Source organism: Janthinobacterium sp. TND4EL3 (genome assembly GCF_900156175.1).
Lineage (GTDB): Bacteria > Pseudomonadota > Gammaproteobacteria > Burkholderiales > Burkholderiaceae_D > Janthinobacterium.
This window is the reverse complement of record NZ_FTMV01000017.1, coordinates 1-56,269: the sequence shown is the minus strand read 5'-3', so window position 1 is coordinate 56,269 and position 56,269 is coordinate 1. Positions and strand designations below refer to the sequence as shown.

General features: G+C 65.5%; 53 protein-coding genes (1 of these 53 cut by a window edge). 34 read left to right on the top strand and 19 right to left on the bottom strand.

What is annotated here, in order from left to right; translation table 11 throughout:
* From gap to BXA07_RS23165, 10 genes are all read left to right on the top strand, one after another.
* Positions 1–874 carry the 3' portion of a type I glyceraldehyde-3-phosphate dehydrogenase gene (gap, locus tag BXA07_RS23210; RefSeq protein WP_076571280.1) on the top strand. 137 nt of this gene lie to the left of the window's left edge, so only the last 874 of its 1,011 coding nucleotides appear in the window; its start codon lies beyond the left edge, outside the window; it ends in the stop codon at positions 872–874.
* A 90-nt stretch (positions 875–964) separates the two neighbouring features.
* Positions 965–2,425, top strand: a complete 1,461-nt coding sequence (gene pyk, locus BXA07_RS23205; RefSeq protein WP_083708484.1) for a pyruvate kinase — start codon at positions 965–967, stop codon at positions 2,423–2,425.
* 157 nt (positions 2,426–2,582) lie between these two features.
* On the top strand, positions 2,583–2,762 hold the full coding sequence (locus BXA07_RS23200; protein WP_076571278.1) for a hypothetical protein: 180 nt from the start codon (positions 2,583–2,585) through the stop codon (positions 2,760–2,762).
* 245 nt (positions 2,763–3,007) lie between these two features.
* The gene (locus BXA07_RS23195) at positions 3,008–3,514 is read left to right on the top strand and encodes a sigma-70 family RNA polymerase sigma factor (protein ID WP_076571427.1); all 507 of its coding nucleotides are present in this window, start codon (positions 3,008–3,010) and stop codon (positions 3,512–3,514) included.
* Positions 3,511–4,479: a FecR domain-containing protein gene (locus BXA07_RS23190; RefSeq protein WP_170909724.1), complete on the top strand. Its 969-nt coding sequence runs from the start codon at positions 3,511–3,513 to the stop codon at positions 4,477–4,479. The genes BXA07_RS23195 and BXA07_RS23190 overlap by 4 nt, the downstream gene beginning before the upstream one ends.
* Before the next feature lie 138 nt (positions 4,480–4,617).
* A complete protein-coding gene (locus tag BXA07_RS23185) occupies positions 4,618–7,077 on the top strand; it encodes a TonB-dependent siderophore receptor (protein WP_244556378.1) in 2,460 nt (819 codons plus the stop codon).
* Positions 7,078–7,151: 74 nt separating this feature from the next.
* Positions 7,152–7,520, top strand: coding sequence for a hypothetical protein (locus BXA07_RS23180; RefSeq protein WP_076571274.1), 369 nt, complete (start codon positions 7,152–7,154; stop codon positions 7,518–7,520).
* Positions 7,521–7,960: 440 nt separating this feature from the next.
* Positions 7,961–11,650: a PAS domain S-box protein gene (locus BXA07_RS23175; RefSeq protein WP_244556377.1), complete on the top strand. Its 3,690-nt coding sequence runs from the start codon at positions 7,961–7,963 to the stop codon at positions 11,648–11,650.
* A 13-nt stretch (positions 11,651–11,663) separates the two neighbouring features.
* A complete protein-coding gene (locus BXA07_RS23170; RefSeq protein ID WP_076571270.1) occupies positions 11,664–12,659 on the top strand; it encodes an HD domain-containing phosphohydrolase in 996 nt (331 codons plus the stop codon).
* A gap of 61 nt (positions 12,660–12,720) precedes the next feature.
* On the top strand, positions 12,721–13,536 hold the full coding sequence (locus BXA07_RS23165; RefSeq protein ID WP_076571267.1) for an aminoglycoside phosphotransferase family protein: 816 nt from the start codon (positions 12,721–12,723) through the stop codon (positions 13,534–13,536).
* Positions 13,537–13,542: 6 nt separating this feature from the next.
* Here BXA07_RS23165 and BXA07_RS23160 read toward each other — a convergent pair whose 3' ends face one another.
* Both BXA07_RS23160 and BXA07_RS23155 read right to left on the bottom strand, forming a co-directional pair.
* Complete coding sequence (locus BXA07_RS23160; RefSeq protein ID WP_083708482.1) at positions 13,543–15,408, bottom strand: esterase/lipase family protein; 1,866 nt, start codon at positions 15,406–15,408, stop codon at positions 13,543–13,545.
* 10 nt (positions 15,409–15,418) lie between these two features.
* Positions 15,419–16,204 (bottom strand): DUF481 domain-containing protein, encoded by a 786-nt coding sequence (locus BXA07_RS23155; protein ID WP_083708481.1) that lies wholly within the window; start codon positions 16,202–16,204, stop codon positions 15,419–15,421.
* 238 nt (positions 16,205–16,442) lie between these two features.
* Between BXA07_RS23155 and BXA07_RS23150 the strand changes: the two genes are divergently transcribed.
* The 7 genes from BXA07_RS23150 to msrA all read left to right on the top strand — a co-directional run bounded on the left by BXA07_RS23150 (position 16,443) and on the right by msrA (position 23,109).
* Positions 16,443–16,826, top strand: a complete 384-nt coding sequence (locus tag BXA07_RS23150) for a hypothetical protein (RefSeq protein WP_244556376.1) — start codon at positions 16,443–16,445, stop codon at positions 16,824–16,826.
* A 104-nt stretch (positions 16,827–16,930) separates the two neighbouring features.
* Entirely contained in the window at positions 16,931–17,617 is a 687-nt protein-coding gene (locus tag BXA07_RS23145) for a winged helix-turn-helix domain-containing protein (RefSeq protein ID WP_076571423.1), read from the top strand.
* A complete protein-coding gene (locus tag BXA07_RS23140; RefSeq protein ID WP_076571259.1) occupies positions 17,610–18,962 on the top strand; it encodes a sensor histidine kinase in 1,353 nt (450 codons plus the stop codon). Before BXA07_RS23145 ends, BXA07_RS23140 begins: the two co-directional genes overlap by 8 nt.
* A 173-nt stretch (positions 18,963–19,135) precedes the next feature.
* On the top strand, positions 19,136–20,035 hold the full coding sequence (locus BXA07_RS23135; protein ID WP_076571257.1) for a VirK/YbjX family protein: 900 nt from the start codon (positions 19,136–19,138) through the stop codon (positions 20,033–20,035).
* Between the two features lie 113 nt (positions 20,036–20,148).
* Positions 20,149–21,123 carry a porphobilinogen synthase gene (gene hemB, locus BXA07_RS23130; protein ID WP_076571255.1) on the top strand — a complete coding sequence of 325 codons (975 nt, stop codon included), beginning with the start codon at positions 20,149–20,151 and terminating at the stop codon, positions 21,121–21,123.
* Between the two features lie 66 nt (positions 21,124–21,189).
* Positions 21,190–22,533 carry an MBL fold metallo-hydrolase gene (locus BXA07_RS23125; RefSeq protein ID WP_076571420.1) on the top strand — a complete coding sequence of 448 codons (1,344 nt, stop codon included), beginning with the start codon at positions 21,190–21,192 and terminating at the stop codon, positions 22,531–22,533.
* A 66-nt stretch (positions 22,534–22,599) separates the two neighbouring features.
* Complete coding sequence (msrA, locus tag BXA07_RS23120) at positions 22,600–23,109, top strand: peptide-methionine (S)-S-oxide reductase MsrA (RefSeq protein WP_076571418.1); 510 nt, start codon at positions 22,600–22,602, stop codon at positions 23,107–23,109.
* A gap of 203 nt (positions 23,110–23,312) precedes the next feature.
* On the opposite strand, the gene BXA07_RS23115 is transcribed toward msrA, so the two are convergent.
* Positions 23,313–23,903, bottom strand: a complete 591-nt coding sequence (locus BXA07_RS23115) for a PEP-CTERM sorting domain-containing protein (protein ID WP_139335712.1) — start codon at positions 23,901–23,903, stop codon at positions 23,313–23,315.
* Positions 23,904–24,461: 558 nt separating this feature from the next.
* Here BXA07_RS23115 and hmgA point away from each other — a divergent pair.
* Positions 24,462–25,766 carry a homogentisate 1,2-dioxygenase gene (gene hmgA / locus BXA07_RS23105; protein WP_076571248.1) on the top strand — a complete coding sequence of 435 codons (1,305 nt, stop codon included), beginning with the start codon at positions 24,462–24,464 and terminating at the stop codon, positions 25,764–25,766.
* 55 nt (positions 25,767–25,821) lie between these two features.
* Here hmgA and BXA07_RS31690 read toward each other — a convergent pair whose 3' ends face one another.
* Entirely contained in the window at positions 25,822–25,944 is a 123-nt protein-coding gene (locus BXA07_RS31690) for a hypothetical protein (protein ID WP_280175073.1), read from the bottom strand.
* Positions 25,945–26,118: 174 nt separating this feature from the next.
* Between BXA07_RS31690 and BXA07_RS23100 the strand changes: the two genes are divergently transcribed.
* Both BXA07_RS23100 and BXA07_RS23095 read left to right on the top strand, forming a co-directional pair.
* Entirely contained in the window at positions 26,119–28,812 is a 2,694-nt protein-coding gene (locus tag BXA07_RS23100) for a polysaccharide deacetylase family protein (protein WP_076571245.1), read from the top strand.
* 19 nt (positions 28,813–28,831) lie between these two features.
* On the top strand, positions 28,832–29,197 hold the full coding sequence (locus BXA07_RS23095) for an immunity 22 family protein (RefSeq protein ID WP_244556382.1): 366 nt from the start codon (positions 28,832–28,834) through the stop codon (positions 29,195–29,197).
* Here the strand turns inward: BXA07_RS23095 and BXA07_RS23090 are convergent.
* Positions 29,179–30,402 carry a response regulator gene (locus tag BXA07_RS23090; RefSeq protein ID WP_076571240.1) on the bottom strand — a complete coding sequence of 408 codons (1,224 nt, stop codon included), beginning with the start codon at positions 30,400–30,402 and terminating at the stop codon, positions 29,179–29,181. The two genes, BXA07_RS23095 and BXA07_RS23090, sit on opposite strands and share 19 nt — an antisense overlap.
* 95 nt (positions 30,403–30,497) lie before the next feature.
* Here BXA07_RS23090 and BXA07_RS23085 point away from each other — a divergent pair, with 95 nt between their 5' ends.
* Positions 30,498–32,567, top strand: coding sequence for a TonB-dependent receptor (locus BXA07_RS23085; protein ID WP_139335711.1), 2,070 nt, complete (start codon positions 30,498–30,500; stop codon positions 32,565–32,567).
* 33 nt (positions 32,568–32,600) lie between these two features.
* On the opposite strand, the gene BXA07_RS23080 is transcribed toward BXA07_RS23085, so the two are convergent.
* The gene (locus BXA07_RS23080; RefSeq protein ID WP_076571238.1) at positions 32,601–33,989 is read right to left on the bottom strand and encodes an RNA-dependent RNA polymerase family protein; all 1,389 of its coding nucleotides are present in this window, start codon (positions 33,987–33,989) and stop codon (positions 32,601–32,603) included.
* Positions 33,990–34,205: 216 nt separating this feature from the next.
* On the opposite strand from BXA07_RS23080, the gene BXA07_RS23075 reads away from it, so the two are divergent.
* Positions 34,206–34,751 (top strand): RNA 2'-phosphotransferase, encoded by a 546-nt coding sequence (locus BXA07_RS23075; protein ID WP_076571236.1) that lies wholly within the window; start codon positions 34,206–34,208, stop codon positions 34,749–34,751.
* Between the two features lie 69 nt (positions 34,752–34,820).
* Here the strand turns inward: BXA07_RS23075 and BXA07_RS23070 are convergent, their stop codons facing one another.
* The 6 genes from BXA07_RS23070 to BXA07_RS23045 form a co-directional block, all read right to left on the bottom strand.
* Positions 34,821–35,939: a HupE/UreJ family protein gene (locus BXA07_RS23070; protein WP_076571234.1), complete on the bottom strand. Its 1,119-nt coding sequence runs from the start codon at positions 35,937–35,939 to the stop codon at positions 34,821–34,823.
* Positions 35,936–37,147, bottom strand: a complete 1,212-nt coding sequence (locus BXA07_RS23065) for a hypothetical protein (protein ID WP_076571415.1) — start codon at positions 37,145–37,147, stop codon at positions 35,936–35,938. Before BXA07_RS23065 ends, BXA07_RS23070 begins: the two co-directional genes overlap by 4 nt.
* Positions 37,148–37,213: 66 nt before the next feature.
* On the bottom strand, positions 37,214–37,453 hold the full coding sequence (locus tag BXA07_RS23060) for a hypothetical protein (protein ID WP_076571232.1): 240 nt from the start codon (positions 37,451–37,453) through the stop codon (positions 37,214–37,216).
* A gap of 13 nt (positions 37,454–37,466) precedes the next feature.
* Positions 37,467–38,963: a DUF4331 domain-containing protein gene (locus tag BXA07_RS23055; protein WP_170909722.1), complete on the bottom strand. Its 1,497-nt coding sequence runs from the start codon at positions 38,961–38,963 to the stop codon at positions 37,467–37,469.
* 131 nt (positions 38,964–39,094) lie between these two features.
* On the bottom strand, positions 39,095–39,742 hold the full coding sequence (locus BXA07_RS23050) for an NrsF family protein (RefSeq protein ID WP_076571230.1): 648 nt from the start codon (positions 39,740–39,742) through the stop codon (positions 39,095–39,097).
* Positions 39,739–40,323, bottom strand: a complete 585-nt coding sequence (locus tag BXA07_RS23045; RefSeq protein ID WP_076571411.1) for a sigma-70 family RNA polymerase sigma factor — start codon at positions 40,321–40,323, stop codon at positions 39,739–39,741. Before BXA07_RS23045 ends, BXA07_RS23050 begins: the two co-directional genes overlap by 4 nt.
* A gap of 131 nt (positions 40,324–40,454) precedes the next feature.
* On the opposite strand from BXA07_RS23045, the gene BXA07_RS23040 reads away from it, so the two are divergent.
* The 4 genes from BXA07_RS23040 to BXA07_RS23025 all read left to right on the top strand — a co-directional run bounded on the left by BXA07_RS23040 (position 40,455) and on the right by BXA07_RS23025 (position 43,135).
* Positions 40,455–41,261, top strand: coding sequence for a DUF1223 domain-containing protein (locus tag BXA07_RS23040; RefSeq protein WP_076571228.1), 807 nt, complete (start codon positions 40,455–40,457; stop codon positions 41,259–41,261).
* Complete coding sequence (locus BXA07_RS23035; RefSeq protein WP_076571226.1) at positions 41,261–41,866, top strand: cytochrome b/b6 domain-containing protein; 606 nt, start codon at positions 41,261–41,263, stop codon at positions 41,864–41,866. The genes BXA07_RS23040 and BXA07_RS23035 overlap by 1 nt, the downstream gene beginning before the upstream one ends.
* A 10-nt stretch (positions 41,867–41,876) precedes the next feature.
* Positions 41,877–42,647 (top strand): molybdopterin-dependent oxidoreductase, encoded by a 771-nt coding sequence (locus BXA07_RS23030; protein WP_244556375.1) that lies wholly within the window; start codon positions 41,877–41,879, stop codon positions 42,645–42,647.
* Between the two features lie 191 nt (positions 42,648–42,838).
* Complete coding sequence (locus BXA07_RS23025) at positions 42,839–43,135, top strand: pentapeptide MXKDX repeat protein (protein ID WP_076571222.1); 297 nt, start codon at positions 42,839–42,841, stop codon at positions 43,133–43,135.
* A gap of 34 nt (positions 43,136–43,169) precedes the next feature.
* Here BXA07_RS23025 and BXA07_RS23020 read toward each other — a convergent pair whose 3' ends face one another.
* Positions 43,170–43,949 (bottom strand): EAL domain-containing protein, encoded by a 780-nt coding sequence (locus BXA07_RS23020; RefSeq protein ID WP_076571220.1) that lies wholly within the window; start codon positions 43,947–43,949, stop codon positions 43,170–43,172.
* Positions 43,950–44,139: 190 nt separating this feature from the next.
* Between BXA07_RS23020 and BXA07_RS23015 the strand changes: the two genes are divergently transcribed.
* Genes BXA07_RS23015 through BXA07_RS23005 form a run of 3 tightly spaced genes read left to right on the top strand, consistent with a single transcriptional unit; the run spans position 44,140 to position 46,442 of the window.
* On the top strand, positions 44,140–45,360 hold the full coding sequence (locus BXA07_RS23015) for an MFS transporter (RefSeq protein WP_076571218.1): 1,221 nt from the start codon (positions 44,140–44,142) through the stop codon (positions 45,358–45,360).
* Positions 45,361–45,373: 13 nt separating this feature from the next.
* The gene (locus BXA07_RS23010) at positions 45,374–45,763 is read left to right on the top strand and encodes a DUF5071 domain-containing protein (RefSeq protein WP_139335710.1); all 390 of its coding nucleotides are present in this window, start codon (positions 45,374–45,376) and stop codon (positions 45,761–45,763) included.
* Positions 45,764–45,800: 37 nt separating this feature from the next.
* The gene (locus BXA07_RS23005; RefSeq protein ID WP_076571407.1) at positions 45,801–46,442 is read left to right on the top strand and encodes a CatA-like O-acetyltransferase; all 642 of its coding nucleotides are present in this window, start codon (positions 45,801–45,803) and stop codon (positions 46,440–46,442) included.
* Here the strand turns inward: BXA07_RS23005 and BXA07_RS23000 are convergent.
* Positions 46,439–47,197: an AraC family transcriptional regulator gene (locus tag BXA07_RS23000; protein WP_076571216.1), complete on the bottom strand. Its 759-nt coding sequence runs from the start codon at positions 47,195–47,197 to the stop codon at positions 46,439–46,441. The two genes, BXA07_RS23005 and BXA07_RS23000, sit on opposite strands and share 4 nt — an antisense overlap.
* 88 nt (positions 47,198–47,285) lie before the next feature.
* Between BXA07_RS23000 and BXA07_RS22995 the strand changes: the two genes are divergently transcribed.
* A complete protein-coding gene (locus BXA07_RS22995; protein WP_076571405.1) occupies positions 47,286–48,050 on the top strand; it encodes an alpha/beta fold hydrolase in 765 nt (254 codons plus the stop codon).
* 2 nt (positions 48,051–48,052) lie between these two features.
* On the opposite strand, the gene BXA07_RS22990 is transcribed toward BXA07_RS22995, so the two are convergent.
* The 4 genes from BXA07_RS22990 to BXA07_RS22975 all read right to left on the bottom strand — a co-directional run bounded on the left by BXA07_RS22990 (position 48,053) and on the right by BXA07_RS22975 (position 52,012).
* Positions 48,053–48,694: a LysE family translocator gene (locus BXA07_RS22990; RefSeq protein WP_076571214.1), complete on the bottom strand. Its 642-nt coding sequence runs from the start codon at positions 48,692–48,694 to the stop codon at positions 48,053–48,055.
* Positions 48,695–48,791: 97 nt separating this feature from the next.
* Positions 48,792–49,841 (bottom strand): FAD-dependent oxidoreductase, encoded by a 1,050-nt coding sequence (locus BXA07_RS22985; RefSeq protein ID WP_076571402.1) that lies wholly within the window; start codon positions 49,839–49,841, stop codon positions 48,792–48,794.
* Positions 49,834–50,832 (bottom strand): MerR family transcriptional regulator, encoded by a 999-nt coding sequence (locus BXA07_RS22980; protein WP_076571212.1) that lies wholly within the window; start codon positions 50,830–50,832, stop codon positions 49,834–49,836. The genes BXA07_RS22985 and BXA07_RS22980 overlap by 8 nt, the downstream gene beginning before the upstream one ends.
* Positions 50,833–50,935: 103 nt before the next feature.
* Positions 50,936–52,012: a YeiH family protein gene (locus BXA07_RS22975; protein ID WP_076571209.1), complete on the bottom strand. Its 1,077-nt coding sequence runs from the start codon at positions 52,010–52,012 to the stop codon at positions 50,936–50,938.
* 107 nt (positions 52,013–52,119) lie between these two features.
* Between BXA07_RS22975 and BXA07_RS22970 the strand changes: the two genes are divergently transcribed.
* The 3 genes from BXA07_RS22970 to BXA07_RS22960 are packed head-to-tail and all read left to right on the top strand — an operon-like array spanning position 52,120 to position 54,156.
* Positions 52,120–53,019 (top strand): LysR family transcriptional regulator, encoded by a 900-nt coding sequence (locus tag BXA07_RS22970; RefSeq protein ID WP_076571207.1) that lies wholly within the window; start codon positions 52,120–52,122, stop codon positions 53,017–53,019.
* A gap of 32 nt (positions 53,020–53,051) precedes the next feature.
* Entirely contained in the window at positions 53,052–53,624 is a 573-nt protein-coding gene (locus tag BXA07_RS22965) for a helix-turn-helix domain-containing protein (protein WP_076571206.1), read from the top strand.
* 7 nt (positions 53,625–53,631) lie between these two features.
* Positions 53,632–54,156: a GNAT family N-acetyltransferase gene (locus BXA07_RS22960; protein ID WP_076571204.1), complete on the top strand. Its 525-nt coding sequence runs from the start codon at positions 53,632–53,634 to the stop codon at positions 54,154–54,156.
* A 19-nt stretch (positions 54,157–54,175) separates the two neighbouring features.
* Here the strand turns inward: BXA07_RS22960 and BXA07_RS22955 are convergent, their stop codons facing one another.
* Entirely contained in the window at positions 54,176–55,552 is a 1,377-nt protein-coding gene (locus BXA07_RS22955; protein ID WP_083708476.1) for a methyl-accepting chemotaxis protein, read from the bottom strand.
* A 362-nt stretch (positions 55,553–55,914) separates the two neighbouring features.
* On the opposite strand from BXA07_RS22955, the gene BXA07_RS22950 reads away from it, so the two are divergent.
* Positions 55,915–56,178, top strand: coding sequence for a DUF378 domain-containing protein (locus BXA07_RS22950; RefSeq protein ID WP_212592353.1), 264 nt, complete (start codon positions 55,915–55,917; stop codon positions 56,176–56,178).
* Positions 56,179–56,269 lie beyond the last annotated feature (91 nt).

The window sequence follows — 56,269 nt, the reverse complement described above, 5'->3', positions numbered from 1 at the left end:
TCTGACGCGCTACGACACGGTGCACGGCAAGTTTCCCGGCGTCGTCACCATCGATGGCGAGAACATGCTCGTCAACGGCGACCGCATCCGCGTCTTCGCGCAGCGCGACCCGGCGCTGATCCCTTGGGGCGAACTGGGCGTCGACGTGGTGCTCGAATGCACGGGGTTCTTCACCACCAAGGAAAAAGCTTCGGCCCACCTGAAGGGTGGGGCAAAGAAAGTCATCATTTCCGCGCCGGGCGGCAAGGATGTGGACGCCACCATCGTGTTCGGCGTCAACCAGCATGTCTTGAAGGCATCGGACACGGTCATTTCCAACGCCTCGTGCACGACGAATTGCCTCGCGCCATTAGTCAAACCGCTCAACGACGCCATCGGCATCGAATCGGGCTTGATGACCACCGTGCACGCCTACACGAACGACCAGGTACTGTCCGACGTGATGCATGAAGACTTGCGCCGCGCCCGCTCGGCCACGCATTCGATGATTCCCACCAAGACGGGTGCGGCGGCCGCTGTCGGCCTGGTGCTGCCGGAACTGAATGGCAAGCTCGACGGTTTCGCCGTGCGCGTGCCGACGATCAACGTGTCGCTGGTCGACCTGTCCTTCATTGCCAGCCGCGACACGACGGTAGTCGAAGTCAACGCCTTGCTGAAGGCGGCGTCGGAAGGCGCCCTGAAAGGCATCCTCACATACCAGACGGAACCGCTTGTTTCCATCGATTTCAACCACAACCCGGCGTCGTCGAATTTCGATTCCACGCTGACCAAGGTCTCGGGCCGCCTCGTGAAAGTGTCGTCGTGGTACGACAACGAGTGGGGTTTCTCGAACCGCATGCTCGACACCACGGTCGCCCTGATGGCGGCCAAGTAAGAAGAACCAGCGCTGATCCAGCGCACCAGGACGGCCGGCCCACAAGGCCGGCCCTTGCAGCAGCACGAACTTTATAGAAAGCAGCACACCATGACCATGCAAGTACAGCAACGCGCCACCAAGATCGTTTCCACCATCGGCCCCGCTTCGAACGATATCGATACCCTGGTCCGCATGTTCAAGGCCGGCGTCGACGTCGTGCGCCTGAACTTCTCGCATGGCAAGGCGCAAGACCATATCGACCGCGCCCGCATGGTGCGCGAAGCGGCAGCCCTGTGCGGCCGCGAAGTGGCCATCATGGCTGACTTGCAAGGCCCAAAGATTCGCGTCGGCAAGTTTGAAGAAGGCAAGATTTTCCTGGAAAACGGCGCTTCCTTCATCCTCGACGCCAAGTGGGGCGAAAACGGCGAACTGGGCAATATCGAGCGCTGCGGCCTCGATTACAAGGAATTGCCGCGCGACTTGCGCGCCGCTGACGTATTATTGCTCAACGATGGACTCATCGTCTTGACGGTGGACAAGGTCGTCGGCAGCGAAATCCACACGACCGTGAAAATCGGCGGCGAATTGTCGAACAACAAGGGCATCAACCGCCAGGGCGGCGGCTTGTCGGCCCCGGCCCTGACGGCCAAGGACATGGAAGACGTGAAGACGGCGATGAGTTTCCAGGCCGATTACGTGGCCGTGTCCTTCCCGAAAAACGCCACCGACATGGTCATGGCGCGCCAACTGGCCAATATCGCCGGCGAGGCGTGGGACCACAAGCCGATGATGATCGCCAAGATCGAACGCGCGGAAGCCATTCCCGCGCTGCAGGAAATTCTCGATGCCTCCGACGGCATCATGGTGGCCCGTGGCGACCTGGCCGTGGAAGTGGGCAACGCGGCCGTGCCGGCCCTGCAGAAGCGCATGATCAAGATGGCGCGCGCGTCGAACAAGCTGGCCATCACGGCCACGCAGATGATGGAATCGATGATCGTCAACGCCGTGCCGACGCGGGCCGAAGTGTCCGACGTGGCCAATGCCGTGTTGGATGGCACGGATGCCGTCATGACGTCGGCGGAAACGGCCTCGGGCCGTTACCCGATCGAGACGGTGGAAGCGATGGCCGCCATCTGCCTCGACGCGGAAAAATGGGATACCTGCAAGCTCGATGCCGATTTCCTCAACGCCACATTTACCCGCATCGACCAGTCTATCGCCTATGGCGCCCTGTTTACGGCCCACCACCTGCGCGTCAAGGCCATTGCCACGCTGACGGAATCGGGCTCCACGGCCTTGTGGATGAGCCGTTGCAACATCGACATCCCCATCGTCGCGCTTACCCCCAGCGTGGGCACGCGCCGCAAGCTGGCCCTGTACCGCAACGTCAGCACGGTGGAACTGACGTCGGGCACGGACCGCGACAAGGTCTTGCAGCAGGCGGAAGACTTGCTGCTGGAACATAAAGTCGTGGCCAAGGGCGACACCGTCGTGCTGACCTGGGGCGAGCCGATGGGCAAGGTGGGCGGCACGAATGCCTTGAAAATCATGAAGATCGGCCAGCACTGACCGTATTGCCGGCCGCCAGCCGCCTGCAGTCTTAAGAAGGGCTGAAAAACAGGCCGTTGGCCGCCCAGCGCAATGGCAGATGCCTAATCGGCCATTGCGAGTGCCGCTTTTTCATGTCAGCATGTCTTTCCCGCCTTGCAAGGCGCATCCGGAGTGCATGATGACTGAATACTTGCCTGCCTTGATCTGGTCGCTGTCGGCCTTCGCCTGCCTCTTCATTGCGAAACGCCGCTCCTTGAAGACCACGGCTGTCCGGGCCGTCCTGGTAACTTTGCTGGGGCCGCTTGCCATTCCCTTCGTGCTGGCCGCAAAACCGGATCAACACAAGCTGGCCTGACTCAGGCGCCGCTAGACGTGCGGCCGCTACGCTTGTCCCTTTGCTATATTTTCACCTTCACGAAGAGCCTGTGGATGAATCGCCGGGCGCCGCGCTGAAACAACGGTTTCCTAAGACAGGCCGGCGCCAGCATTGACGCCGGCGGCAATGATTTGTGATAATGAGAATTATTATCAATTGAGTCGCTTGCCTTGCGGCCGGCCGTCATCGTGGCCGCGCCTTGCCTTGAGCGCATCGGAGTCCCAGTGAACATTGCGCCATCCGGCGAATCGGTCGCAGTCATTTACAGCAATCACCACGGCTGGCTGATGCGCTGGCTGCGCGCCAAGCTGCAGTGCGCCGACCATGCGGCCGACCTGGCGCAGGATACCTTCGTGCGCCTGCTGGCGGCGCCGCCCGAGGGCCGGCAGAGCCTGCGCGAACCGCGCGCCTATCTGACCACCGTGGCGCAGCGCCTGCTGATCGACCATTACCGCCGCCTGTCGCTGGAGCAGGCGTGGCTGGAAACCCTGGCGCAGCAGCCCGATCTGCTGATGCAGTCGCCGGAAGAGCGTTTGCTGGTATTGGAGACCTTGCAGCGCATCGATGCCATGCTCGACGGCTTGCCGCCGCTCGTGCGCAGCGCTTTTTTGCTGGCCCATGTCGATGGCATGGCCTACGGGGAAATCGCCCGGCGCCTGGCCGTGAGCGAGCGCAGCATCAAGCGCTACATGGTGCAGGCCTTCGAGCGCTGCATCCTCCTGATCCTGTGAACGCCGCCATCGACCCGCGGGCTGCGCGCGCGGCGGCGCAATGGCTGGTGCGCCTGCACGGGGGACCCTTGAGCGTTGACGAACAGCAAGCTTTCCAGGACTGGCGCGCCAGCGATCCCGCGCACGCAGCGGCCTGGCAGCGGGCCGAGCTGGTCTGCAGTACCCTGGCCGGCGTGCCGCCCGCGCTGCGCCAGACGGCGGAGGCGGCGCCACAGTCGCCGCGGCGGCGCGCCGTGCTCTACGGCCTGGCCGGACTGATCGCGGCCGGCCCGGCCCTGTGGCTGGCCAGCGAATCGGCGCCCTGGCAGGCGTGGCGCGCTGCCATCCGCACGGCCAGGGGCGAAATCCGCCGCATGACCTTGCCCGATGGCACGCAGCTGGCGCTCAATACGAACACGGCCATCGACGTGCAGTTTGACGGCGCGGCGCGGCAGGTCGTCCTGCATGCGGGCGAACTCCACGTTTCTACGGCGCACGACGGGGCCGTGCCGGCGCGTCCGTTCCTCGTGCGCAGCGGCAATGGCGCCGTGCGCGCCCTGGGCACGCACTTCAGCGTGCGCCAGCGCGGCAGCGTGCTGGCGCCGCGCACCGAGGTCAGCGTCAGCGAGGGCGCCGTCGAGATCGCGCCATCGCAGGCGCCCGACGCCTTGCGCAGGGTCGATGCGGGCCGGCAGGGCAGTTTTGATGACGTGGCCGTTTCCCCCTTGACACCGTTGTCACCCCATGCGGATGCCTGGCTGCGGGGCGTGCTGATCGCCGAGCGCATGCCGCTGGGCGAAGTGCTGGAACAGGTGGCGCGCTACCGCTATGGCGTGCTGCGCTGCGATCCGGCGCTGGCGGCCATGCCCGTCGATGGCATTTTCCAGTTGCACGACCCGGAGAACATCCTGCTGTTGCTGCAACACTCCCTGCCGATCCGGCTGGCGCGCCGCACGCGCTACTGGATCAGTGTCGAGGCGGCCTGACGCAACAATTTACCGCTTGCCTGTCCCTGCATGTCCCTTTTTGCGGATTGCTTCGTCATACAAGGTAGAGAACGAACAATCCGAACCATCGAAAGGGTCCACATGGCTTTGCAGTACCGCAGCTTGACAACAGCACGCATGACGCTCCATCCCACCACCGGCGCCGTGCGCGCCGCGCTGGTCCTGCTCCTGGCCGTGGGCGGGGCCGGCGCCGGTTTGCCGCACATGGCGCTGGCGGCCGAATCCAGCCCGGCCGCCAGCCTGCGCGACTATCATATTCCCGCCGGCAACCTGCGCGAAGCGCTGGCCTCGTTTGCCATCGCCGCCGGCGTGAACCTGTCCACCCAGGGCGTGGTCCTCGATGGCCTGGCGACGCCGGGCTTGCGGGGCCGTTATGGCGTCGCGGCCGGTTTGCAAACGTTGCTGCAAGGCAGCGGCCTGGAGGTGGTGGATGGCGGCAGCGGCAATTATCTGTTGCGCAAAATGATTGCCAGCACGGCCGATGGCGGCCTGGCCAGCATGCCGGCCGTGGTCGTCAGCGCGGAGGCGGACCGCGCCACGGAAGGCACGGGCTTGTACACGGCGCGCGCCATGTCGACGGCCACGGGGCTGAACCTGTCGCAGCGCCACACGCCGCAAACGGTCAGCGTCATTTCGCGCCAGCAGATGGAAGATTTCGAACTGACCACCTTGCAGGACGTGGCGCGTGCCACGCCTGGCCTGTATGGCAAGACGCAGGGTGTGTCCGACCAGGAAACCACGTATTTTGCGCGCGGTTTTGCCTTGAGCCACGTCAATGTCGACGGCTTGCCGCTCGATGTCACGGGTTTTAACGAGCGTAATGTTTCGGCCGACATGCTGATGTACGACCGGGTGGAAGTGGTGCGCGGCGCCACGGGCCTGATGGAAGGGGCGGGCGCGCCGTCGGGCAGCATCAACATGGTGCGCAAGCGCCCTACGGCCACGCCCTTGCTGAACGCGTCCGCTCACCTGGGCAGCTGGAAGGACAAGCAATTGACGGTGGATGCCAGCAATGCCTTGAACGCCTCGGGCAGCGTGCGCGGGCGCGTGGCGGCCAGCCTGCGCGACAGCGACAGCTTCGTCGACGTGGTGGGCAACAAGAACAGCACCGTGTATGCGATTCTGGAGGCGGACCTGACGCCGTTGACCACGGCCGGCATCGGCTTTTCGCGCCAGCACAGCCGCACCGACGGCGTCTTCGTCGGCTTGCCGACCTTGCCCGATGGCCGCCACATGGACTTGCCCCGTTCGACCTTCCTGAACAATGCCGACTCGTTCCAGAAGCGCGACAACAACGTCGTCTTCGCCGACCTGGAAACGCAGCTGGAGAAGGGCTGGCGCAGCCGCTTGGCCATCACGCACATCGATGCCTCATCCTCGACGCGCAATACCACCAACAGCCGCGTCGATGGCGAAACCTATCTGCTGGAACAGTCGGAAACGGGCTGGAAGTACAACACGGAGCAAGTGGTGGCGGACTGGCGCCTGAGCGGCCCCGTCACCTGGTTCGGCCGCCGGCATGACGTCATCGTGGGCGCCAGCTACCGCCATGACGATTCGGATGCGGGCCAGAGCTGGGAAGGGGCGCAAACGCGCGTGTTCGATCTGCGCCAGTGGAATCCCCATGCCTACCCGATGCGCGGCGCCCCGTTCGAGCCGTACAACTGGGGCCGCAAGACGGACGAGAAGGGTATTTATGCGGCCGGCAGCTTCAGCCTGGCCGATCCGCTGCGCCTGGTGCTGGGCGGGCGCTTCGGCTGGTATGCGCAGGATGTCACGGGCTGGTACTCGACCAATCCCGTCTGGCGCCGCAGCCTGACGGAAAACGCGAAGTTTACGCCGTATGCGGGCATTGTTTATGATGTGGATCAACACCATTCCCTGTATGCGAGTGGCACGCAGATCTTCCAGCCGCAAAGCGTGCTCGATGTAAAGGGCAATACCTTGCCACCGCTGAGCGGCACCAACCTGGAACTGGGCGTCAAGGGCGAGTATTTCGGCGGCAGGCTCAATGCCAGCGGCGCCCTGTTCCGCATCAAGCAGAAGAACCGCGCCATGGCCGACGAAGTCAATTGCCCCACGGGCGGCGCCATCTATTGTGCCCGCGCGGCCGGGCAGGTGCAGAGCGAAGGCGTCGACCTGCAAGTGTCCGGCTCGCCGTTGCCGGGCTGGCAGGTCGCGGGCGGCTACACCTATGTGCTGGCCAAGTACACGCAGGACAGCGTGGCCGCGAATATCGGCCAGCGCATCGCCACGGACGAGCCGAAGCAATTGTTCAAGCTGTACACGACTGTGCAGCTGCGCGGCAGCCTGGCGCGGTGGAATCTCGGTGCTTCCGTGACTGCGCAGGACAAGATCTACCGCCGCGACACGGACTACCTGACGCGGCAGGGCGGCTATGCGCTGCTCGGGCTGACGGCCGGCTATCGCCTCAGCGAGCAGCTGCAGCTGCGCGTGAATATCGACAACGTGCTCGACCGCCGCTACTACCAGGCGCTAGGCTATGCCTGGTCGGGCGGGCTGGAGCGCTATGGCGCGCCGCGCAGCGTGCTGGTCTCGCTGAACTACAAGCTGTAGCCGGGGCGCCAGCAGGGCGCGCCGGTCCGGGCGCCTCTGCTACACTGCCGACGTCTTTATCTTTTCACTTTGCCATGACCGCCATCCCTGTCCTGACGCCCCTGAAACGCGCTTTCCAGCAATCGCGCGCCGAAAATAACATCGAACTGATCCTGCCTGAACTGCTGGGGGCGCAATTGCACGTCGTCATCGGCGGGCAAAGCGAGCAGATCGACCTGTTCCTTGTGCCGTCGCCGAATCCGGAGCGCCGCTGCGTGACGGTGGCGGAAGATCCGGCCTTCCTGGCCGGTATCGCGTTTCCAAAGATTCCCGTGACGGGCGCGCAATTGATCGCCTCGATTCCCGCCGAGATCGAAATCGTCCTCCTGCACGGCGATGGCGCCAACTACCTGACGCGCGAACAGCTGGCGTGGTTCCGCGCCATGCTGGCGCAAAACGCTTGAGCGGCAAGCCCCCAAGTCTTGCCAGCCGCCCGCGCCGCCTGGCTGCGCCTTGCGCCAGCTGACCCGGCGCCTGTTTGCCTGAACCTGTGGCACGAGGGCCGCAGAATATTTTTCTTTTCATAACTATATTGCTGAAGTCCTATGAATATGTTCGCAAAGCAACTATACTCATGGCTCTTTAAAAAATCATCGTCACGCTGGCGGCCAGCCATCCGCGCCAGAGTTCGTACGCATTCCGCTTTTTCTGTCTGAAAAAGCATCTTTCCCCCGCGCGGCAGGCGCGGGCGTGATGACCGAGCCTTGCCGGGTCGACCCGTACCGTTGTCATTTTCGCTGTGTTGCCGCTTTGCTAAAAAGCCGGGCGCCGGCGCGCGGTGCGCCGTCATGTTTTGCGACGTCATGTTTCACTCAACCTATGCCACGACAGTATGCTTAGTTCCATGTTTGCCGCCCCCGCCGATGCGTTGCCCTACATCTATGGCACGCACGATGCCGGTCTCGTGCTGTTTTCCATCGGCATCGCCATCTTTGCCTCGTTCATGGCCTTGCAGATCGCCGGCATGGCGCGCAGCAGCGAGCGGGGCTTCCAGCGCCAGACGGCCATCATCACGGGCGCCATCGCCCTGGGCGGCGGCATCTGGTCGATGCATTTCATCGGCATGCTGGCCTTCGACATTTGCACGCGCGTCTCCTTCGACCCCGGCCTGACCCTGCTGTCCATGCTGCCGGGCATGGCGGCCTCGTGGGTGGCGCTGCACTTGCTGGCGCGTCCGCGCATCAGCTGGCGGCAACTGGTGGTGGGCGGCGTGCTCGTCGGCGTGGGCATCGGTTCCATGCATTACAGCGGCATGGCCGCCATGCAGACTTCGCTGACCTTGCATTACCAGCCGTGGCTGTTCGCGCTGTCGCTGGTGGTGGCCGTCGTCATGGCCATGCTGGCGCTGTGGATACGCTTCGGCCTGAATGCCTTGCGCCAGCGCCTCAGTCCGCTGGCGTCCTTGCTGCTCAGCAGCGTCGTCATGGGCCTGGCCATTTCTGGCATGCACTACACGGGCATGCTGGCCGCGCGCTTTTCCGGCACGCCCGAGGCCGGCGACAATACGATCACCGTGCAGGCGTCGTTCGTGGCGCTGGCCGTGGCCCTGATTACCGTCACCCTCACCGTGTTCGTGGCGGCCGCGAACGGCTTGCTGCGCTACCGCCAGCTGCTGCGCCACGCCAGCGCCGGCGAATCGCGGCTGCGCGCCATTGTCGATACGGCCGCCGATGGCCTGATCACCATCGATGGCCAGGGCAAGGTGCGCTCCTTCAATCCCGCCGCGGAAAGCCTGTTCGGCTGGCGTGAAGCGGAGATCGTGGGCAGCAATGCGAGCCTGCTGCTGCAGCCGCCCGACGCGGCCGAGTACGAGGGCTTTTTGCGCGACTACCTGGAAACGGGCGCTGCGCGCATTCTCGACAGCGGACGCGAACTCGATGGCCGCCACAAGGACGGCGCCGTGCTGCCCATGCGCGTGGCCATCGGCAAGATCGACACGCCGGGCCAGCCCCTGTTCGTGGCGTTTGTCACGGACATGCGCTCATCGCGCAGCATGGAGCAGGCGCTCAAGGACAGCGAGCGCCAGTACCGCACCCTGATCCGCAATATCCCCGGCGTGTCCTTCCACTGCAGCTTCGCGCCCGAATGGAAGATGATTTTCATCAGCGACGCCGTCTTCAACCTGACGGGCTGGATGCCGCAGGACTTCGTCGAAGGGCGCGTCAGGCTGTTCGACCTCGTGCATCCGGACGACCGCCAGCGCGTCAACGACACCTGCGTGCAGGCGGCGGGCGACAAGCGCGACTTCGAGAACGTCTACCGCATGCTCCACCGCGACGGGCGCGAGCGCTGGGTGCGCGAAAGCAGCGGCCCCGTGCTCGACAACGACGGCGTGGTGCGCTGGATCGACGGCGTCATCCTCGACATCACGGAAAGCGAATTGCGCAACGCCGAATACGAGGGCAAGGTGACGGCCATCTCGCGCGCGACGGCGGTCGCGGAGTTCGACCTGCAGGGGCGCATCCTGGAGGTGAACCAGAACTTCCTCGACCTGGTCGGCTACCGGCGCGAGGACGTGATGGGCTTGCACCACAGCATTTTCTGCGAACCTGCCCTCGTGACTTCGCCCGACTACATCGCGTTCTGGCAGCACCTGGCGGGCGGCGAATTCAATACGGGCGAGTACAAGCGCATCGGCAAGGATGGCCGGGAAGTGTGGATACAGGCTTCGTACAACCCCATCTTCAATACGGATGGCAAGCCGTTCAAGGTGGTCAAGCTGGCCACCGACGTGAGCGAACGGCGCGCCATGCAGGAAAACCTGCGCGCGGCGAAAGACCGCGCCGAGCAGGCCGCCGAATCGAAGACCAGCTTCCTGGCCAACATGAGCCATGAAATCCGCACGCCGATGAACGCCATCATCGGCTTTACGGAGGTGCTGCTGGGGACGGCCCTGGACAGCCTGCAGCGCCGCCACCTGGGCACGGTGCGCCAGTCGGCCCGTTCGCTGCTCGAACTGCTCAATGACATTCTCGACATGGCCAAGCTGGAAAAGGGCGCCACGGAGCTGGAACTGGTGGACTTTTCGCTGCCGGACCTGGTCGACCACGTGGCCGCGTCCCTGCGCATCACGGCGCACGCGCGCGAACTGGTGCTGCACGTCGATATCGACCCGGGCATGGGGCAGTTCTTCCTCGGCGACGCCCGCCGGGTGCAGCAGGTGCTGACGAATTTGATCGGCAACGCCGTCAAGTTCACGGAAGTGGGCCACGTGCGCGTGGCTGTCGGCATGCAGGGAGAGCTGGTGCATATCGCCGTGCACGACACGGGCATCGGCATTCCCGCCGACCGCCTCGACAAGATCTTCGCGCCATTCACGCAAGCCGATTCCTCGATGAGCCGGCGTTTTGGCGGCACGGGCCTGGGCACGACGATTTCGCTGCAGCTGGTCGAACTGATGAAAGGCACCATCACGGTGGAAAGCACCCTGGGCGTGGGCAGCGTGTTCCACGTGCTGCTGCCGCTGGCGCCCGGCAAGGCCGTGTCGCGCCGCAGCGAGCAGCCCGTGGTGGCCTTGCCGCCGCTGCGCATCCTGGCGGCGGACGACGTGCCGCAGAACGTGGAACTGCTCCTGATCAGTCTGGGCGCGGCCGGCCACCAGGTGATCACGGCCGGCGATGGCGAAAGCGCCGTGCGCGAGTTCAGCAAGGGCAGCTTCGACATCGTCCTGATGGACGTGCAGATGCCGCGCATGGATGGCCTGGAAGCGACGCGGCTGATCCGCGTACACGAGCGCGAACAGGGGCTCAAGGCCACGCCCATCATCGCCCTGACGGCCAGCGTGCTGGAACAGGACCGCCGCGCCGCGCAGACGGCGGGCATGAACGGTTTTGCTTCGAAGCCGCTGGAGATGCACAAGCTGACGGCGGAAATCGCGCGCCTGCTCGATATCGCCGTGGCCGTGCCGGCGCCTGTGGCGCAGGCAGGCGCCGCCGGCGCACAGGTCGACTGGCAGCGCGGCATCGCCCTGTGGGGCAGCCGCGACAACCTGCAGCGCGCCATTGCGCGCTTCGTGCAAGCCAACGGCGATTGCGCCGCCATGCTGGCGGCGGAACTGCAGCGTGGCGGCGCCAGCGTGGCGGGCCATTTGCTGCACCGCATCAAGGGCGCGGCCGGCAACCTGTGCCTGGTGCAGGTCGAAAGCCTGCTGGGGCGCATCGAACAGTCGATCGCGCGCCAGCAGCCCGCTGACGAATTGCTGCCGCAGTTGGCGGCCGCGTTTGCCGCGCTGGCGCGCGAACTGGGCGCGGCCGCCGGCGCCGTGCCGCCGCCAGCCGCTGATGCCGCCCCCGCGCCGCTGGAGCGCGCCGCCGCCGGCGCCTTGCTGCGCCAGGCCATCGCCAGCCTGGAGGGCGGCGAGCTCGATGACGCCCTGATGGCGCAGGTCGCCGCCATGCTGGCGCCGCATGGCCTGCAGCCGTGCCTGCAGGCGATGGCCAGCGCCATCGACGATTTTGAATTTGCGCGTGCCGCGGACGTGCTGCGCCAGCTGCTGGACTGGCTGGAGACGCAGGTGCCTGCCGACCTTTCCTGATACTGGACTGACGATGACCTTACACGAAGACAAACCGACCCTGCTGCTGGTCGACGACGAAGCGACGAACCTGCAGGTGCTGCGCCAGATCCTGCAGGACGATTACCGCCTGCTGTACGCCAAGGATGGCGAGAAGGCGCTGGAACTGGCGCAGAACAACCCCGTTGAACTGATCCTGCTCGACATCATGATGCCGGCCATGACGGGCTACGAAGTGTGCCGCCAGCTCAAGGCCATGCCGGCCACGGCGTCGATCCCCGTCATTTTCGTCACCGCCCTGTGCGACGTGAAGGACGAGGCGGACGGTTTCGACGCGGGCGCCGTCGACTACATCACCAAGCCGGTCAGCCCGCCCATCGTGCGCGCCCGCGTGCGCACGCATCTGTCGCTGGTGGACGCCGAAGAATTGCGCCGCTCGCGCCTGCAGGTGATCCAGACCCTGGGCCAGGCGGCCGAGTACAAGGACAACGAGACGGGCATGCACGTCATCCGCATGAGCTATTACGCGCGCCAGCTGGCGCTGGCGGCCGGCTACAGCGCGGCCCGGGCGGAAGATTTGTTGAACGCGGCGCCCATGCACGACGTGGGCAAGATCGGCATCCCCGACGCCATCCTGCAAAAGCCGGGCAAGCTCGATACGGACGAATGGAACGTCATGCGCAGCCACGCGGAAATCGGCGCGGCCATCATCGGCGAGCACGCGGGCGGCCTGCTGAAAATGGCGCGCACCATCGCCCTGACGCACCACGAGAAATGGGATGGCAGCGGCTATCCGCAAGGCTTGCAGGGCGAGGCGATTCCCCATGAGGGGCGCATCGTCGCCATCGCCGACGTCTTTGACGCCCTCACCAGCGAGCGCCCGTACAAGCGCGCCTGGACGGTCGAGGAGGCCATCGCCACCATGCAGCGCGACAGCGGCACGCATTTCGATCCGACGCTGCTGGCGCTCTTCATCGAACAGCTGCCGGCCATGCTGGAGATCAAGGACAAGTGGCGCGAGCCGGTGTGAACGGGCTGCCGGTCAGCCTGTCCAGTATAGTGGCGCCTTGATCAATATCACAGGATTGTCCATGACTGAGCGGCATCGTCTTGCCCACTACCTTCAGCTATGGGCCCTGCGGGCCGATGGCGCACCCCTTCATACCCCCGCTGCATGCCTGCTGCCCGTGCTGTACGGAGACCAGCCGGCCATGCTGAAGCTGTCGACCGGCGACGACGAGCGGCGCGCTGGCGCTCTGCTGCGCTGGTGGGATGGCGACGGGGCCGTGCGGGTGCTGGCTGCGTCGCCTGATGATGACGTCCTGCTGCTGGAGCGGGTGATTTCCCTTCGTTCGCTGGCCCGGCTGGCGTGCTTGGACGAGGCGGGCGATGAGGCTGCGACGCGCATCCTGTGTGCGGTGGCGGCGCGCCTGCATGCGCAACGGCCATCCGCTCTGCCTTTGCCCCCCTTGTCCGGCTACTTTGTCGCGCTGGACGCTGCCGCAGCGCACGGCGGCGTGTTTGCTGCATGCCATGCCGTGGCACAGGACTTGCTGGCGGCGCCGCAGGACTGTGTTGTGCTGCATGGCGACCTGCATCACGAGAATGTGCTTGATGGCGGTGGGCGCGGCTGGCTGGCCATCGACCCGAAAGGCTATGCGGGCGAGCGGGGTTTTGATTTTGCCAATGTGCTGTGCAATCCGGATGCGGCGACGGCGACGGCGCCGGGGCGCCTGGCACGGCAGGTGGCGCTGATCGCCCGTGAAGCTGGCCTCGACCGCGCGCGCCTCCTGGCATGGGTGGCCGCGTGGGCTGGGCTTTCGGCCGCATGGCACCTGGAGGACGGTACGCCGCCGGAGACGGCGCTGGCCGTGGCTCGCATTGCGCTGTGCGCCCTGCGGGGTTGAGGGGGGCTAAGGGCTGTCCGGCAGCCGCAAGATCCGCCGTATCTCCAGGATCGCCTGCGGGCTTTCCTGCACGCTGTGCCAGGACGGAATGACTTTTTCCGACAGCGCGCCGTCGAGGTGGGCGCTGGCGTAGGGCACCACGCCGTCGCTCGATTCTGCCAGCGGCAGGTCCGGCGTGTCGTTGCCCATGATGGAGTAATAGCGCACTTTCGGGCTGATGGGCAGGTCCGCCACCAGGCGCACGAACGGGTCCTTGTCGCTGAGGTTATCGATGCTGTTGGGGATGCGCAGCGGCTCGCTGCTGCCCGTGTCGAGCTGCGCCAGGCTGCCGGCCGCGTCGGACAGCTGCTCGAGCATGTTGATGGGCAGGGTGATCAGGTTGGCGATCCAGCGCGCCACCTTGTGGTTGGCGAACGAGGTGCCACGGTGCGGCGCGGCGATGAACACGGCGCGGTTCACCTGCGGCATGGCCGTGAAGTTCAGGTAGGGCGCCAGTCCGGCGCGCACCTTTTCCGCCTTCTTGCCCTTCAAATTGTATTCTTCCGTGATGGCGTCGAGCAGGGTGTTGCTGGCGTCGGAGACCATCAGGCGCGCCAGCACGCCGCCCATGCTGTGGCCGATCAAGACGAGGTCGTTTGAGGCGGGTTTCTTGCCGGTGGGGTCGAACTGCGCCAGGGTGGCGGTGAGCGCCTTGCGGATGGCGGCATTATTGGCCGCCAGCGGCGCGTTGCTCGGGTAGTACACCTGCCAGATCTGGTAGCGGCGGCGCAGCTGCTCGTCACCCATCAGTTCATTCGCCACGTTGATCCACGCTTCCGGGCTGCTGGCCAGGCCGTGCAGCATGACGATGGTGCGCTTGTCCGGGTCGTAGGGCTGCATCAGGTGCACCTGCGGGCGCGAAATGCCGTCGGCGCGGCCGAACAGGGTGCGCAGCGCCTGCACGCCGAAGCCGGAACGGGCCAGCCACAGCCCGTAGCCGGCCGTGAAATTGGCTGCCACGGGCAGTTCCTGGCCCGCCATGCGCGTCGATTCGCTGCGCGTCGGGTCCACCAGCATCACCAGCAGCTGCTGCGTGGCCAGGACTTCCTGCAGGCTGTTGCCGTCGAAGCGGATCAGCGCCGTGACGACGGGGAAGCGGGTTTCCTGGAACGGCGCGTCGCCCGCTTGCGCGGGCTTGGGCATGACGGCCACCAGGTCGGCGCCGAAGCCGTCGCGCCGGTACACATTGCGCAGGCCGGAAAACGACAGCGAGGTGGCCGGCAGCAGCTCGTCGGGCAGGGTGCCGTCCTCGGGCAGGCGCAAGGCCGACAGTTCGCTGTCGATCTGCCAGCCGGCGACGCGGATTACATGGCCGTCCGGGCGGTACTCGCCACGGTGGCGGAACAGGTTGCCGACGGCCTTTTGCACGGCGTAGTTGTAGTAGTCGCGGATTTGCGTCTGGCGCTCTTCGAAGGCGCGCTGGCCCGGCGTGCGCGTCGTGTAGAACAGGTAGGCATAGGCGTAGCGGGCCGATTCCAGCCACGCGGCCAGCAGTTCGGCGCTGGCGTGGCCGCCCTGTTTTTCCTCGGCCAGGGCGCTTTCCAGCCACAGTTCGGAAAGCGTCGCCAGGCGCTGCTCGTCGCTGAGGAGCTCGGAGCGGGCCAGGTCGGCGCGGCAGCTGCCCGTATTGGCTTCGCAGGCGGCGATGTCGCTGCCGATGATGCGCAGCACCTCGCTGGCCGCGGCGCTGAGTTTGCCCGTGGTGAGGATGTCGCCGCGCCGCTGCTGCAGGTAGTCGGCCGGTGAAATGGCGCTGACGGTGACGGCGGCGCAGCCGCTCAGCAGCGCCGCCGCGCACAGGAGGGCGCAGACGCGCAGACGCCGCATCAGCATGGCGCGCGCCTTAGAACGAGTAGACCAGGGTCAGCGACGTCTGCGTGTCCGTATTCTTCTTGTCGTCCGGTACGCGCGTGTCGTTGCGGGCGCTGAAGGCGGCCTTCATCTGCATGGTGCCGTTGATCTTCGTGCTGAGGGCCGTTTCGGCGATCGAGTGGGTGTTCGAGGTGCCCCGTTCCACGCTGACCGTCTGCGTGAACATGGCCGACTGGCTGATTTTCCACTTCATGGCGGCCGCGCCGCGCACCGTCAGGCCGTGTTCCGATTCGCCCGTGTCGTTGGTGCCGCTGAAGTAGCCCGGACCGACTTCCACGTCGACGCTCTTGTCGCTGGACTGGTACCAGCGCGAGCCGTGACCGACGGCCAGGGTCGAGTACTTGGTGTAGGCGCCGAACTTGTCGTTTACGTGCGAGGCCAGCACGAACAGCTTTTCGTGGTCGGCCATCAGCTTGTAGGCGGCCTTGGCGGAGGCGGAAAAGCGTTCGGCCGAACGTTCGCGGATCTTTTGTCCCTCGTCGTTCGTCGTTTCATCTTCCTTGAAGTAGCCGCTGAAGATGTACTGGTTGCTCCAGTCATCGAGTTCCTGGCGCGCGTCGATCTTGCCGGTGACGGAGGTGCCGACCGTATTGCCCGAGGTGGTGATGGCGCCCAGTTCGGCGGAAGTGCTCCAGCTGCCGATGGGGATTTCGTCGAACAGCATGCTTTGTTTGCTGTCTTTGGCGTCTTTGGCGGCGGCGCCGCCGCAGGTGATGGCCATGGCCAGCGCCAGTGCGAGAGAGTGGGTCGATTTCATGGCTGTATTTGTCTGTGGCGCGCGCCGGGCGTGCCTGATTTCGTTAATGGCAGTGGTGTCGGTGCAGGCCGCGGCAAGCCGGACGGCGCGCATACAACATGCGCGCGCGGGCGCGGCCGAGCATTGTCGAGCCTGTATTGTACCCGACCCCGTCAACGTTCGCCGCACGCCGCGGCGCGCGTCAATCCTGCTACTATTGACGGGAATATTGCAAACCTGGCATGCATGGATGAAGACGATGAAAATAGTTTGCAAGCTGGTCACTGCAGCCTGGCTGTGTGCGGCGGCGCAAGCCGGGGCCCAGGGGCCGGACGTGGCCCCGAACCCGGAAACGGGAGCGCAGCTGACCCAGGCGGCGATACGCGAGGCCGTGCGTGCCGTGCTGGCCGAGGAAGCGCAGGCGCGCGATGCACTGCCGCAGGCGGCCATGCACCAGGTGACGATACGCGCCGACAGAAAATACGAGCAGTTTGCCGCCGCCTTCGCCGAAGCGAAGGTGCCCGATTGCCTGCATCCCGATGGCTTGAAGCGCCAGCCGACGAATATCGGTCCGATCGGCGTCGTCGGCGCGTATGCCTTGCCCTTCGTGGCGATTGCCAAACTGCGCGGAAAATGCAACTAGGCCGCCAGCCCCATGGCTTGCAGCTGCGCGGCGGGACTGGCAAGTGGCGCGCGCCTGGCGTATGCTGCGCGTATTTGCTGCCTGATCTTTACAAGGAATTCCCCGTGCGCTGCCTGGTCATCGAAGACGAAGCCGAAACTTCCCGCTACATTTGTGCCGGCCTGCGCGAGGCGGGCCACGATGTCACCGCCTGCGACAACGGCATTGACGGCATGCGCCTGGCCTGCGGCGAAGACTGGGATGCGCTGGTGCTCGACCGCCTGCTGCCCGGCGAGATCGACGGCCTGGCCATCGTCGCCCGCCTGCGCGGCATGGGCCGCAACACGCCCGTGCTGGTGTTGTCGGCCCTGTCCAGCGTCGATGAACGCGTGCGCGGCTTGCGCAGCGGCGGCGACGACTATCTGTCGAAACCGTTTGCCATCGCCGAACTGCTGGCGCGCATCGAGGCGCTGCTGCGCCGCGCCGCGCCCGTGCCCGAAGCGACGCAGCTGCAGGTGGCCGACCTGGTGCTCGACATGCGCACCATGCGCGTGACGCGCGCCAACCGGCAGATCGCCCTGCAGCCGCGCGAATTTCGCCTGCTCGAATACCTGATGCGCCACCAGGGCCAGTCCGTCACGCGCGCCATGCTGCTCGAAGCCGTGTGGGATTACCATTTCGACCCGCAGACCAACGTCATCGACGTGCAGGTGAGCCGCTTGCGCACCAAGGTGGACAAGGAATTCTCGCCGCCGCTGATCCACACGGTGCGCGGCGTCGGCTACACCCTGGGCGTGCTCGATAGTGCGTAAGCTGCACCGCTCGATCGCGGCGCGCCTGGCGCTCGGCTATGGCGTGCTGGTGGTCGTGTCGATCAGCATCGTCTGCGCCGTATTCTATTTCGGCACAATCGGCGTGCTCGACCGCAGCGTGGACCGCAAGCTGGCCTTGCTCTCGGAGCGGCTCGCCGCGCTGTACCAGCAGGGCGGCAGCAGCCGCACGACGGCGGAAATCGCCCATTTGCTGACCGACCGCACCGACAGCGACACGGAGATCTTCTTGCTGGTCGATGCCGACGGCCGCCGCGTGGCGGGCAACCTGTCATCCTGGCCCGACGCGTCCAGCCCGGTGGGCCAGCTGCTGCACCGGGACGTCACGCGCGAAGGCCGCCGGGTGCCCGCGCGCATGCTGATCCGCGACCTGGACGGGGGGGCGCGCCTGTTCGTGGGGCGCGACATGGAAGAGGGCAAGTCGATCCGCGCTCTCGTGCTGCGCTCGCTGGCCTATGGCGCCGGGGTGGCCATCGTGCTGGTGGTGGCGGGCGCCTGGCTGTTCCGCCGCCAGCTCGAAGCGCGCATCGGGCAGATCCGCCGCACGGCGGGCGAGATCGAGGCGGGTGACCTGAGCCGGCGCATCCCCGTCTCCAGCGAGGATGAGTTCGGCTTGCTGAGCCGCGACATCAACCGCATGCTCGACCGCATCGAGCACCTGATGGAAGGCGTGCGCCACGTGTCGAACGCCATCGCGCACGACCTGCGCACCCCGCTGGGACGCATCCGCAACAAGCTCGACGGCGCCCTGCGCCAGCAGCAGGGGGTGGCCGGCTTCGAGAGCGCGGCGCGGGCGGCCATCGACGATATCGACGACCTGACGCGCGTGTTCGACAAGCTGCTGCAGATCGCGGCGGCCGAATCGGGCATGCGCCCCGAGAATTTCGACGACATTGACCTGCATCAGATCGGCGCCGACATCGTGGAAATGTACGAGGCGACGGCCGACGATCAGGGCGTGCTGCTGGTGCAGATGTATGGCGACGGCGTGCCGGCGCGCGGCGACCGCAACCTGCTGGGCAGCGCCCTGGCCAGCCTGGTCGACAATGCCATCAAGTATGCGGGGCCGGGCGCCACGGTGGAAGTGTCGGCCGGCAGCGACGGGCAGGGCAGCTGGCTGGCCGTGCGCGACAACGGTCCCGGCGTGCCCGCCGAGGAATTGCCGAAGCTGACGCAGCGCTTTTATCGCCTCGACAAGAGCCGCCACCTGCCCGGCAATGGCCTCGGCCTGTCCATCGTGGCCGCCATCGCGGCCCTGCATGGCGGCAGCCTGGAGATCGAGGATGCGGCGCCGGGCTTGCGCGTGCGGCTGCGGCTGCCGCGCTAGCATGGCCAGCGTGGCGTATCGGCACATTACCAACTTGTAACCCCCTTCGTTTTCGCCTCCCCCTATCATCCGCTCTACCCGGCCAGAGCGGCTGCACGCTGCCGTCGCCTGCGCCGGGCTGCACGCGGCCGCTGCCGCGTCCCGTTCGCCCAGTCCGTTGTAGAGCAGTTCGCATGCATACTTTTACCGCCACCGGCGACTCCGCGCCGCAGCAGCCGGCACTGCGCCAGCATGGCCACCGCATCAAGGCCGCGCTGGGCGCCATCGTCTTTCCCCTGCAGCGCGCGCGCTGGCAGGCGTTCATCGCCGGCACGCCGGGCCTGGCGGCGCTGGCGCAAGTCCATCCCAGCCTGCGGTACAAGATCTACCGCCCCTATGCGAGCCGGCAGTTCGGCTGTGCGGCGCGCGTCGAGCTGCTGTGCGGGCATTACCGCTTCCTGTGGCAGGCGGGCGCGCGCCCGCTGGTGGAGTACGCGGCGCGCCGGGCGCTGGTGCTGGCCGCTATCGAAGGCAAGGATGGCGCCACCTACCGCCTGCAGCTGACGGCCATCCACGACAGCCACCGCGAGGGCGACCTGTGCCTGCGCCTGACGCGCGACGGCGTGTCGCTGTACCTGGCCAGTTTCCTGTTCCGGCCGAAGGCAGGCGGCGGCACCATCGAGCTGGGCGCCCTGCAGGGCTTGCGCTCGGCCGAAGGGGCGCAGGCGGTGAAGGACGCCACGCGGGCGCTGCACGGCTGCCGGCCGAAAAACCTGATGGTGGCAGCCTTGCGCGACCTCGGCGACTTTTTCGGCTGCACCGACCTGGGGCTGGTTGGCAATGCCAACCGCATCGCGCTGAACTGGCGCCGGCGCCGCCGCATCGCCTGCGACTACGACCTGGCGTGGCAGGAACTGCATGCGCAGCCTGCCGGCGACGGCAATTACCGCTTGCCATGCATTCCCTGCCGCATGCCGGAGCTGGAGCTGCTGCCGTCGAAAAAGCGGGCGGACGCGCGCCGCCGCGGCGCCATGCTGCTGCGCATGGCGGCGGACATGCGCTGGAACGTGGCGGCCCTGTTGCAGCCGCAATGAAGGCGCAGGAAGGCCTTTTTTGACCTGCGCGGCTTTTTTGCCGGCCAGCCCGGCGCAAGCGGCGCGATCGGCGTATACTTGCTGGCGTTCTTAACCTGAAGCCAGTCACCCTCATGCCAGCACAATTCCCCACTTCGCGCATGCGCCGCCTGCGCGCGACCCCGCAACTGCGCGAGCTGTTCCGCGAAACCGAGATCAACCCGCGCGACCTGGTCCTGCCGATCTTCGTCGACGAAGGTTCCAGCGATTTCATCGACATCAAGTCCATGCCCGGCGTGCGCCGCATTCCCGAAGCGAAGCTGGCGCAGGAAATCGAGCGCTACGCGCGCGCCGGTTTGCGCTCCGTCATGACCTTCGGCATTTCGCACCACAAGGACAGCCACGGCACGGACACCCTGAACCCGGACGGCCTGGTGGCGCGCATGTCGCGCATCATCAAGGACGCCGTGCCGGAAATGGTGGTCATGTCCGACACCTGCTTCTGCGAATACACGGACCACGGCCATTGCGGCATCCTGCATGGCGATACGGTCGACAATGACAGCACGGTGCAGAACCTGGGCAAGCAGGCCGTCATCGCGGCCCAGGCGGGCGCCGACATCATCGCCCCGTCGGCCGCCATGGATGGCCAGGTGGCGGCCATCCGCAGCGCGCTCGACGCGGCCGGCTTCCACGACACGCCCGTGATGGCGTATTCGACCAAGTTCGCCTCCGGCCTGTACGGCCCGTTCCGCGACGCGGCAGGCAGCACCCTCAAGGGCGACCGCAAAACGTACCAGATGGACCCGATGAACCGCCGCGAAGCGGTGCGCGAATCGTTGATCGACGAAGCCGAAGGCGCCGATGCGCTGATGGTCAAGCCGGCCGGGGCGTATCTGGACATCATCCGCGACCTGCGCGAAGTGACGCGCCTGCCGATCGGCGCCTACCAGGTCAGCGGCGAGTACGCCATGATCAAGTTTGCCGCCCAGGCCGGCGCCATCGACGAGCGCCGCGTGGTGCAGGAAACCCTGGGCGCCATCAAGCGCGCGGGCGCGGACATGATCTTTACGTATTTTGCGATGGATGTGCTGAATAATCCGTACTAATTCCGCATGGGGCAGGGCAGGCGCCTTTTCAGCTATCATGGCGCGCTGCCCAACCTGAACCAGCTTATGCCCCTGAAAATCTCCCGCATCCTGCACGCCGGCTATGTCTTCGAATGCGAAGGCACGGCCATCGCCTTCGATCCCATCGTCGAAAACCCCTTCAGCCGCAACTGCCACGCCTTTCCGTCCGTGCGTTTCGACCTCGATGCCGTGCGCCGGCTGCGCTGGGATGCCGTCTTCATTTCGCACTTCCACGACGACCACTGCTCGCTCGACAGCCTCGACGCGCTCGACCGCGCCACGCCCATCTACCTGTACTGCGTCTTCGACGAACTGTTCGCGATGATCCGCGCGCTCGGTTTTACGCAGGTACAGCGCCTGCATGTCGACGTGCCCGTGCGCGTGGGCGCCATCGAGGTGATCCCGCGCCGGGCGCTCGATGACGATGTCGACTCCCTGTTCCAGGTGCGCGCCGCCGGCCTGAACGTGCTCAACGTCGTCGATTCCTGGATCGGCCCCGAGACGTTGGCGCAGCTGGCCGCCTTCGCGCCCTGGGACATGGTCTTGTGGCCGTTCCAGACCATGCGCGAGATCGCCGTCATTGCGCCGTCGCTGGCAGCGCGAGGCCCGGTCGAGCTCCCCGACGACTGGATACCGCAATTGCGCGCGCTGGCGCCCCGTTACCTCGTGCCCAGCTCCTGCCAGTTCGTGCAGGAAGACTGGTCCTGGTACAACCACGCGATGTTCCCGGTTACCTACCGCCGCTTTGCCGATGAAATCGGCGCCGCGCTGCCGGACGCGCACATCTTCCGCCTCGACCCGTCGACGTCCGTGCTGCTCGACGCACACGGCGTGCGCAGCGCCGACCCCTTGCCCTGGGTGCTCCCCGTAGGGGCGCAGGACGTGGATTTCGACTACCGTCCCGAGGCGCTTGCGCCCGCCTCGGCGGACATCGCCCGCCGTTTCGCGCCATTGAGCGAGTCCGATGCGGCGCTGGTACTCGATTTCTGCCGCCACGGCCTGCTTGAACGCTACCGCGACATGGAACTGCCCGAGGACAGCTATTTCCAGGCCCCGCGCCTGTGGCGGCTGGCCCTGCACGGCCATGACGGCGCGGCCACCGTCCTGCATTACCGCACGCAGGGCGACGTGATCGACCTCGTGCCCGACACGGGCGAGGCGCCCGGCTGGACCACCGAAGTGCCGCTGGTGAAATGCCATGCGGCGCTGGTGCTCGGTGAATCGCTGACGTCGATGTACATGCGCATCAATGACGGTCCATTCGACGCGGCCACGCGGGCCGCATTGGCGGAGGCCGACATCGTCGACGACCCCCTGATCCGCTGCCTGTTCAACGACGCCATCGGCGCCTACCAGGCGGCGCAGCTCAAGCGCCTGCTGGCCCGCTGAAGAAAACCGCGCGACAGGGTAAGATGAACGATACATACCAGTATCTCAGCTCAAGGAATGATCAATATGACACAAGACAAGGAAACCGCGATCCTGGCAGGCGGCTGCTTCTGGGGCGTGCAGGACTTGCTGCGCCGCTATCCGGGCGTGCTTGCCACGCGCGTGGGCTACAGCGGCGGCGACGTGGCCAACGCCACCTACCGCAACCACGGCACGCATGCGGAAGCGATCGAGATCATGTTCGACCCGAACACCATCAGCTACCGCAAGATCCTGGAATTCTTTTTCCAGATCCACGACCCCAGCACCGAGAACCGCCAGGGCAATGACAGGGGCACCAGCTACCGCTCGGCCATCTTTTACACCAGCGACGAGCAAAAGCGCGTGGCCGAAGAGACCATCCGCGACGTCGACGCCTCGGGCCTGTGGCCCGGCAAGGTGGTGACGCAGGTGGCGCCGGCCGGCCCGTTCTGGGAAGCGGAACCGGAGCACCAGGATTATCTGCTGCGCTTGCCGCATGGCTATACCTGCCATTACATCCGGCCGGACTGGGTCTTGCCGCAGCGTCAACAATAAGCGGCAGGAGGAGGGCACGGCCTAGCCCCGGCCGTGCAGGCTAGGGACGGACTTGAAGCGCCCGGGCGTCGACCTGGCGTCAATGACTTTCAGTTACTTGTCTGAAGGGGGAGCAACTTGATGTCATGCATGCACCCCGTTGCATTGCCTGTGGACGTGCGCATGGAAACGGGGCGGTCGGACAGATGCTTGCGACGATACGCTTACGCAGTGGTGCGCGTTTTGCGACGCGAAACCCAGCCGATCGCACCCAGGCCCAACAGCAGCATGGCGTAGGTTTCCGGCTCAGGCACAGCTTGCAAGCTGGTGGTGACGGACAGGCTGTTGTTCAGCGTGTGCAACTCCCAGCCCGGATAGCCCCAGGCATTCGTGACGAATTGCAGCGAGATCGGGCCGTTGGCGCGGTCGATGCCGGCCAGCGCCAGGTTCAAGCCGCTGTAAATTCCCGGATTGGCGGCCAGGTTAAAGTTCAGTGTTTGCCAATCATGGGTGGCGCCAGCAACATTGAAACCATATACGGCATTGTTATTGCTCAGTAACTGAACGTACACGCCGTTCGATGGATCCTGACCGCCCCAGCCCTGGTCTTTCAGGGTGACCGAGGTTTGCAGTGCGGTGATGCTCTGCGTGCCGTATTCAAATGTGACGCGGCCGATCTCAAAACTGCCAGAATTGAGCCACGCGTACTGGTTGCTGCCGGAACTGCCGATGGTCAGGGTCGCATCCGCCTGCGCCAGCGAGATCAACGACAGGCTCAGGGCCAGCGAAATGCCGGCTTTTTTCAAGACATGCATGATGAAGTCCTTCAAGTTGTGTGCAATATTGCAAGAGAAATATATATTGGATATCCTTTAAAAGATATAAAAATAAGTATTAATTTTGATAATTAATGTTAACTTTTGGTTTCCCTGGCTTGCGGGCTGACACGTGCGAGGCGGTACCGGGCAGGCAGCGATACGAGCGCTGGCGTCACGCCATGCAAGGCATGGCAGTCGTGACGTCGGCCGGCAGCGCAGTCGATCCCCTGTGGCAGGCCCGGAGCGCGGCCTCGCCGGGCATGGATTTGCCAGGGCGCCCGCTGGCGCCGCTGCAAAACGGCGCGCGAAAAGCGGGGTATATTAGCGGGGTGGAGAATGGCGGCAGCAGCCACTTCAGGCGACTGTACCGTGGCAGGCGTGGCCACGTGGCGGCGCCAATGAGGGCTGGAGTCGCCCGCTGCTACTTTAGCTTGCTGACGCAACCTGGTCATTGAGGAAATGAGGAGACAATATGAGCGATATGGCACAGGCCTGGGTGCATACCGAATCGTGTCACGCCATGCGCGACGCGGCCGGCGGCATGGCGGAGCCGGCATGAGAGGCGCCGGCTACCAGAGCGGCTTCGGCAACGAATTTGCCACGGAAGCCATCGTCGGCGCCTTGCCGCAGGGGCAGAATTCGCCGCAGCGGGCGCCGCTGGGCCTGTATGCGGAACAATTGTCGGGCACGGCCTTCACGGCGCCGCGCGCGCAGAACCGGCGCTCCTGGCTGTACCGCATCCGCCCGGCCAGCCAGCATCCGCCATTCACTTTGCTGCAGAATACCCGCATCGTCAGCGATTTCCACGCCATGCCCCCCACGCCGCCGAACCAGCTGCGCTGGGACCCGCTGCCGCTGCCCGACAGCGCCACGCCGGTGGACTTCATCGACGGCTGGCAAACGATGGCGGGAAACGGCAGCGCGGAAGCGATGAGCGGCTGCGCCATCCACGTGTATGCGGCCAACCGCTCCATGCAGCGCTTCTTTTATTCGGCCGACGGCGAATTGCTGCTCGTGCCGCAGGAAGGGCGGCTGGCGATTGCCACGGAGCTGGGCATGATCGAACTGGAACCGCAGGAAATCGCCGTCATCCCCCGTGGCGTGCGCTTCCGCGTGACTTTGCTGGACGGCAAGGCGCGCGGCTATGTCTGCGAAAACTTCGGCACGGCCTTCCGCCTGCCGGACATGGGGCCCATCGGCTCGAATGGCCTGGCCAACAGCCGCGATTTCCTCACGCCGCACGCGGCCTACGAGGATATCGACGGCGAGTGCGAACTGCTGGCCAAGTTCGGCGGCCACCTGTGGCGCACGACGCTTGATCATTCGCCGCTCGACGTGGTGGCCTGGCATGGCAACTACGCGCCGTACAAATATGATTTGCGCCGCTTTAATGTCATCGGCTCGATCAGCTACGACCATCCCGACCCGTCGATCTTCCTCGTGCTGCAGGCGCCGAGCGACAATCCGCAATTTGGCGCCATCGACTTCGCCATCTTCCCGCCGCGCTGGCTGGCCGCCGAACACACGTTCCGGCCGCCGTGGTTCCACCGCAACGTGGCCAGCGAGTTCATGGGCCTGATCCACGGCGTGTACGACGCCAAGGCGGCCGGTTTCGTGCCGGGCGGCGCCAGCCTGCACAACTGCATGTCCGGCCACGGCCCCGATGCGCAGACCTTTGACAAGGCTTCGCACAGCGACACGTCCACGCCCGCGAAGGTGGCCGATACCATGGCTTTCATGTTCGAGACGCGCACCATCCTCAAGCCGACGCCGTTCGCGCTGGATGGCGGCTTGCTGCAAAACGACTATTTCGCGTGCTGGCAAGGCTTGCGCAAGCATTTCGACGCGGACGCCGGATAGCCGGGCGAGCCGTGGCCGCGTACCCGGCCTGGCGGGCCGGTCCTGGCCCGCGTGCTCAGTGCGGCTGGCAAACGCGCCCGACCAGTTTCGGCTGGTCGTCACCCGCATGCGCGCGCAATTGCAGCAGCATCAGGGCCATTCCCAGCATCAGCGCCGCGGCGCAGAGTTTCTTGTGCATCGTCGTTCCTGTTTTTATGCTCGATGGAGCTTGCTTGCCATATTGATAGCCATATTATTGCCCAAATTCAGCGTGCGGGATGAGCAAATTACCAAGCGTGCTCTACAATTATGCATCTTGCGCATCCGCGCCATCTGAACGCCATGCATAGTATGTGAAGGGAATGACAAGCCTGTGACTTCCAAGCCGATCAAGATCGCCGCCACCGTTGTCGTGGCACTCGCCGCTGGGGCCGGCATTTACACCTATACCCGACCTGCCGCCACTGCCGCGCCAGCCGGCCCGGCCACGGGCAATCCGGCCGCCGCACCGCAAGCCGGCGCCGACACGGCCGCCGTGGCCGCCCAGTTCCGCGACTTGCTGGCCAATTTCCGCAAGATCATCGTGCTGCTGGCCGACGAGCAAAGCTTGCCCGAAGGCGCGCGCGACGAAGCCCGTAAAGTGGGCCAGGCCCTGTTCCATGAAAACCAGGAACGCATCGCCAGGCTCGATGCAGCGCTGGATCAATTGACGGCACCGGCCAATCCGGGCCGCTTCGAAGCGCTCGACAGCCTGCTCACGTATATCGAATCCGATCCCTCGCTGTACGACGCGGACCGGCTGGCTTTCCGCGAATTGCTGCAAAGCATGCTGGCCGACGTGGCCAAGGATTCGTCCTTGCCGGCGATCAAGCTGCACAAGCGCATTTCCGAGGATCTCGACGCGCTGGGCGAGATCGAGCGCAATTACGAGAAGGAAATCCGGCAAATCTTCGGCAACCTGGGCCAGCGCGCCATCGAACTCAAGCGCGAACGGTGGGACGATTACGTGGCGCAGCTGAAAAAACTCTACAGCCGCGAACAGATTTTGAAGGAAAACGGCATCGTCGTGCCGTATGCGGTACCACCGGCCGGTTCTGTCCCGGAAGCCAAGCCCGTGCCCAAGAAGGACGAGGCGGAAATCTTCGGCCTCGGCTTGCCGAAGAAAACCATCGTGCTGACCTTCGACGACGGTCCGCACCGCCGCTACACGGAAGAAATCAGCGCCATTTTGAAACAATATGGCGTGCCGGCCGTGTTCTTCAACGTGGGCCGCAACCTGGGCTCGCTGGACGCGGAAGGCCACGCCAAGCTGGGCGCGGGCGCGGAAGTGAGCCGCAAGCTGATGAAAGAAGGCTATGCCGTGGGCAACCACAGTTTCAGCCACGCACAATTGTCGAAGCAGACGGGCGACAAGCTGAAAGGCGAAATCCTCGGCACGGACACGTTATTGAAAGCCATCAGCCCCGAGCGGGCCGCGCTGTTCCGTTTCCCGTATGGCGCGCGCAACAGCGAAGGCATGGCCGCGCTGGCCGATGCGCATCTGAAATCCGTGATGTGGAATATCGATTCGCTCGACTGGGCCGACCCCGTGCCCAGCTCCATCACGAACCGGGTGCTGGCCTCCGTCGACAAGGCGGGGCGCGGCATCGTCCTGTTCCACGACATCCATGAACGCACGGTCAAAGCCTTGCCGGCCGTGCTCGACAAGCTGATCGCGGAAGGCTATCAATTCGCGGGCTGGGATGGCACGAGCTTCCAGGTGGCGAAAAGCACGGCGCCCGCGCCCGAGAAAGTGCCCGTCACCACGGGCTACGCCAATTCCTGGGCCGTGGTGATCGGCATCGACGATTACGCCAAATGGCCGAAACTGCAATATGCGGTGCGCGACGCGCAGGGCATCCGCGACACCCTGATCGAAAAATTCGCGTTTGCGCCCGAGCGCGTCGTCACCCTGAAGAATGGCGAAGCGACGCGCAACAACATCCTGGCCGCCTTCCACGACAAGCTGGCCCACGGCGGCGTGCAAAAGAATGACCGCATCTTCGTCTTCTTCGCCGGCCACGGCGCCACGCGCAAGCTCAGTTCGGGACGCGACCTCGGCTACATCGTGCCGTTTGACTCTGATCCGGCGCAGTTCGCCACGGATGCGATTCCGATGACGGAAATCCAGAATATCGCGGAGTCCCTGACGGCCAAGCATGCGTTCTTCGTCATGGACGCCTGCTACAGCGGCCTGGGCCTGACGCGTGGCGCCGGTTCCAGCTCCTTCCTGCGCGACAACGCCAAGCGCATCGGCCGGCAAATGCTGACGGCCGGCGGCGGCGACCAGCTGGTGGCCGACGGCGGGCCGAACGGGCACTCCGTGTTCACGTGGACCCTGCTGCAGGGCCTGGCGGGCAAGGGCGACCTGAACGGCGACGGCCTGATCACGGCCACGGAACTGGCGGCCTACGTGGCGCCGGCCGTCTCCAGCGTGTCGAACCAGACGCCCGCGTTCGGCAGCCTGCCTGGTTCGGAAGGGGGCGATTTCGTCTTCGAACTGCCGGGCGAGACGGAATTCCTCAGCCCGAACACGGCGCAATTGTCGACGGAAGCCATCGCCCTGAACAGCAAACTCGACGCCAAGCCGCAAGCGGCCAGCGTGACGGTGAAGGATTTGCAGGGCGGCGAACAGAAGATCGTCACGCCGGGCGCCGTGCCCACCTCCACGCGCCAGCTGGCGCAGCGGGCCAACGACCGCGGCTTGCAGCTGTACAAGGAAAAGCAGTACGCGCAGGCGGAAGCGCAGTTCACGGAAGCGCTGAAACTGCGTCCCGATTTCGCGCTGGCGGCCAACAACCTGGGCTTTGTCTTCTACAAGCAGGAAAAATACCGCGAAGCGGCCCGCTGGTTTGAAAACACGGTCAAGATGGACCCGTCGCGCGCCATCGCCTATTTGAACCTGGGCGACGCCTATGCCAAGGCCGGCGATGCCGCCAGGGCGAAAGCGGCCTATAAAACCTATCTGGAACTGGCGCCGACGGCTTCGACGGCGCCGGCCGTGCGGCAAAAGATGGACAAGCTGTAAGTTGGCGTCCATCTTGACCATGGTCCACGTGTTTGCCTGCAGCGGGCGCTTTGCCAGCTGGGAAGCGCTGCAGGCCTACCTGGCGCCCGCGTACACGGACGATGGCGACGCCGTACCGTCGCCATTCTTCATGGAAACGGGCCTGACGCAGTATGAGCCAGCCTGCATCGAGAGCGCGCTGCTGGCCGTGCCCGCGCCGCTGGCAGAGTTGCTCGACGGCGTGTCGTATGCCGGCAGCTGGCTGACGCAGGCCAGCGCGGACGCGGATGCCCAGGGCGTGCTGGCTGACACGGCCGTGTGCGTGTTTGCGCCGAATCGACTGGCGCATCCGCAGCGCAGCACGCTGCACTATGTGGGCAGCTACCGCTACGATGCGGCAGGCTGAGCGTCATCCCCATGGCCTTCGTGCAGCAGCTTGTTGACGCTGGCCAGCAAGCTCGTGCCTGAGGTGGTGATGAAGCGTGCGCCCGCCGTCTGCGCTTCCGTGCCATAACTGGCGACCGTATCCTTGCTGCAATATACGACGATGGGCAAATCCGGCCAGGTCTGGCGCACCGTGCGCACCGTGCGTACGCCCGCATCCTTGATGCGCCGACCGTTTTCCACGCGCGCCATGTCCGTGATGAACAGTGCGTAATGCTTTTGTTGCAGCATGGCCAGCGCCTGGCGCGTCGAGACGGCCTGGTCCACCTTGATGTTTTCCCGTTCCAGCTGTTCCACCAGCAAGGTGTTGTTGCGCGGGTGGTCATCCAGCCACAGCACGAGGCTGGACGGCTTTTGCGCCGTCGGCACGCCCGCCAGGGCCGTGACGGGGCCGCCGTCGGGCGGGTGGGCCAGCAGCAGCTGGGTGACGGCTTCCTGCATGTCGTCCAGCGATTTCTGCTGCAGACGGCTCAGCTCGGTGACTTCGATTTCCTTGCCGCTTTCCAGGCGCACGGATTCGTTTTTGACGAGATTGTCGGCCCGCTTGATCATGATGGACAGGTAGATGCGCGTGAGCAGGTAGCCGATCAGGAAGCCATGCACGGAAAAGAACAGCATGATGCCGCCCACGACGGCCATGGCCGTGGCCGTATCGCCGCCCAGGCTGGGCGCGATGAAGGCGGCCACGCTGCGCGCGCTGGCGGGCAGGCTTTTGAGCTCGATCAAGCCCACGCCGACGATGATTTTCGTCAGCCAGTCCGACACTTCCACCAGGTTGGAATTGATTTCCATGGGCGTGGGCGTGCCCAGGAACAGGGTATTGCCGGTGTTGCCTGCCGCCGCCTCAGTCCCTGCGGCGGGCGGCTCGTCCGGGGGGCGTCCCTTGCCGCTGGCCCGCTCATCGGGCGGCGGCGTATTGATGGTGCCGGATGGCACGGTGCGCGGTATGCCGAACAGGAAGCCCAGCAGCATGCCGCTGACACAAAAGCCCAGGCTCCACAGCAGGGCCGGCACGGCCTGGTAGTGGGGGGGCAGCAGGGCGCCAGCCACCACGGCCAGCAAGCCCGCCAGCAAGATGAACAGCAGGATATAGGGTAGCGCATCGCGCTTGCGCACGGCCACCGTGGCGGTTTTTGTCGCCTTGCCGCTGCTGTCGCTCAGGTCCACGGTCGCTCCTTGAAAAATGCTGAATCCAGGCAGCCAGCCTGCCGCGTATATATCCCGTAGCAAGCTGTACTGACATCATAGAAAGGGGAGGCGCGATGCCATTGATAAAACGCAAACAGCTGGCAGCTTGTGCCTTGCTGCTGCTGGCGGGCCCCGGCAGGGCGGCTGCGCCCGAGGCGGCATCGTCCACGGAGGCGCCGCGCACCGTGCGCGTGACGGGCCACTATGACAACGCCGTCGGCACCTCGGACGCGGCCAGCCAGGGCGTCATTACCAGCGACCTGATCGTCAACCGGCCCGCCTTGCGCACGGGTGAATTGCTGGAATTCGTGCCGGGACTGATCGTCACCCAGCACAGCGGCGACGGCAAGGCCAACCAGTATTTCCTGCGCGGCTTCAACCTCGACCATGGCACGGATTTCGCCACCCATGTCGACGGCATGCCCGTCAACATGCGCACGCATGCGCATGGCCAGGGTTATGCCGACCTCAATTTCCTCATTCCCGAGCTGGTGCAGCGCATCGATTACAAGAAGGGGCCGTATTTCGCCGGCGAAGGCGATTTCGCTTCGGCGGGCGCGGCGCGCATCCGCCTGGCCGACAGATTGCCGCAAGGCCAGGCCAGCGTGTCCTTGGGCCAGCACGGCTATGTGCGGGCCGTCGTGGCCGATTCTCTCGACGCCGGACCAGGCGCCTTGCTGTATTGCCTGGAAGTGAACCGCAACAACGGCCCCTGGGACGTGCCGGAAGGTGTGCGTAAATATAGCGGCGTGCTGCGCTACAGCCAGGGCACGCTCGATGACGGCTTCAGCGTGACTGCCATGGCCTACAAGAACAGCTGGAACGCCACGGACCAGGTGCCGCTGCGTGCCGTGGAATCGGGCCTGATCGGCCGCTTCGGCTCACTGGCGCCCAGCGACGGCGGCGACACCTCGCGCGCCAGCCTGTCCTACGCGCTGCGCCGGCGCACGCAGAACCGGCTGTTCGAGTTTGACGCATACCTGATCGGCTCGCAGCTGGAACTCAATAGCGATTTCACCTATTTCCTGGCCAATCCGGCCACGGGCGACCAGTTCCAGCAGCGCGAGCGGCGCACGGTGGCGGGCGTGAACGCCAGCGAAAGCTGGAATACGCAGCTGTTCGGTCTTCCCCTGCGCAACAAGCTCGGCGTGCAGGCCCGTTATGACCGGCTGTCGCCCGTGGGCCTGTACAGCACGGTAGAACGCATCCGGCAAGCCACGGTGCGAGAAGACCGCGTGCGCGAGGCCAGCGTCGGCCTGTACGGCGAAAACACGACGCAATGGCTGCCGTGGCTGCGTTCCGTGGCGGGCCTGCGCTACGACGCCTACCGTTTCAAGGTGGCCAGCAGCATCGCCGGCAATAGCGGTACGGCGCAGGACCACGTGGTGTCGCCGAAACTGTCCCTGATCGTCGGTCCATGGCGCCAGACGGAGTTTTTTGTGAACTACGGCAAGGGCTTCCATAGCAACGATGCGCGGGGCACGACGCAGACGCGCTTGCCCGATGGCTCGCCTTCGGCGCCCGTCACGCCCCTCGTGCCGACCAGGGGCATGGAACTGGGGGCGCGCACGGAATGGCTGCCGGGCCTGCAAAGCTCGCTGGCCCTGTGGCGGCTCGACGTCGCGTCCGAATTGCTGTTCGTGGGCGACGCGGGCGGCACGCAGCCGAGCCGCGCCAGCCGCCGCCACGGCGTCGAGTGGAACAACCACTATGTTGCCGCGCCGTGGCTGCTGTTCGACCTGGACCTGTCCGCCTCGCGCTCACGCTACACGCAGAACGATGCGGCCGGCAACTTCATCCCCGGCGCGATTGACAAAGTGGCGTCGTTCGGCGTGACGGTGGCGGACCGGGGAGCGTGGTCGGGCGCCTTGCAGCTGCGCTATTTCGGCCCCCGTCCCTTGACCGAGGACAATAGCGTGCGCTCGGCCTCGACCACCTTGGCCTATGCGCGCCTCGCCTACCAGCTCAACCGCAGGACGCGGCTGTCGCTCGACGTCTTCAACCTGTTCAATAAACGGGCCAGCGACATCGATTATGACTATGCGTCGCGCCTGCCCGGGGAAGCGGCGGACGGCGTGAATGACCGGCATTTCCATCCCGTGGAACCGCGGTCCGCGCGCTTGACCTTGTCGTATGCGTTTTAATCGCCCGGCGCAAGAATGCAGGCGAAGCGATCCTCAAGCGCTGCTACCGCCACCGCCACGTTGAAAACGTCCTTTTATCGCGAGAAGAAGAAGGGCGGCGATGCCGACCGAACCTATGCTTTGAAGCAAGGAGAGGGCAAGCAGGGTTATGCTATTTGCGTTGATGAACGCATTGCTGGCAAAGATGGACAATGGATTGAGCGCGTTCTGCATGGCAATGGTCAATGCAGGATGCTCCGAAAAAATCTTGCTTTCTAAATTTTTGTTAATCAGGAAGCATTGCTTGTTATTGCAAAAAAATATTTCGAAAATATAAAACACACACCAGAAGGCGAAGTTCCATAGGATAAAGGATAGCAGGGCGCGCCAGATGGACGTGCCGAAGGCAGAAATCTGATCATAGAGCCATGATATGGCAATTTCGGCCATATCCATCTTGATATGCGAGTCGGAAGAGAGGGCGGCGCGGCGCCGTGAGCGTAATTCCTGGGCGAAAAATTCTGCTTCTTCGTGCTGGGCGCCAGCATTTTTCATGGCGATACGCAAAGCCCGGAAACGGCCGGGGGTGTCGTTCATGATCTGTTTATTGGTAATAAAAACTTCAGACCGTTTTTTATCCTTGGCCAAGCCATACTCAGTGTGTAAAAAAGTCGTTTCGCTGGGTGCCGAAACATCATGAAAGTCCGGCGGCAACACAAATTTGCAATCGTCGAATGTGGCAATTAATTTTATTCTGGATTCACGAAATGAAATATCTTCCAGAATGGTTACTCTGCATATGTTTATTCCATCGGATATATTGCAATTGATGATGTGTGCCCGTCGTATTCTTGCGCCATGAATTTCCAGTAATGCTATTTCTGATCTTTTTATTACAATCAGATCAAAACTTCCCGAGGTTCTGAAAATTTTTTTGACGGAAAAATCAGTTGCATATATTGTTGCTGATGATTTCTGCAGGCTGATGTCGCCAGATCCCAGGATGGTAGTTGCATTGAGAATAAATTCCACTCTCTTTGCGTATGACTCGAAGCGTATGTGCATGTGCTTGAAGAGCGAGCGGGAAAAATCGAACTCGATGTAATACCAGCCAAAATCCGCCAGGATATTCTCTTCCATGCTGAAGGTGTCGGGGATGTGCAAGCTTGTGCAATCAATCAGCAAGCCTCGGGGCGGGTTGACGCCGATATGAAGCAGGTCTTGCGCCGTAAATCCCCATTCGTCTTCATGCTGATGTGCCAACGATATTGATTCTTGAATGAAGGAAAGCAGCTCTGCTGCCATGGCCATATGTAACAATGGCAGGCCATCGTGCCCTTCGCACGCAGAAAGGCGACCGGATGGAAAGGTTGATTCGCGTAGGGCCGCAAGTTTCCCTTCGACTCGATTCATGAGATCAGCGTGATCCTGTGCATCGTTCATGTCTTTGATACATCAATGGAAATGAATGAATCAAGCTATCTTGCGCGCAGCGACTGGCTGTGTATTCAGTTATTCAATATCGCTTGATGGATTTCAAGGAGACGGTAAAGTGCGCGCACTTTACCGTGGCAAGTGATGTCGCCGCCATGGCAGCGCGGCCTCTGCTACACTACAAGCATGCTGCACGGCTGTGCGTGCTCATCACAAAAAGATTGAATGACAGATCATTTAGTACAAACCAGTAAATTCCTTTCCCTTATCCTGCGCCACGCGCCCGAAAAAATCGGCCTCGCACTCGATGCCCGGGGCTGGGCCGACATAGCCCAGCTGCTGGCGCACGCTGCCCGGCATGGCCGCCGCCTTTCCCGTGAACAATTGGATGACGTGGTGGCGCGCGACAGCAAGTCGCGCTACGCCATCAGTCCAGATGGCTTGCGCATCCGCGCCAACCAGGGGCATTCCCTGGCCGCCGTCGATCTCGATCTGCCGCCCGCCACGCCGCCCGCCATGCTGTACCACGGCACGGCCAGCCGCTTTGTCGAGGCGATCCGCGCTGCCGGCCTGCTGCCTGGAGCGCGCAAGCACGTGCACCTGTCGTCCAGCCGCGAAACGGCCGTGGCCGTGGGAGCGCGCCACGGCAAGCCCGTCGTGCTGACGGTCGCTGCGGCCGCCATGCAGGCGCAGGGCCATGTGTTTTATGTGTCCGACAATGGCGTGTGGCTGACGCAGGCCGTGCCGCAGGCGTTTATTGGTTTTCCCTGATGCCTTGCTCCGCGGCCGCCCGACCCACTTCGGCCAGCGCCGCCGTAGCCAGGCCAATGAGGGGCGCGATCACGCGCTGATCAGCTTGATATCGGCCACCCGCTCCACCAGCCACACGCACGCCACCAGGGCAATCGCCAGCGAACCGACGGTCAGCACTTGCCGGTACAGCCAGGTCTTGCGCAGCAGCCAGGCGAGGGGCAAGAAGGCGGCGACGATGGCCAGTTGGCCCAGTTCCACGCCCACGTTGAAGCCCAGCAGGCTGGCCAGCAGCGAGGACTGGGGCAAGCCCAGGTCGCGCAGCACGCTGGCAAAGCCGAAACCGTGGATCAGGCCGAAGGCAAAGGCGGCCACGGGGCGCTTGCCGCGGAACAAGGGCAGCAGGTTGTTCAGCGCCGCCAGAATGACGGAGGCGGCGATGGCCGACTCCACCCAGCGCGAAGGCAGCGACACGACGGACAGGCTGGCCAGGCTCAACGTGATGGAGTGGGCCAGCGTGAACGCCGTGACAACCTTCAGCACATCATGGAAGGCCGCCTGCAAGCCTTGCTGCTGCTCGCGCAAGCCCGGCAGCAGCACGGCCGGCAGCAGCAGCGACAGCAGAAACAAAATATGGTCGTAGCCGATCCAGATATGCCAGATGCCGTGTTGCACGTAGGCGCCGAACTGCGCCAGCCGGTCCGGCGCGGCCAGCGAGATCGTCTGGCGCGGGCTGTCCGGGTCGAAGATGGCCGTTTGCGTGGCGCCGCCGCTATCGATCTTGAGCAGCCCCTTGTGCTGCGGGTCGAGGTCGGCGAACAGCGTATAGCCAATGGTCAGATTGGCCGGCGCGGCGCCCGGGCAGTCGGCGCGAAAACGCAGCACGTTGTAGGCGCCGTCCGTGTGGCGGTCGATCAGCTGTTCGGCCGCTTCCAGCGTGCACGCGCCCTCGTCGCCGGCCACCTGCAGGCGCTGCAGCGCGTAGGCGGCAATGGCCGCGTGGCGCGCGCGGATTTCATCCCAGGTCAGCGCGCCGTCGCCATTGCCGTCGAGGCCGATGGCGAAATCGAGGTCGCGCAGGGCGATATCCCATTGCCCCTCGATCTGCTGGCCGTGGACGGCCAGGCTCAGGTAGCTGTCGCTGGGCTTGTGGGCGTGCGCGGGACTTAGCCATACGCACAGCAGCACGATGAACAGGCAGCGTTTCACAGCACACCTGCCTTCCTGGCGGCACTGATTTTCACGCCATCCTGCGGCCCCAGCTGCCTGACGAGCCGCTGCAGGGCCGCGTCTTCCACGCCGTTGGCCGCGATCCACGCCAGCACCGGTTGCGCGGCGCCGTAGTCGCGCGCGGCCAGGGCCGCTTCGAGCAGGATGCGCATGTCGGGCACTTCCTTCTGGATGGCCCAGTTCTGTTGCGCCAGTTGCAGCGCGGACGGCACATCCTGTTGCAAGAACAGGGCGAAACGGGCCTGCTCGCGCTGGTGCACGGTGTCGCCCCGCTGCATGGCGGCGGTGAAGCGGGCCGCCAGTTCGGCCTTGGCCGCCTCGAACGCCGCTTGCCGGCCCGGCAGCGCCTGCAGGGCCAGCGCATGACGCAGCAGCAGGGCGTCGATGCGCTGCCGGTCTTGCAGCAGCTGGACGACGTCCTGCGGGCGCTGGCGGTCGAGCAGGAAGTCGGCGTAGGCGCCCAGCAGATAACTGTCGCGCGGCCGGCGCGCCAGCGCCGCCCTGTAGCGCGCCTCGGCCAGCGCGGTCTCTCCGCGCCGCGTGGCCATTTCCGCCAGCAGGGTGGCGGCCCAGCTTTCCAGCTCGGGCGCCGCGCCGGCGCTCCTTTGCAGGGTCAGGTCCAGCAGGCGCTCGCTGGCGGCGGCGCGGCCCGTGACGCTGGCGATATTGGCAAGGCAGGTGACGGTGACCAGCTGCGTGGAAAGCGCCGACAGGCGCGCGCAGCTGGCCGTCGCCTGCGCGTAATCGCCCTGCACGGTCAGGACGGTGGCGCGCGTCAGCCAGGCCTGGCCATTCGCCGGTTCCTGCGCGATGACGGCGTCGAGGTCATGCAGGGCGGGACCGAACTGGTGGGTGCTTTGCAAGATGGTGGCGCGCAGCAGGCGCACGGGCAGGGGCGGCGCCGCTTGCCGCCACCAGGGCGCCAGGGCCGCTTGCGCGTAACCGAGGTAGCGCGGGTCCGTTTCGCTGCGCGCCAGCGCGATGTAGCGCTGCGCCAGGCCGGCCGCCAGGGCCAGGTCGTTCGGCGCGGCGTTCAGTTGCTGGCGCAGGCCGCGCAGCTCGCTCTGCGTGGCGTCGGTGCGGCGTGGCAATTGCTCGATGACGGCGCCGCCGTCCTTCGGCGTGTAGGGCGCTGCCCAGGCCAGCAGGGGCAGGCAGGCGCACAGCAGGGAAATCGGTGTTTTCATGGTGGATGCCATCAACAGTCATTGATGCGGGCGCCGGAGAGCGTACTTTCCGGCGCCCGCAGGGGCTTACAGGGGCACCGGTTCTGTGTCTTCCGGCGACGTTGCCATGATGGCGTCGATGGCGACGCCTTCCTTGTCGTCGCTGGTGGCGACAATGACGTTGGCCACGGCCACATAGAAGGCGTCGAGCATGGCCACGGGCGGCGGCGTGGTGCCGCCGTTGCCGCCGTTGCCGCTGCCGCCGCCACCGCAGCCTGCCAGCAGGGCCGTGAGCGCCAGGGCGCCGAGTGCATGGAGCTTTTTCATCGCGCTCTCCTTGTTACAGCTGTGGCGAACCGGCCACGGGCGTTTTCAGGTAGGGGAAACCCGCCGTGAAGTAGGTTTCGTCGAGGAAGGCGCCGTCCGTGAAGTGCAGGCCGCCGGCCGGGGCGTCGGACGGGGCGCAGCCGATGTTCAGGGTGCACAGCTTGCCCATGGCCACGCGCAGCACCACGTCGACCACGTCGTCGCCGGGACGGCGGCCGTTCGGAAAGCCCGCGCTGTCGCCGTCGATGACGCCCAGGCGCTTTTGCGAGCCCACGGCGGTGGGCGCGATGGACGTATTCAGGCGCAGCATTTCCGAAGCCGTCACGGTGGCGGGCTGGTTCACGCCCTTGATGCCCGTCAGGAAGGTGGCCACCAGGTCGTTGCGGGGGAAGTTGGTGGGCGCCTTGGCGCCGGCCGAGCCGAACAGCACTTCCACGAGGGCCGGCACCGTCGGGTTGGTGACGTAGTCGGCAAACTGCGCGTCGCCCGAGGGTTTGCTGGCGTTGAAGCGGTCCTTGTCCTTCAGGCCGATCACCAGTTCATTTACCAGTGGCATGCCCAGGCGCGACACCTGCACCCACGCGCCGCCTTCCTTCGACGCCGCGCTGCTGCCAGGCGCCGGGTTCAGCAGGCGGCCCTGGCGCAGGCTGGCCGTGGTCCAGCCGCCGATGACGGGGTCGCTGCCGGCCGTCAGGCAGGCGGTCGGCACTTCCATCTCGATGGCCGTGACGTTCTTGCGCGCCAGGTCATCCCTGGCAGCCGATTCCGCATTCGCGGCAAACTCCGTGGCGGGCGCCTTGATGTTGATCAAGTCGAACGTTTCGCCCAGGTTCACCACGAAGGGGTCCTTGCGCTGGCCGACGAACATGCGCGCCGGCGTGGCGCAGCCGGGGATGCTGACCGTGTAGACATGCTGCGCGGCATACGCCGCATAGTTGGGGATGGCCTTGTTGCCGATATTGTCGACGGGCTTGTCGAAGGTCGTGCCGCCGCCGCTGGCATTGGTCACGCTGCTGCGCGTGCCCGTGCGGCGGTCGCCCCGCACCACCGTCACGGTGTAGGTTTCGCGCACGTTCAGGCCGGCTGGGTTGACGGTATCGATGGCGCCGCCGTTGATGACGAGCGGAATCGACACTTTCTTGCCGCCCACGGTGAACTGGCCATCCTTGATGGTGTTGGCAAAGCGGAACTGAAAGGTGAGGTCTTCCTTGCCGTCGCCATTGTTGTCGATATGGATCTCGTACAGGGCGTTGGGGTCCATGGCGAAGTAGTTGGGGCCGCCGTAGGCGTCCTGCAGCGGCACGTAGTCGGCCACGAGGGTGGTGTAGGCGCCGCGGCCCGCCTCGTAGCTGCGGAACATGTAGAAGTCGGTGGCGTCGACCTTGGGGTTTTGCGTGATGAACGGCGCTTCGCGGTGGCTGGAAGCGTGGGCGGACGGCGCAAGGGCGGCCGCCAGCAGATTGCCCAGGAGGGCGGCGCCCAGGGCGGTTTTTGACAGTGACAAAGACATTTCGATTCTCCCGATTTTTGTTGGCGTTGACAGACAAGTCCAGGAAACTGCAGGCTGCCTGACTTATACGAACGGCTACAAAAAACGGATTCAACTCTTTGTCAACGTAGGCGACTGACCTTGCCGCCCCCTTACCAGGCCAGCACTTTCGGGCCGATGGCCGCGCCGATGGCCGTCGGCACCAGCATGCCCAGCACGTACCAGAAGCCGACGAAGCTGGCGGCCAGCTCCGGGCAGTGCAGGCAGTAGACGAGGGCGGCCAGGCCGCCGGCGGCAAAGCCGGCGGCGGCGCCCGCCAGGCGCAATCGCGTCGGTGCCAGCTGGCGCATCAGGCGCAGCACGGCGGCCAGGATGGGCAAGGAGAGGGTGGCGATCAGCAGGGGGCAGCTGCGCCAGGTGGCGCCCCAGAACAGCTCGGCGCGCTGCTCGGGCGGGGCTTCCTGCACGATGATGGCGCCCAGGGTCCACATCAGCAGCAGGGGCAGGGCCACCAGCAGGGGCAGGGCGCGGGTAGCGGCGCCCGGCACGCACAGGCGGCGGCTGACATGCCAGCCCGCCAGGCACAGGCAGGCGACGAAGCCCACCTTGATCCAGAAATCGGGCAGCTGCGCCAGCTGGTCCAGGTTGGGCCGCACGCCCAGCAGCATGGCCATCAGCGCCACGCTGGCCAGCAGGCCGGCGCCCAGGGTGGACGCGGCGCGCCAGCGGGCGCCGGGCGGCGGCGCGGCGGCCACGTCGGGACCGCTGGCCAGCATGGCGATCAGATCGTCGGTTTTCATGTTGCGCTTGTCCTCAAGTTTGCCGCCAGTGCCTTCAGGCCGCGGTGCACGGCCACCTTGACGCTGGCTTCGGAAATTCCCATGGCGGCCGCCGTGTCGCGCACGGACCAGCCGTCGAGCTTGGTATGCACGATGGCGCCGCGCTGCTGCGCCGGCAAGGTGGCCAGCAGCTTGCCCAGGTCGCGGCTGGCCTCGGCCGCCTCGGCATCGGCGCTGGAAAACAGTTGCTGCGCCTCGTCTTGCTCGTCATACGGCTGGTGCTGCGCTTCGCGCCGCCCGTGCCGGCGCAGCCAGTCGACCAGCTTGTAGCGGGCGATCGCATGGATCCACGACGTCAGCGGCATGTTCGCGTCATACGTCAGGCGCTGGTTATGGATGGCCAATAAACACTCCTGCACCAGGTCTTCCACCTCGTCCGGCCAGCGCTGCAGGCGGCGCCGGAAAAACGCGCGCAAATGGGCGCTGCTTGCCTGCAAAAAATTGCGATACGCCGCCGCATCGCCGTCGAGCCCGCGCAGCATCAAGCCATGCAGCCGCAATTCCGTGCCATGCAACTGCTCACTGACTGGTATTCGTTGCATGCGGGCCTTTGGTGACAGGCGTTGAAAAAAATAAATATCCAATTATTTTGCCGGCGGCTGTAACCAATCCGTCCAGCGCGGCGAATTGACAGGCAAGCACGTTTCTCTTTTCAATATACCGGTTAAATACCATGGACATCAAGCACCGCCTGGCAATACTTCTACTTCCCGTCCTGGGCGTGAGTGCGTCGGCCCCGGCCGCCGTGCAGATGCCTATCGGCCAGCGCTGCGAAGTCAAGAGCGGCGCGCGGACGGCGGCGCTGGTGGAGCTGTACAGCAGCGAAGGCTGCTCCAGCTGCCCGCCCGCAGACCGGCGCCTGAACGCCCTGCGCCAGCAAGCGGGAGCGGACAGCCTGGTCGTGCCGCTGGCCCTGCACGTCACGTACTGGGACCGGATCGGCTGGGCGGACCCGCTGGCGCAGCCACAATTTGACGCGCGCCAGGCCGAGCTGCTGCGCCACCAGCAGCGCCACACGGCCTACACGCCGCAGTTCTTCGTCGGCGGCATGGAATTGCGGGACTGGGAGGCGCAGCTGCCGGCCGCCATCGGCCGCATCAACGCGACGCGCGCACCCGTCGAGATCGGCCTGTCCGCCACGCCGGGGCCGGGCGGAAAATTGCTGCTGGAAGCCGATGCCAGCGCGCCCGATGCGCAGACGGGCGGCCAGCTGTATGTGGCCGTCAGCGAAAGCGCCATCGTCTCGACGGTGCTGCGCGGCGAAAACCGGGGCGCTACCCTGCGCCATGACGCGGCCGTGCGCCTGTGGCTGGGACCGGTTGCGCTGGCGCAAGGCCGCGCCCGGCTGCGCCGCGAAGTCAGCCTGCCCGCCAACTGGCGCGCGGAAAACCTGCAGATCGTCGCCTTCGTGCAGCGGGCCGACAGCGGCGCCATCCTGCAAGCCGTCAGCACGGCGCCCTGCGTGAAAGGAGTGTTGTGATGCATACGCCTGCCGTGTCGAATGCCGTGATCCACCCCGTTTGGCTGCGCCTGACGCACTGGCTCAACGCCGTGGCCGTCATCGTGCTGGCCACGAGCGGCTGGCGCATCTACAACGCGGCGCCGTTCTTCCCGTTCGAGCTGCCGCGCGCCCTGACCCTGGGCGGCTGGCTGGGCGGCGCCCTGCAATGGCATTTCGCCGCCATGTGGCTGCTGGTGGCCAATGGCCTGCTGTATCTGGTGATTAACATCGTCTCGGGACGGCTGCGGCGCCAGTTCTTTCCCCTGTCGCCGCGAGCGCTGCTGGCCGATTTCGTCTCCGCGCTGAAGGGCAAGCTGGCCCATGCGGACCCGCGCCGCTACAACATGGTGCAGCGCGCCGCCTACCTGTTCGTCATGCTCGACTGCATCGTGCTGGTGCTGTCCGGCCTGGTGCTGTGGAAATCCGTGCAGTTTCCCCTGCTGCGCGAACTGCTGGGCGGCTACGAGAGCGCGCGCAGGGTCCACTTCATCGCCATGGCGCTGCTGACGGGTTTTGTCGGCGTGCACCTGCTGATGGTGGCGCTGGTGCCGCGTACCCTGGTCGCCATGCTGCGCGGCCGCTAAGGAGATGAGCATGAAAAAAACCATCATCGTGCAAGAACAGGGACAGGCCATGCTGGCCGACGCCTTGCGCCAGATCAAACAGCCGTCGCGGCGCCTGTTCCTGCAGCGCAGCCTGACCCTGGGCGGCCTGTCGCTGTTGACGGGCTGCAACGCGAGCGACCCTTCCGCCATCGAGACAGCCTTGATGGCCGTGTCGCGCATGAACGACCGGGTGCAGGGCTGGCTGTTCGACCCGAACAAACTGGCGCCAACGTATCCGGACTCCATGATCACGCGGCCGTTTCCCTTCAACGCCTATTACGGCGAGGATGAGGTGGAACAGGTCGATGGCGACGCCTGGCGCCTGGAATTGAGCGGCTTGATCGCCGACAAGAAGCCGTGGACCCTGCCGCAGCTGCGCGCCCTGCCGCAGCAAACGCAGGTGACGCGCCACATCTGCGTGGAAGGCTGGAGCGCCATCGGCAAGTGGGGCGGCGTGCCGTTTTCGCATTTCCTCAAGCGGGTGGGCGCCGACACGACGGCCAGATACATCGGCTTCCGGTGCGCCGATGATTATTTCACGAGCATCGACATGGCCACGGCCCTGCATCCGCAAACCATCATGGCCTTGACGTATGACGGCCAGGAATTGCCGCCGAAATACGGCTACCCGATGAAGCTGCGCATGCCGACCAAGCTGGGCTACAAGAACCCCAAGCATATCCAGGCCATTTTCGTCACGAATACCTACCCGGGAGGGTATTGGGAGAATCAGGGCTACAACTGGTTCGGCGGCTCCTAGGAAGGCCGGGGAGCCGGCCAGGGCGGCGTTGCATTGCCTTGTCGTAGCAGTCGTACTGCCTGCGGCAATGCGCCTGGCCCTGGCCACCTCCCGGCCTTCCTTCTATTCGGCAGCAAGCAGCACCCTGTAGCACAGCAATAGCTTTACCACCGGGCAATCTTGCCCATTTAACCCAGAGACAAGGACTTATCATGAAAACCACCATTACCACCTTCGCCGCCATCATCGCTTCCGCCATCGTCATGTCGGGCGCCGCCTTTGCCCAGGACGCCATGCAGAAAGACGCCATGGCCAAGCCTGCCGCGGCCGACGCCATGCACAGGGACGCCATGGACAAGGACGGCATGCACAAGCCGATGGCCAAGAAGCACATGAAGAAGGATCACATGGCCAAGGATGGCATGGCAAAAGACGCCATGGCGAAAGACGGCATGAAGAAGGACGAGATGAAGAAGGATGACATGAAGAAGGATGCCATGGGCAAGTAAGCAGCCGGCCAGGCCCGCGCGCGGTGGCTGCCGCTCACCACGCTGCGGGATCGATCTTGCCTATGGCCATCAGCGCCGGCTTGCAAAACAAATATCCCTGCATCAGGTCGATGCCCATCGCCCGCAGGCAATCGCGTTCGGCGGCCGTTTCAATGCCTTCGGCCAGGACTTGAATGCCGAGTTCCTTGCAAATGCCGATGATGCCCTTGACGATCGCCTGTTTCGGCGCGCTTGCCTCGACGCCGCGCACCAGTTCCATGTCGATCTTGATGATGTGGGGCTGATATTCGGACAGCAGGGTCAGTCCCGCGTAGCCGGCGCCGAAATCGTCGATGGCCGTCTGGAAGCCGAAGCGCCGGTACTCGTGGAAGATGTTGACGAGGTGGGGGCGGTCGCGCACTTCCTCGCCCTCGGTCACCTCGAAGATAATGCGGCGGATGGGGAAGTTGTGCTCGCGCGCCGCAGCCAAAGTTGCCTGGATGCAAGCTTCGGGGCGATACACGGCGTTCGGCAGAAAGTTAATGGAAAGATATTCCTCGATGCCCAGCCGGGCCGCGCCCTCGATGGCGCGCACGCGGCACGCCTGGTCGAAGACGTAGCGGTTTTCGTCATTGACCTGGGACAGGACCGAATAGGCGGATTCGCCGTTGGGGCCGCGCACCAGGGCTTCATGGCCGAATATCGTGCGCGTGGACAGTTCGACGATGGGCTGATAGGCAAAGGTGAAATCGAAACCCAGCGGCGCCGCTTGCCGGCACTGGCTGCAGCCGGTCTTTGTCCCTGACGGGGATGAGGAATCGGAGGAGGGCGTCATGGTCGTGGTGCTTATGAGGAAAAGTTCGCGTATTTATACCACGGCATGGCGCCGGCGCAGCGTAATTTGTGGCGCCACGACGCCGAGGAGCGGGCGAGCCCGCTCTGGCACGGCACTGGCGAGGCGGCAAAGATGCTAATTTGCAATTTGTAGTAAGCTGGTCGCCTCCTGATTTCCTGCATGCACAGTCATGACCGAACCATCCGCCGCCGCCCTGTCCTCCGACGCCAAGCCATCCGACAAATCCATGCGCCGCCGCTCGCTGTTCGCCGCCTGCAGCGCGCATGCCGTGCATGACGGCTTGACGGATGTCATCTACGTGCTGCTGCCCATCTGGCAGGCGCAGTTTGCCATCAGCTATGCCATGGTGGGCCTGTTGCGCGGCTCGTACTCGGGCATGATGGCCGGTTTCCAGCTGCTGGCCAGCCGGATGGCGAAGCGCTGGGGGCGCGAGCGCATGCTGGTGGGCGGCACGGCGCTGGCCGGCGTCGCCTACCTGGTCGCGGGGCAGGCCGGCGGCCTGGCCGTGCTGCTGGTCGCCTTGCTGCTGGGCGGCCTGGGCGCCAGCACCCAGCATCCGCTGGCCTCGTCCATCGTCACCGATACGCACGAGGCGGGCGGCGGCGTGAAGGAAGCCTTGTCGCAATACAATTTCGCCGGCGATATCGGCAAGACCCTGATACCCGCGCTGATGGGCTTGCTGCTGCTCGCGTGCAGCTGGCAAACGGGCGTTTCCCTGCTGGGGCTGCTGGGCCTGGCCGCCGCCGGTTTGCTGTGGTGGCTGCTGCCCAAGCCGGAAGACATCCAGGCCAGCCAGAAGAAAGCGGTCAAACCCATCACGGGCAGCGGCGCGAAAGGCAGTTTTCGCGCGCTGCTGGCGACGGGCACCCTGGACAGCGCCGTGCGCATGGGCTTTTTGACTTTCCTGCCGTTCTTGCTGAAAAGCAAGGGGGCGGGCACGGCCGGCATCGGCGTGGCCTTGTCCCTGCTGTTCGTGGGCGGCGCCTTCGGCAAACTGCTGTGCGGCTACCTGGGCGCGCGCATCGGCATGATGAAGACCGTGTGGCTGACGGAATCGATGACCTCGCTGCTGATCGTCGCGGCCCTGTGGCTGCCGCTGGCCGGCGTCATGGCCATGCTGCCCCTGTTGGGGCTGGCGCTGAACGGCACCTCGTCCGTGCTGTACGGCGTCGTGCCGGAACTGGCCGAGCCGGGCAAGCGCGAGCATGCGTTCGCCCTGTTCTACACGGGCACCATCGGCGGCGGGGCGCTGGCGCCCGTGCTGTTCGGCGCGCTGGGCGACCATGCGGGCGTGCCCACGGCCCTGACGGTGCTGGCGGCCGTATTGCTGCTGACCTTGCCGCTGGCGTGGCAGGTGCAGCGGGGCCTGGCGCGCGGTGGCGCCGCATGACCGGACGCTGCGCATGAGTCTGCCATTGCCGCGCGACAAGCACGATACGCAGCATGCGCAAGCTCTGACCGCCTTGCGCTGGGAAGAACTGCGTCCCGCCATGCCGCAGATCCTCGAGTGGGTGCAGGACGCCAACTGGCCCGTGGCCGCCGTCCTCCTGCCTTACCTGGCCGGCATCGGTCCGCGCCTGGCTCCCTATGTCAAAACGGTGCTGGTCAGCGACGATGAACAGTGGAAGTACATTGTTCTGCTGGGCATCGTGCGCCATTCCTCCGGGCTGGCTGCCGCGGTGGACGGGCAATTGCAGCGCTTCGCCCTGGCGCCAACGGCTGCCGAGCTGGAAGAAGGCGTGGCCGAGGCGGCCCGGGAGATTTTGGCGGGCAGCGGCGCTGGTGCGGCGTGACTTGCCCGCCAGCACCTGCATCGTCTACACTCGCCGCATGAAAAATTTTGAAAAGCGGCGCGACCGCTATGACTTGTTCCGCGCGTTTGACAATCCCCTCGTCAACATCAATTTCCAGCTCGACGTGCCGGACTTCCGGCCCTGGTGCAAGGAACGACACATTCCCGTGTTTCACTTTTTCCTGTTTTGCCTGCTCAATACGGTCAAGGACATCGACAACTTCATGTACCGCATCTGCCAGGGCGAAGTGATCAGGATCGACGACTTTCCCGCTTCCTACACCGTCATCAACGGCGACGAGAACCTCAACTACACGCGTTTTACCATGACGGACCGGCTCGACCTGTTCATCGAACGCAGCCTGGAAGCGAAGCGCATCGCCGAAGCGAGCAGCGCGCTGATCAACACGGGCGAGGGCGAGAGCGAGCGCGAGCAGCGCAACAATATCTTCATCACCTGCCTGCCATGGCTGGAACTGGCGGCCATCGAGCACCCGGTCTACCGCCACCGTGACGCCGACATCCCGACCTTTACCTGGGGCAAATTCGGCCCCGCGCAGGACGATGGCCGCATGCGGATACCGTTTTCCGCGCAGGCGCACCACGGCTTCGTCGACGGCTACCACGTGCACAAGCTGGCGCAGGCGCTGGCGCAGCGCATCGCCGCCATCATTTCCTAGCCTAAATAGTCGCTGGGCGCCCGGCCCAGCACGCGGCGGAAGGCGGCTGTAAAAGCGCTGGGGCTGGCGTAGCCGAGGTCGAGGGCGATGCGCGTGACGGCTTGGCCGTCGGCCAGCCGCGTGATGGCGGCCAGCAGGCACGCTTGCTGGCGCCACTGGGCAAAGCCCAGGCCCGTCTGGGCGCGGAACAGCCGCGTAAACGTGCGCCGGCTCATGCCGGCCCGCGCCGCCATCGCATCGAGGCCGCTGTCCAGGCTGGGCTGTTCGAGCAATGCCATGCACAGCCGCGCCAGCCGGGCGTCCTGCGGCAGCGGCGCGCTCAGGGGCAGGGGACTGGCAGCGGCGACTTCGTCGAGCAGCAGGGCCATCAATCGCCCGGCGCGCGACGCCTGCACATACAGGGCATCGACGGTCACGGCTTCGGCCAGCAGCTGGCGCAGCAGCGGCGTGGCATCGAGCACCTGGCAATGCTGTGGCAAGCCCATGCTGGCGATGGCGTCCGGGGCGACAAACACATTGTGCATGGTCACCGCGCCATGCATGCGCATGCCGTGCGATAGCTGTGCCGGTAGCCAGCACGCGCGTTGCGGCGGCACGAGCCAGTTGCCCTGCGGCGTGTGCACGCTGATGGCGCCCCGCGCCGCATACGCGAACTGTCCGCGCGCATGTTGATGATCGGGAAACAGCTCGCCGGCCGCGTAGTCGCGCGCCGTGGCGATCAGTTCGCGCGGCACTTCCGTATAAAAATCATCCATGGCCCGTACTCTACAGTATTTGACCTGGCATCGAAGGCGGGCCGTTGCGTGTGCCACTACCATGCAGACTTTTCCTTCAAGGATGCATATGCACAATACCTATCACCGCGTGGGCCATGGCCCCCACGCCGTCATCGTCCTGCACGGCTGGTTTGGCGACGCGCACGCTTTCGCGCCCATGGAGGCCGCCCTCGATGGCGGCGCTTTCAGCTATGTGTTCATGGACAATCGCGGCTATGGCTGCATGCGCGGCGCGCAGGGCGAGTATTCGATGGACGAGGTCGCCCGCGACGCGCTGGCCTTGGCCGATGGGCTGGGCTTTGCCACGTTCAGCGTGGTCGGCCACTCGATGGGCGGCATGGTGCTGGAAAAGCTGGCTTTGCTGGCGCCCTTGCGCTTGCGCAAGCTGGTGGCCGTGGCGCCCGTGCCCAGCTGCGGCGTGGCCTTCGACGTGGCGGGGCGGCAGCTGTTTCTCGATGCCAGCGGCAGCCTGCAAGCGCGGCGCGCCATCATCGATCGCAGCACGGGCGGGCGCTTGCCTGCAAGCTGGCTGGACTGGAAGGCGCAATATTCGTGGGAAAGCGCGGATCAGGCCGCGTTCGCCGCCTATTTTCTCGCGTGGAGCGGGACGGATTTCAGCGGCGAAGTGCAGGCAATGGCGCCGAATCTGCCTTTGCTGGCGCTGGTGGGCGAGCACGACCCCCGTTTCGACGCGGCCTTGATGCGCCGCACGTATCTGGCGTGGTACCCGCAGGCCCGGCTGGAGGTGCTGGCCAATGCGGGACACTATCCGATGAATGAAACGCCGCTGGCCCTGGTGGCCGGCATCGAGGCGTTTCTGTCAGCGCCGTGACGTTAGGCGGCCTTGGCGCGCAGGCGCAGCAGGCTCAGTCCCAGCAGCACGAAGGCGCCGCCCGAGATGCGGTTGAACAGTTTGGCGCGGCCCGGCGTGGCCAGCTGGCTTTTCAGCAAACGCGCCAGGTTGGCGTAGAACAGATGGGCCAGCATGGCGCAGGCGACAAACGAGGTCGTCAGCACGGTGAACTGGACGGCCACGGGTTCGCCCGGGGTGATGAACTGCGGGAACAGGGCCGAAAAGAACAGGATGGCTTTCGGGTTCGTCAGCGCCACCGTCAAGCCCTGGCGGAAGAGTTTCCAGAAGGAATTTGGATTCGCCGCCCCTTGCAGCACGGGCGCGTCGGCCACGATGCTGGTCTTGCTGCGCCATTGCTTGATGCCCAGGTACACGAGGTAGAGGGCGCCGGCCAGTTTCAGCAGCATGAAGGCGGTGGCCGAGGTGGCCAGCACGACGCCCATGCCGGCCATGGCCACGCCGGAAATGATGAACAGGCCAAAACCGTTACCCATGCTGCTGATCATGGCGCGGCGCGGGCCGACGGCGATGGCATTCGAAATGGCCAGCAGGACGGCGGGGCCGGGCGAAAACGTGACGAGCAGAGCGACGCTGCAGAAAAGCAGCCAGTTCGAGAGATGCATGGATGTTCCTGGATGGGGCCGTGGCCGGATTGAAAACGCAAAACACGCTTATTGTACGAAGTTTTGCGCCTGCGCGCCGGCCGGCCCGGCCGCGCGCTCAGACCGGCACCGGCAGCACGGCGGCGGGGGCGTCGTCGGCCAGCCCGGCCACCAGCGCCGCCGCTTCGGCCGCCAGCAGCAGGTGGGCGGCCAGGGCGCGGCCACTGAGCCAGGCGCCTTCCACGGTGCCGCCCTGCAGCCAGTCGCCGCACAGGCCCAGGCGGGCGCGGCCATGCCAGGCAAACAGCGCGTCCTTGCCGGCCGGGGCCGCATGCTGCCAGCAGTGGGCGCTCCAGGCCTGCGGCGCCGGCGCGCCGAGCCGGGCGAAGGCGTGCAGCAGCGCCTGCGCCACCTGTTCCGCGGGCATGTCCAGATGCTCCGCGCTCCAGTCGGGCTGGGCGTGCAGCAGCCAGCTTTCCTGGCCGCTGCGTCCCGGCTTGCTGTTGTTGCGCGCGATCCAGCGCAGCGGGCCGTGGTTGACGAAGGCCGCGTCGAAGGGCAGCGGCAGCGGCTGCGCATGGCGGGCCATGACGGCCCAGCACGGCTGCATGGTGACGCCGGCCGCCAGGCTGGCCAGGTGCGCGCAATGCGCCTGCAGCAGGGGCAGGGCCTGCGGCGCGGGGATGGCCAGCACGACGGCGTCGTAGACCTGGTCCAGCAGGCCCAGCTCCCGCGTCTGCAGTTGCCAGCCGTCCGCGCTGCGCTGCAGGTCGGTGATGCAGGTTTGCAACTGCAGCGGCAGGCCGCTGGCCAGCCATTTCGCCGGTGCGCTCATGCGCGGCATGCCGACGAAGCGTTCGATGGCGCCGGCCGGCGCGTGCGCGCTGCCGTCGGCCGCCAGCAGGCACAGGCGCGGCGTCCACAGGGCGGCCACGCCAGCCAGCTGCCAGCGCGCCACTTCCGCGCGGAAGGTGGCCGAGCGGGCCGTGAAATACTGGGCGCCGTGGTCGCACTGCCAGTCATCGGCGCGCCGCGTGGCCATGCGGCCCGCCAGCGTGGCGGCCGCCTCGAAGACGGTCACCTGCACGCCCGCATGCTGCAAGGCGCTGGCGCAGGACAGGCCGGCGATGCCGGCGCCGACGACGGCGATGTGGCGCGGCCTATCCATGCGCATCGGCCGGCAGGGGCAATCCTTCGGCGCGCGCCAGCCTGTCCATGGCCGTTTCCAGCATGGCGCGCGCCTGGCCCGTGGCATGCGCCAGTTCCTCGTGCAGCAGGGCGTCGTCCGGGTGGCGCGTGGCGCAGTGCAGGCTGTAGCGCTCGAAACTGCCCACCATCAGCAGGATCTCGGCCAGGTGGCGCGGACATTCGCAAGCCACGGTGGGCGTGGCGGCCGTGATGGCGGCCAGCGCCTGGGCGTCGAAACGGCAGGGCGGCACGGGCGGCAGCGGCGTGGCCAGGGGCGCGGACGCCGGGCTGGTGCCGGCCAGGGCGCCGGCGCACATGCGCAGGATGTCGGCCGGCGCGGCCGGTTCGCGGGCCAGCAGGCAATCCTCGGCGCGCAGGCGGGCGATGGTGGCGCTGGCGCCGAAGTGGTACAGCACGACGATGGCGCGCGCGGCGCCCGCCAGGCTGGCCGCGCGGATCAGCGGCAAGGCTTCGTCGCCCAGTTCGGCAATTTCCAGCATGATGATGTCGGCGCGCGCGCCCAGCAAGGCTTGCGGCGCCTCGGCCAGGCTGTCGCAGACGCGCACCACGTCGCAGGCGGGCATGCTGGCCGTGCCGCGCAAGTCGCTCGACATGCGCATCGGCAAGGTCGTGCCCACGAGGGCCAGGCGCAGCGGGCGCGGCAGGAGGGGCGCGGAAACGGCAACGGGCGGCGCCAGCAGTTGCTGCAGGCTGTCTTGCGGCAAGTGGGCCAGCATGCCCACGTTGTGGCCCAGGTCGACCAGTTGCTTGATCAGTCCCAGCCGGCGCACCTGGCTGGCGGAATACAGGCGCTGGCCGCTGGCCGAGCGCTGCGTGGCGGCAATGCCGTAGCGGCGTTCCCAGACGCGCAGGGTTTCCACGGGCACGCCGGCCAGCCTGGCGGCATCGCCGCTGCGCAAGGCGCCGTGCTCTGCGCCGGATTCCTCTTTGTCAGTCGCCGATGTCTTCATGATGACCCGTTGATGAACCGTGGTTCCCTCATTGTAGCGGGTCACTGTGTGCTTGCAAGCAGTATTTGCCCGTGGTTGTGCCATCTCAAGCGGTTCATCATGTTCATGCGAACAGGCTGGCCACCACGTGGTTGATGGCGGCGCCGCCGGCGATCAGCCAGCAGAACAGCAGGCCGGCCAGCAGCAGGGGCTTGATGCCGGCGCGGCGGATGGCCGACATATGCGTCGTCAGGCCCAGGGCCGCCATGGCCATGGCCAGCAGGGCCGTGTCGAACTCGGTGATGGCGGCCACGGTGCCCGCTGGCAACAGGCCCAGCGAATTGAAGGCCACCGCGCCGATGAAGATGAAGGCGAACCAGGGGATGGCCAGCTTGGCCGCCTTGTCGTTGCCACCGGCCTTGGCCTTGCCGCGCGCCAGCACGGCCGACAGGATGACGAGGAAGGGCGCCAGCATCATCACGCGCACCATCTTGGCGATCACGGCCGCGTTCGCCGCTTCCTGGCTGATCGACTTGCCGGCCGCCACCACCTGCGCCACTTCATGCACGGTCGAGCCGATGTACACGCCGAAGGCCGTGGGCGTGGCGCCCAGCAGCTGCCAGCCCTGGTTCAGCTGGTACAGCAGCGGGTACAGGAAGATGGCGATGGTGCCGAACACGACGACGGTGGAGACGGCCACGGTAACGTCTTCGCTGCGTCCCTTGACGACGGGTTCCGTCGCCATCACGGCCGCCGCCCCGCAGATGGAGCTGCCGGCGCCGATCAGGATGGCGCTGTTGCGCTCCAGCTTGAAGACCCGGGTGCCGAGGAACATGGCCAGGCCGAACGTGGACGCCAGCACCAGCGCGTCGATGGCGATGCCGGCCAGGCCCACTTGGCCGATATCCTGGAACGTCAATCGGAAGCCGTAGAGGATGATGCCAAGACGCAATAACGTCTGCTTGGAAAAGGCCACGCCCGCGCCGCAGGTGGGCGCCAGGCGGCCATACACGCTGTTGCCCAGCACAATGCCCAGCATGATGGCCAGGGTCAGGGCGCTCATGCCGTGGCTTTGCATCCATGCCAGCTTGCCCAGCGCGATGGCGCCCCAGGCGATGATGCCGCTCAGCAGCAGGCCGGGCAGGAGGCGGCCGTAGCGGTCGCTGAAACTGGTGGTATTAGTTGTTGAGAGAGAAGACATGCCGTACTCCATGGTTCTTGGTTCGTATGGCATGACTGTACAGTTCGTCGATTAAATGGTAAAACGGATTGTTTTTGTATGTTTAACCTATTAAATGAGTATATGAGATGGCGCTTACGTTACGGCAACTGCAGATCTTCCTGGCCGTGGCGGACACGGGCAGCACCAGCGCGGCCGCCGAACAGATTGCGCTGTCACAATCGGCCACCAGCGCGTCCCTGAACGAACTGGAAACCCTGCTGGGCGCCCAGCTGTTCGACCGCGTGGGCAAGCGCCTGGTGCTCAACGACAATGGCCGTTTGCTGTTGCCGCAGGCGCGGCAGATGCGCGACGCGGCCGCCAGCATCGAGCGCCAGTTCGCGGGCGCCGACCCGTCCGTGCCCGTCAGCCTGCAGATCGGTGCCAGCACGACCATCGGCATCTATCTGCTGCCGCAGATCCTGGCGCAGGCGGCGCAGCAGTACGGGCGCAGCATTCCGCAGGTGACGATCGCCAACACGGCCGATATCGCGGCCGCCGTGGCGGAATTTCGCGTCGACATCGGCCTGATCGAAGGACCGTGCCACGAAGCGGGCCTGCTGGTGGAGCCGTGGCTGACGGACCAGATGCTGATCGTGGCCGCGCCCACGCATCCGCTGGCGCAGCTGCGCCATCTGCTCAGCTTTGCGGAGCTGAACCAGGCGGGCTGGCTGCTGCGCGAGGCGGGCTCGGGCACGCGCGAAACCGTGGAGCAGGCGCTGGTGCCGTATCTGCACTATCTGCGCGCCGCGGGCGAGTTCAGCAATTCGGAAGCGATCAAGTATGGCGCGGCGGCCGGCCTCGGCATCGCCTGCCTGTCGCGCGTGGTGGTGGCCGATTTGCTGGCCAGCGGGCAACTGGTGGAACTGGACACCATGCTGCCGCCCCTGGAGCGCAATTTTTACCTGATCCGCCAATCGAAGAAAATCCTCTCGCCGCGCCTGGCCGGCTTCCTGGAGCTGTGCCGCCACGCGTCGCGCATGGCTTGACTGTTTTCCATATATGGAATAAATTCCCATATATGGAAAATCCTATCGCAGACGACGACAATACCGAAGAGCGGCTGGCGGCGCGCCTGAAACAGCTGCGCGTGGAGCGGGGCTGGTCGCTGGACCAGCTGGCGAACGTGAGCCAGGTCAGCCGCGCCACCCTGTCGCGCCTGGAAAACGGCGACGTCAGCCCGACGACTGCCGTGCTGGGCAAGCTGTGTACGGCCTATGGCCTGGCCATGTCGCGCCTGCTGCGCATGGTCGAGGACGATTTCCCGCCCCTGCTGCGGCGAGCTGAACAAGCCGTATGGACGGACCCGGACACCGGCTTTGTCCGCCGCTGCGTCTCGCCGCCGTCGCGCGACCTGGCCGGCGAAGCGCTCGAATGCACGCTCGGCGCCGGCGTGACGATATCGTATGCCGCCTCGCCCCGGCCCGGCATGGAACACCATCTGCTGCTGCAGGAGGGCAGGCTCGACGTGACGGTCGACGGCCGCTCCCACGCTTTATTGCCGGGCGACTGCCTGCGCTACCAGCTGCACGGCGCCAGCGCGTTTGCGACGCCGCCGGACTGCGGCGCCCGTTATTTTCTCTTTCTCGTCTGAGGTCATCATGCCCGCATCGCTGCGCAGTTTCAGTTCCGCCGATATTCGCGAGCGCCTGCCGGAACTGGGCGCCTTGCTGCAAGACTGCGTGCACGACGGCGCCAGCATCGGTTTTATTTTCCCCTTCGACGTGGCGGCCAGCCAGGCGTTCTGGACGGACAACGTCTTGCCGGCCGTGGCGCGCGGCGTGCGCCTGCTGCTGGTGGCCGAAGTGGAAGGGAAGGTGGCGGGCGCCGTGCAGCTGGACTGGGATACCAACCCGAACCAGGCGCACCGGGCCGAGGTGCGCAAGCTGCTCGTCGCGCCCGCTTACCGCCGCCACGGCATCGCGCGCCAGCTGATGCGGGCGCTGGAGGAACAGGCGCGCCGCTTGCCGCGCAGCCTGCTGACGCTGGACACGCGCAGCGATGACCATGCGCAAGCGCTGTATCTGTCGCTCGGCTATGTGGCGGCGGGCAGCATCCCCGGCTATGCGCTGGCGCCGGCCGGCGGCCGGCTGGACGCCACCACCATCATGTACAAGCAGCTGTAGGGCGCTGTCGCAGGCAAACTCAGGCCCGCAGCCGCGCCCTGGCGGCGGCAGGCCGGCTGGCCGGCGCGGTGGCGGCCTGCACGGCCACCAGGCTGGCGCCGGGCGCCACTCGGGCGGGAAGCTGATCACGGCCCAGCTTGAAAATGCCCACGGTGCCCGACAGCAAGGTGGCACGCTGCTGCATGCCCGCTGCCGCCGTCGACGCCTGCTCCACGAGGGCCGCGTTTTGCTGCGTCACCTGCTCCATCTGCACGATGGCGGCATTGACTTGCTCGATGCCCGACAACTGCTCGCCGCTGGCCATGCTGATTTCGCCCATGATGTCCGTGACGCGGTGCACGCTGGCCACGATGTCGCGCATGGTGGCGCCGGCCGTGTCGACCAGGCGCGCGCCCGCGTCGACGCGCTCGACGGAGTCGCCGATCAGCTGCTTGATTTCCCGCGCCGCCCCGGCCGAACGCTGCGCCAGGGTACGGACTTCGGCCGCCACGACGGCAAAGCCGCGCCCCTGTTCACCGGCCCGCGCCGCTTCCACGGCCGCGTTCAGGGCCAGGATATTTGTCTGGAAGGCGATGGCGTCGATGACGCCGATAATGTCAACGATCTTTTTCGACGATGCATTGATCGCGCTCATGGTATCGATGACTTGCGCCACCACCGTGCCCCCTTTGCCGGCCACGTCGGCGGCCGATTGCGCCAGCTGATTGGCTTGCCGCGCGTTATCGGCATTTTGCTTGACGGTGCCCGTCAGCGTTTCCATCGAGGCGGCCGTGCGCTCCAGCGAACTGGCTTGCGCCTGGGTGCGCTGCGACAGGTCCAGGTTGCCGGCCGCAATCTCGCCCGAGGCGCCCGCGATCTCGTGCGTGCCGCCGCGCACCTCGCCCACGATATTGATCAAACTGGCATTCATGTCCTTCAGCGCCTGCAGCAGTTGCCCCACTTCATCGCCGGACTCGACGCGGATATGCTCGCTCAAGTCGCCGCCGGCCACCTTGCGCGCCACCTTGACGGCATGCCGCAAGGGCCGCACGATGCCGCTGCTGATGAACCAGGCCGTCGCCAGGCTCAGCACGCCGCCGACGAGGCCCAGCGCGATGATCAGCACGCTCGTATCGTGTGCGCGCGCCATGGCCGTGCCGGCCGCCGCGCGCATCAGGGCCGACTGCGCCGCGATCTGCCGGTCGAGCTCGTGCAGGGCAGGCTGTTCCTGCGTGCTGTTGCGCGTGGCCTGCAATTGCGCGATGCGCGCATAGCGCTGGTTCACGCTGCTGTCGATTTCCCCGCTCACCGCCGACAACTGCCAGGTGCTGATGCCGACGACCACGGCCAGCAAGAGCGAAGTGAGCAAAAAGCCTGTCGTCAGGCGTACACCGATGCGTATGTTTGAAATATTCATGTCCCCTCAGCTGTTGTCCCATGGTGGCCGTGTCCCCTGCGGCAGCGGGGCGCGGCGCTTGCCCCTGAAGTTGCTGGGGTGAAATGAGTGTAGCAGTGCGGTACTAAGTAATCTATAAATATTTCCATATTGGAATTAGTCACTGCCTGTTTAGCAACAGCTTGTGCCACAGCGGGCAAGGACGTGCCGGCATGGGCGCGCGTGCGCAAGGGGTGTTGCCGGATAAAATCACCCGCCGCATTACAGAGTTATCCTACTTCCATACCCGGCATCGTCCGACTGGCGCCCACGGTTGGCCCGCCTACACTGTTTCTTGTACAGACCCGGCGGCGGGTCATTCTTCTTCTCCACAGGAGGTTGACATGGCGAATATCCAGGCAGGATCGGACGGTGCTGCAAACGAGGAAATGACGGCCAAGCGCCTGAATGTGGTCGACTGGATCTCGATGATCCTGTTGATCGTGGGCGGCTTGAACTGGGCGCTCGTGGGCCTGTTCGACATCGACATCGTGGCCCGCATCCTGGGCGCCATGACGACGGCGTCGCGCGGCGTGTACGTGCTGGTGGGGCTGGCGGCGCTGTATTCCATCTATCTGTGCGTGCGCAAGCTGCCCGCCAAGCCCTAGGAGTCTGCGCGGCAGAAATTGATTTCATCTAAACGGAGTACCGGATAAACTTGTCACATGACGACGAGCTATCTTCCATACGATCCCCATC

What these genes read in the sequence shown, in the direction of transcription:
- BXA07_RS23095 (WP_244556382.1), top strand. Translation starts at nt 28,832, where the DNA reads ATGGTCCACGTGTTTGCCTGCAGCGGGCGCTTTGCCAGCTGGGAAGCG.
- BXA07_RS22980 (WP_076571212.1), bottom strand. Translation starts at nt 50,832, where the DNA reads ATGAAGACATCGGCGACTGACAAAGAGGAATCCGGCGCAGAGCACGGC.
- BXA07_RS22985 (WP_076571402.1), bottom strand. Translation starts at nt 49,841, where the DNA reads ATGGATAGGCCGCGCCACATCGCCGTCGTCGGCGCCGGCATCGCCGGC.
- BXA07_RS23050 (WP_076571230.1), bottom strand. Translation starts at nt 39,742, where the DNA reads ATGAAAACCGACGATCTGATCGCCATGCTGGCCAGCGGTCCCGACGTG.
- BXA07_RS22970 (WP_076571207.1), top strand. Translation starts at nt 52,120, where the DNA reads ATGGCGCTTACGTTACGGCAACTGCAGATCTTCCTGGCCGTGGCGGAC.
- BXA07_RS23000 (WP_076571216.1), bottom strand. Translation starts at nt 47,197, where the DNA reads ATGGATGATTTTTATACGGAAGTGCCGCGCGAACTGATCGCCACGGCG.
- BXA07_RS23175 (WP_244556377.1), top strand. Translation starts at nt 7,961, where the DNA reads ATGTTTGCCGCCCCCGCCGATGCGTTGCCCTACATCTATGGCACGCAC.
- BXA07_RS23200 (WP_076571278.1), top strand. Translation starts at nt 2,583, where the DNA reads ATGATGACTGAATACTTGCCTGCCTTGATCTGGTCGCTGTCGGCCTTC.
- hemB (WP_076571255.1), top strand. Translation starts at nt 20,149, where the DNA reads ATGCCAGCACAATTCCCCACTTCGCGCATGCGCCGCCTGCGCGCGACC.
- BXA07_RS22950 (WP_212592353.1), top strand. Translation starts at nt 55,915, where the DNA reads ATGGCGAATATCCAGGCAGGATCGGACGGTGCTGCAAACGAGGAAATG.
- BXA07_RS23180 (WP_076571274.1), top strand. Translation starts at nt 7,152, where the DNA reads ATGACCGCCATCCCTGTCCTGACGCCCCTGAAACGCGCTTTCCAGCAA.
- BXA07_RS23155 (WP_083708481.1), bottom strand. Translation starts at nt 16,204, where the DNA reads ATGAAATCGACCCACTCTCTCGCACTGGCGCTGGCCATGGCCATCACC.
- BXA07_RS22995 (WP_076571405.1), top strand. Translation starts at nt 47,286, where the DNA reads ATGCACAATACCTATCACCGCGTGGGCCATGGCCCCCACGCCGTCATC.
- BXA07_RS23030 (WP_244556375.1), top strand. Translation starts at nt 41,877, where the DNA reads ATGAAAAAAACCATCATCGTGCAAGAACAGGGACAGGCCATGCTGGCC.
- BXA07_RS23020 (WP_076571220.1), bottom strand. Translation starts at nt 43,949, where the DNA reads ATGACGCCCTCCTCCGATTCCTCATCCCCGTCAGGGACAAAGACCGGC.
- BXA07_RS23045 (WP_076571411.1), bottom strand. Translation starts at nt 40,323, where the DNA reads ATGCAACGAATACCAGTCAGTGAGCAGTTGCATGGCACGGAATTGCGG.
- BXA07_RS23185 (WP_244556378.1), top strand. Translation starts at nt 4,618, where the DNA reads ATGACGCTCCATCCCACCACCGGCGCCGTGCGCGCCGCGCTGGTCCTG.
- BXA07_RS23115 (WP_139335712.1), bottom strand. Translation starts at nt 23,903, where the DNA reads ATGCATGTCTTGAAAAAAGCCGGCATTTCGCTGGCCCTGAGCCTGTCG.
- pyk (WP_083708484.1), top strand. Translation starts at nt 965, where the DNA reads ATGACCATGCAAGTACAGCAACGCGCCACCAAGATCGTTTCCACCATC.
- msrA (WP_076571418.1), top strand. Translation starts at nt 22,600, where the DNA reads ATGACACAAGACAAGGAAACCGCGATCCTGGCAGGCGGCTGCTTCTGG.
- hmgA (WP_076571248.1), top strand. Translation starts at nt 24,462, where the DNA reads ATGAGAGGCGCCGGCTACCAGAGCGGCTTCGGCAACGAATTTGCCACG.
- BXA07_RS23005 (WP_076571407.1), top strand. Translation starts at nt 45,801, where the DNA reads ATGAAAAATTTTGAAAAGCGGCGCGACCGCTATGACTTGTTCCGCGCG.
- BXA07_RS23135 (WP_076571257.1), top strand. Translation starts at nt 19,136, where the DNA reads ATGCATACTTTTACCGCCACCGGCGACTCCGCGCCGCAGCAGCCGGCA.
- BXA07_RS23010 (WP_139335710.1), top strand. Translation starts at nt 45,374, where the DNA reads ATGAGTCTGCCATTGCCGCGCGACAAGCACGATACGCAGCATGCGCAA.
- BXA07_RS23035 (WP_076571226.1), top strand. Translation starts at nt 41,261, where the DNA reads ATGCATACGCCTGCCGTGTCGAATGCCGTGATCCACCCCGTTTGGCTG.
- BXA07_RS23080 (WP_076571238.1), bottom strand. Translation starts at nt 33,989, where the DNA reads ATGAACGATGCACAGGATCACGCTGATCTCATGAATCGAGTCGAAGGG.
- BXA07_RS23125 (WP_076571420.1), top strand. Translation starts at nt 21,190, where the DNA reads ATGCCCCTGAAAATCTCCCGCATCCTGCACGCCGGCTATGTCTTCGAA.
- BXA07_RS23025 (WP_076571222.1), top strand. Translation starts at nt 42,839, where the DNA reads ATGAAAACCACCATTACCACCTTCGCCGCCATCATCGCTTCCGCCATC.
- BXA07_RS22960 (WP_076571204.1), top strand. Translation starts at nt 53,632, where the DNA reads ATGCCCGCATCGCTGCGCAGTTTCAGTTCCGCCGATATTCGCGAGCGC.
- BXA07_RS23015 (WP_076571218.1), top strand. Translation starts at nt 44,140, where the DNA reads ATGACCGAACCATCCGCCGCCGCCCTGTCCTCCGACGCCAAGCCATCC.
- BXA07_RS22955 (WP_083708476.1), bottom strand. Translation starts at nt 55,552, where the DNA reads ATGAATATTTCAAACATACGCATCGGTGTACGCCTGACGACAGGCTTT.
- BXA07_RS31690 (WP_280175073.1), bottom strand. Translation starts at nt 25,944, where the DNA reads ATGCACAAGAAACTCTGCGCCGCGGCGCTGATGCTGGGAATGGCCCTG.
- BXA07_RS23085 (WP_139335711.1), top strand. Translation starts at nt 30,498, where the DNA reads ATGCCATTGATAAAACGCAAACAGCTGGCAGCTTGTGCCTTGCTGCTG.
- BXA07_RS22990 (WP_076571214.1), bottom strand. Translation starts at nt 48,694, where the DNA reads ATGCATCTCTCGAACTGGCTGCTTTTCTGCAGCGTCGCTCTGCTCGTC.
- BXA07_RS23170 (WP_076571270.1), top strand. Translation starts at nt 11,664, where the DNA reads ATGACCTTACACGAAGACAAACCGACCCTGCTGCTGGTCGACGACGAA.
- BXA07_RS23160 (WP_083708482.1), bottom strand. Translation starts at nt 15,408, where the DNA reads ATGCTGATGCGGCGTCTGCGCGTCTGCGCCCTCCTGTGCGCGGCGGCG.
- BXA07_RS22965 (WP_076571206.1), top strand. Translation starts at nt 53,052, where the DNA reads ATGGAAAATCCTATCGCAGACGACGACAATACCGAAGAGCGGCTGGCG.
- BXA07_RS23165 (WP_076571267.1), top strand. Translation starts at nt 12,721, where the DNA reads ATGACTGAGCGGCATCGTCTTGCCCACTACCTTCAGCTATGGGCCCTG.
- BXA07_RS22975 (WP_076571209.1), bottom strand. Translation starts at nt 52,012, where the DNA reads ATGTCTTCTCTCTCAACAACTAATACCACCAGTTTCAGCGACCGCTAC.
- BXA07_RS23055 (WP_170909722.1), bottom strand. Translation starts at nt 38,963, where the DNA reads ATGTCTTTGTCACTGTCAAAAACCGCCCTGGGCGCCGCCCTCCTGGGC.
- BXA07_RS23150 (WP_244556376.1), top strand. Translation starts at nt 16,443, where the DNA reads ATGAAAATAGTTTGCAAGCTGGTCACTGCAGCCTGGCTGTGTGCGGCG.
- BXA07_RS23060 (WP_076571232.1), bottom strand. Translation starts at nt 37,453, where the DNA reads ATGAAAAAGCTCCATGCACTCGGCGCCCTGGCGCTCACGGCCCTGCTG.
- BXA07_RS23065 (WP_076571415.1), bottom strand. Translation starts at nt 37,147, where the DNA reads ATGAAAACACCGATTTCCCTGCTGTGCGCCTGCCTGCCCCTGCTGGCC.
- BXA07_RS23075 (WP_076571236.1), top strand. Translation starts at nt 34,206, where the DNA reads ATGACAGATCATTTAGTACAAACCAGTAAATTCCTTTCCCTTATCCTG.
- BXA07_RS23040 (WP_076571228.1), top strand. Translation starts at nt 40,455, where the DNA reads ATGGACATCAAGCACCGCCTGGCAATACTTCTACTTCCCGTCCTGGGC.